Source organism: Lapidilactobacillus achengensis (assembly GCF_003946655.1).
GTDB lineage: Bacteria > Bacillota > Bacilli > Lactobacillales > Lactobacillaceae > Lapidilactobacillus > Lapidilactobacillus achengensis.
In genome coordinates this window covers 1-57,671 of sequence record NZ_RHOV01000016.1, presented here as the reverse complement: position 1 = coordinate 57,671, position 57,671 = coordinate 1, and the positions used below count along the sequence as shown (strand labels likewise).

50 protein-coding genes (1 of these 50 running past the window's edge) are annotated in these 57,671 nt (G+C 49.6%); 39 read left to right on the top strand and 11 right to left on the bottom strand.

Features of this window, described 5'->3' with window-relative positions; genetic code table 11:
- From EKM94_RS08980 to EKM94_RS08960, 6 genes are all read left to right on the top strand, one after another.
- A protein-coding gene (locus EKM94_RS08980) for a DNA-3-methyladenine glycosylase I (RefSeq protein WP_125600684.1) crosses the window boundary here: on the top strand, positions 1-344 show its 3' portion. 166 nt of this gene lie to the left of the window's left edge; 344 of the gene's 510 nt are visible here — the last part of the coding sequence; its start codon lies beyond the left edge, outside the window; the stop codon is at positions 342-344.
- A 189-nt stretch (positions 345-533) separates the two neighbouring features.
- Complete coding sequence (locus EKM94_RS08975) at positions 534-1,229, top strand: NAD(P)H-dependent oxidoreductase (protein WP_164511175.1); 696 nt, start codon at positions 534-536, stop codon at positions 1,227-1,229.
- Positions 1,229-1,402 (top strand): hypothetical protein, encoded by a 174-nt coding sequence (locus EKM94_RS12440; protein WP_164511174.1) that lies wholly within the window; start codon positions 1,229-1,231, stop codon positions 1,400-1,402. Before EKM94_RS08975 ends, EKM94_RS12440 begins: the two co-directional genes overlap by 1 nt.
- Positions 1,403-1,499: 97 nt before the next feature.
- Positions 1,500-2,273 (top strand): MerR family transcriptional regulator, encoded by a 774-nt coding sequence (locus EKM94_RS08970; RefSeq protein WP_164511173.1) that lies wholly within the window; start codon positions 1,500-1,502, stop codon positions 2,271-2,273.
- A 183-nt stretch (positions 2,274-2,456) separates the two neighbouring features.
- Entirely contained in the window at positions 2,457-2,777 is a 321-nt protein-coding gene (locus EKM94_RS08965; protein WP_125600675.1) for a DUF898 family protein, read from the top strand.
- A gap of 55 nt (positions 2,778-2,832) precedes the next feature.
- Positions 2,833-3,966, top strand: coding sequence for a YdcF family protein (locus EKM94_RS08960; RefSeq protein WP_125600672.1), 1,134 nt, complete (start codon positions 2,833-2,835; stop codon positions 3,964-3,966).
- A 125-nt stretch (positions 3,967-4,091) separates the two neighbouring features.
- Here EKM94_RS08960 and EKM94_RS08955 read toward each other — a convergent pair whose 3' ends face one another.
- Entirely contained in the window at positions 4,092-7,391 is a 3,300-nt protein-coding gene (locus EKM94_RS08955) for a beta strand repeat-containing protein (protein ID WP_125600669.1), read from the bottom strand.
- Between the two features lie 1,153 nt (positions 7,392-8,544).
- Here EKM94_RS08955 and EKM94_RS08950 point away from each other — a divergent pair.
- From EKM94_RS08950 to EKM94_RS08900, 11 genes are all read left to right on the top strand, one after another.
- The gene (locus EKM94_RS08950; RefSeq protein ID WP_125600666.1) at positions 8,545-8,826 is read left to right on the top strand and encodes a hypothetical protein; all 282 of its coding nucleotides are present in this window, start codon (positions 8,545-8,547) and stop codon (positions 8,824-8,826) included.
- Positions 8,827-9,006: 180 nt separating this feature from the next.
- Positions 9,007-10,968 carry a M13 family metallopeptidase gene (locus EKM94_RS08945; protein ID WP_125600663.1) on the top strand — a complete coding sequence of 654 codons (1,962 nt, stop codon included), beginning with the start codon at positions 9,007-9,009 and terminating at the stop codon, positions 10,966-10,968.
- A 541-nt stretch (positions 10,969-11,509) separates the two neighbouring features.
- Complete coding sequence (locus EKM94_RS08940; protein WP_125600660.1) at positions 11,510-11,782, top strand: hypothetical protein; 273 nt, start codon at positions 11,510-11,512, stop codon at positions 11,780-11,782.
- 283 nt (positions 11,783-12,065) lie between these two features.
- Positions 12,066-12,407, top strand: coding sequence for a YxeA family protein (locus EKM94_RS08935; protein WP_125600657.1), 342 nt, complete (start codon positions 12,066-12,068; stop codon positions 12,405-12,407).
- 228 nt (positions 12,408-12,635) lie between these two features.
- Complete coding sequence (locus tag EKM94_RS08930) at positions 12,636-12,782, top strand: teichoic acid D-Ala incorporation-associated protein DltX (RefSeq protein WP_125600654.1); 147 nt, start codon at positions 12,636-12,638, stop codon at positions 12,780-12,782.
- A gap of 13 nt (positions 12,783-12,795) precedes the next feature.
- Entirely contained in the window at positions 12,796-14,316 is a 1,521-nt protein-coding gene (gene dltA, locus EKM94_RS08925; protein WP_125600703.1) for a D-alanine--poly(phosphoribitol) ligase subunit DltA, read from the top strand.
- Positions 14,309-15,520 (top strand): D-alanyl-lipoteichoic acid biosynthesis protein DltB, encoded by a 1,212-nt coding sequence (dltB, locus tag EKM94_RS08920; RefSeq protein WP_125600652.1) that lies wholly within the window; start codon positions 14,309-14,311, stop codon positions 15,518-15,520. Before dltA ends, dltB begins: the two co-directional genes overlap by 8 nt.
- A gap of 78 nt (positions 15,521-15,598) precedes the next feature.
- Positions 15,599-15,832 (top strand): D-alanine--poly(phosphoribitol) ligase subunit DltC, encoded by a 234-nt coding sequence (dltC, locus tag EKM94_RS08915; protein WP_125600649.1) that lies wholly within the window; start codon positions 15,599-15,601, stop codon positions 15,830-15,832.
- Complete coding sequence (dltD, locus tag EKM94_RS08910; RefSeq protein ID WP_125600646.1) at positions 15,829-17,085, top strand: D-alanyl-lipoteichoic acid biosynthesis protein DltD; 1,257 nt, start codon at positions 15,829-15,831, stop codon at positions 17,083-17,085. The genes dltC and dltD overlap by 4 nt, the downstream gene beginning before the upstream one ends.
- Positions 17,086-17,112: 27 nt before the next feature.
- Entirely contained in the window at positions 17,113-18,312 is a 1,200-nt protein-coding gene (locus EKM94_RS08905; RefSeq protein ID WP_125600643.1) for a serine hydrolase domain-containing protein, read from the top strand.
- A gap of 90 nt (positions 18,313-18,402) precedes the next feature.
- Positions 18,403-19,608, top strand: coding sequence for a serine hydrolase domain-containing protein (locus tag EKM94_RS08900; RefSeq protein ID WP_125600641.1), 1,206 nt, complete (start codon positions 18,403-18,405; stop codon positions 19,606-19,608).
- A gap of 142 nt (positions 19,609-19,750) precedes the next feature.
- Here EKM94_RS08900 and EKM94_RS08895 read toward each other — a convergent pair whose 3' ends face one another.
- The 4 genes from EKM94_RS08895 to EKM94_RS12855 form a co-directional block, all read right to left on the bottom strand.
- Positions 19,751-20,278 carry a DUF308 domain-containing protein gene (locus EKM94_RS08895; RefSeq protein ID WP_125600638.1) on the bottom strand — a complete coding sequence of 176 codons (528 nt, stop codon included), beginning with the start codon at positions 20,276-20,278 and terminating at the stop codon, positions 19,751-19,753.
- 178 nt (positions 20,279-20,456) lie between these two features.
- Positions 20,457-20,804: a hypothetical protein gene (locus EKM94_RS08890; RefSeq protein ID WP_125600635.1), complete on the bottom strand. Its 348-nt coding sequence runs from the start codon at positions 20,802-20,804 to the stop codon at positions 20,457-20,459.
- A 27-nt stretch (positions 20,805-20,831) separates the two neighbouring features.
- A complete protein-coding gene (locus EKM94_RS08885; protein WP_125600632.1) occupies positions 20,832-21,197 on the bottom strand; it encodes a hypothetical protein in 366 nt (121 codons plus the stop codon).
- A gap of 304 nt (positions 21,198-21,501) precedes the next feature.
- Positions 21,502-21,627 carry a hypothetical protein gene (locus EKM94_RS12855; protein ID WP_263853211.1) on the bottom strand — a complete coding sequence of 42 codons (126 nt, stop codon included), beginning with the start codon at positions 21,625-21,627 and terminating at the stop codon, positions 21,502-21,504.
- Between the two features lie 249 nt (positions 21,628-21,876).
- Between EKM94_RS12855 and EKM94_RS08875 the strand changes: the two genes are divergently transcribed.
- The gene (locus EKM94_RS08875; RefSeq protein ID WP_125600626.1) at positions 21,877-22,752 is read left to right on the top strand and encodes an NAD(P)-dependent oxidoreductase; all 876 of its coding nucleotides are present in this window, start codon (positions 21,877-21,879) and stop codon (positions 22,750-22,752) included.
- A 193-nt stretch (positions 22,753-22,945) separates the two neighbouring features.
- Here the strand turns inward: EKM94_RS08875 and EKM94_RS08870 are convergent, their stop codons facing one another.
- Positions 22,946-23,896: an NAD(P)-dependent oxidoreductase gene (locus EKM94_RS08870; protein ID WP_164511171.1), complete on the bottom strand. Its 951-nt coding sequence runs from the start codon at positions 23,894-23,896 to the stop codon at positions 22,946-22,948.
- Positions 23,897-24,094: 198 nt separating this feature from the next.
- On the opposite strand from EKM94_RS08870, the gene EKM94_RS08865 reads away from it, so the two are divergent.
- The 4 genes from EKM94_RS08865 to EKM94_RS08850 all read left to right on the top strand — a co-directional run bounded on the left by EKM94_RS08865 (position 24,095) and on the right by EKM94_RS08850 (position 29,260).
- Positions 24,095-25,600, top strand: a complete 1,506-nt coding sequence (locus EKM94_RS08865; RefSeq protein WP_125600620.1) for a hypothetical protein — start codon at positions 24,095-24,097, stop codon at positions 25,598-25,600.
- A gap of 216 nt (positions 25,601-25,816) precedes the next feature.
- Positions 25,817-26,509, top strand: a complete 693-nt coding sequence (locus tag EKM94_RS08860; RefSeq protein ID WP_125600617.1) for a 2,3-diphosphoglycerate-dependent phosphoglycerate mutase — start codon at positions 25,817-25,819, stop codon at positions 26,507-26,509.
- A gap of 242 nt (positions 26,510-26,751) precedes the next feature.
- On the top strand, positions 26,752-27,885 hold the full coding sequence (locus tag EKM94_RS08855; RefSeq protein WP_125600614.1) for a GGDEF domain-containing protein: 1,134 nt from the start codon (positions 26,752-26,754) through the stop codon (positions 27,883-27,885).
- A gap of 472 nt (positions 27,886-28,357) precedes the next feature.
- Positions 28,358-29,260, top strand: coding sequence for a GGDEF domain-containing protein (locus EKM94_RS08850; RefSeq protein WP_164511170.1), 903 nt, complete (start codon positions 28,358-28,360; stop codon positions 29,258-29,260).
- Between the two features lie 239 nt (positions 29,261-29,499).
- Here the strand turns inward: EKM94_RS08850 and EKM94_RS08845 are convergent, their stop codons facing one another.
- Positions 29,500-30,465 (bottom strand): LysR family transcriptional regulator, encoded by a 966-nt coding sequence (locus tag EKM94_RS08845; RefSeq protein WP_125600608.1) that lies wholly within the window; start codon positions 30,463-30,465, stop codon positions 29,500-29,502.
- Positions 30,466-30,580: 115 nt separating this feature from the next.
- Between EKM94_RS08845 and EKM94_RS08840 the strand changes: the two genes are divergently transcribed.
- The 4 genes from EKM94_RS08840 (at position 30,581) to EKM94_RS08825 (ending at position 33,872) form a co-directional block, all read left to right on the top strand.
- Positions 30,581-31,447: an aldo/keto reductase gene (locus tag EKM94_RS08840; RefSeq protein ID WP_125600605.1), complete on the top strand. Its 867-nt coding sequence runs from the start codon at positions 30,581-30,583 to the stop codon at positions 31,445-31,447.
- A 145-nt stretch (positions 31,448-31,592) separates the two neighbouring features.
- Complete coding sequence (locus EKM94_RS08835; protein WP_125600603.1) at positions 31,593-32,456, top strand: aldo/keto reductase; 864 nt, start codon at positions 31,593-31,595, stop codon at positions 32,454-32,456.
- A 169-nt stretch (positions 32,457-32,625) separates the two neighbouring features.
- Positions 32,626-33,201, top strand: coding sequence for an LbetaH domain-containing protein (locus EKM94_RS08830; RefSeq protein WP_125600600.1), 576 nt, complete (start codon positions 32,626-32,628; stop codon positions 33,199-33,201).
- A complete protein-coding gene (locus EKM94_RS08825; protein ID WP_125600597.1) occupies positions 33,201-33,872 on the top strand; it encodes a cyclophilin-like fold protein in 672 nt (223 codons plus the stop codon). The genes EKM94_RS08830 and EKM94_RS08825 overlap by 1 nt, the downstream gene beginning before the upstream one ends.
- A 219-nt stretch (positions 33,873-34,091) precedes the next feature.
- On the opposite strand, the gene EKM94_RS08820 is transcribed toward EKM94_RS08825, so the two are convergent.
- Entirely contained in the window at positions 34,092-34,292 is a 201-nt protein-coding gene (locus tag EKM94_RS08820) for a hypothetical protein (RefSeq protein ID WP_125600594.1), read from the bottom strand.
- A gap of 12 nt (positions 34,293-34,304) precedes the next feature.
- Between EKM94_RS08820 and EKM94_RS12850 the strand changes: the two genes are divergently transcribed.
- From EKM94_RS12850 to EKM94_RS08805, 4 genes are all read left to right on the top strand, one after another.
- A complete protein-coding gene (locus EKM94_RS12850) occupies positions 34,305-34,430 on the top strand; it encodes a hypothetical protein (protein ID WP_263853246.1) in 126 nt (41 codons plus the stop codon).
- Between the two features lie 747 nt (positions 34,431-35,177).
- On the top strand, positions 35,178-36,221 hold the full coding sequence (locus EKM94_RS08815; RefSeq protein ID WP_125600591.1) for a zinc-dependent alcohol dehydrogenase family protein: 1,044 nt from the start codon (positions 35,178-35,180) through the stop codon (positions 36,219-36,221).
- Positions 36,222-36,441: 220 nt separating this feature from the next.
- Entirely contained in the window at positions 36,442-37,977 is a 1,536-nt protein-coding gene (locus EKM94_RS08810; RefSeq protein ID WP_125600588.1) for an MFS transporter, read from the top strand.
- Positions 37,978-38,188: 211 nt separating this feature from the next.
- A complete protein-coding gene (locus EKM94_RS08805) occupies positions 38,189-44,173 on the top strand; it encodes a SpaA isopeptide-forming pilin-related protein (RefSeq protein ID WP_125600585.1) in 5,985 nt (1,994 codons plus the stop codon).
- A gap of 214 nt (positions 44,174-44,387) precedes the next feature.
- On the opposite strand, the gene EKM94_RS08800 is transcribed toward EKM94_RS08805, so the two are convergent.
- Together EKM94_RS08800 and EKM94_RS08795 are read right to left on the bottom strand one after the other, a co-directional pair.
- On the bottom strand, positions 44,388-45,623 hold the full coding sequence (locus tag EKM94_RS08800) for an MFS transporter (protein ID WP_125600582.1): 1,236 nt from the start codon (positions 45,621-45,623) through the stop codon (positions 44,388-44,390).
- The gene (locus tag EKM94_RS08795; RefSeq protein WP_225422198.1) at positions 45,616-46,200 is read right to left on the bottom strand and encodes a TetR/AcrR family transcriptional regulator; all 585 of its coding nucleotides are present in this window, start codon (positions 46,198-46,200) and stop codon (positions 45,616-45,618) included. The genes EKM94_RS08800 and EKM94_RS08795 overlap by 8 nt, the downstream gene beginning before the upstream one ends.
- Before the next feature lie 205 nt (positions 46,201-46,405).
- Here EKM94_RS08795 and EKM94_RS12845 point away from each other — a divergent pair, with 205 nt between their 5' ends.
- From EKM94_RS12845 to EKM94_RS12835, 8 genes are all read left to right on the top strand, one after another.
- Complete coding sequence (locus EKM94_RS12845; RefSeq protein WP_263853211.1) at positions 46,406-46,531, top strand: hypothetical protein; 126 nt, start codon at positions 46,406-46,408, stop codon at positions 46,529-46,531.
- A 420-nt stretch (positions 46,532-46,951) separates the two neighbouring features.
- A complete protein-coding gene (locus tag EKM94_RS08790; protein ID WP_164511169.1) occupies positions 46,952-47,383 on the top strand; it encodes a MarR family winged helix-turn-helix transcriptional regulator in 432 nt (143 codons plus the stop codon).
- On the top strand, positions 47,376-48,215 hold the full coding sequence (locus EKM94_RS08785; protein ID WP_125600576.1) for an alpha/beta fold hydrolase: 840 nt from the start codon (positions 47,376-47,378) through the stop codon (positions 48,213-48,215). The genes EKM94_RS08790 and EKM94_RS08785 overlap by 8 nt, the downstream gene beginning before the upstream one ends.
- A 121-nt stretch (positions 48,216-48,336) precedes the next feature.
- Positions 48,337-48,462: a hypothetical protein gene (locus EKM94_RS12840; protein WP_263853244.1), complete on the top strand. Its 126-nt coding sequence runs from the start codon at positions 48,337-48,339 to the stop codon at positions 48,460-48,462.
- Positions 48,463-48,888: 426 nt separating this feature from the next.
- Positions 48,889-51,423 carry an excinuclease ABC subunit UvrA gene (locus EKM94_RS08780; RefSeq protein WP_125600573.1) on the top strand — a complete coding sequence of 845 codons (2,535 nt, stop codon included), beginning with the start codon at positions 48,889-48,891 and terminating at the stop codon, positions 51,421-51,423.
- Between the two features lie 471 nt (positions 51,424-51,894).
- Positions 51,895-53,127, top strand: a complete 1,233-nt coding sequence (locus tag EKM94_RS08775) for a tetratricopeptide repeat protein (protein WP_125600571.1) — start codon at positions 51,895-51,897, stop codon at positions 53,125-53,127.
- A 453-nt stretch (positions 53,128-53,580) separates the two neighbouring features.
- Entirely contained in the window at positions 53,581-55,320 is a 1,740-nt protein-coding gene (locus EKM94_RS08770; protein ID WP_125600568.1) for a SpaA isopeptide-forming pilin-related protein, read from the top strand.
- A gap of 8 nt (positions 55,321-55,328) precedes the next feature.
- Entirely contained in the window at positions 55,329-55,460 is a 132-nt protein-coding gene (locus EKM94_RS12835) for a hypothetical protein (protein WP_263853243.1), read from the top strand.
- Here the strand turns inward: EKM94_RS12835 and EKM94_RS08765 are convergent.
- Entirely contained in the window at positions 55,450-56,439 is a 990-nt protein-coding gene (locus EKM94_RS08765) for a helix-turn-helix transcriptional regulator (RefSeq protein ID WP_125600565.1), read from the bottom strand. The genes EKM94_RS12835 and EKM94_RS08765 overlap by 11 nt on opposite strands.
- 344 nt (positions 56,440-56,783) lie before the next feature.
- Between EKM94_RS08765 and EKM94_RS08760 the strand changes: the two genes are divergently transcribed.
- Entirely contained in the window at positions 56,784-57,359 is a 576-nt protein-coding gene (locus EKM94_RS08760; RefSeq protein ID WP_125600563.1) for a histidine phosphatase family protein, read from the top strand.
- The last annotated feature ends 312 nt before the right edge of the window (positions 57,360-57,671 follow it).

Genomic DNA, 57,671 nt, shown 5'->3' with positions numbered 1-57,671 from the left:
CGCAGATCGTTGCTGGGTTTGATGAACCGGAGCTGGAACGCTTCTTGCGTGATCCGGAATTGATTCGCAATCCGCGCAAGTTACGCGCGGTGATCGCGAACGCGCGGGCGATTATGCTGTTACGGCCAGAGTTCGCGGACTTTGGTGCCTATCTTTGGCATTTCACCGACCACCAGCAGTGGGTCATGGTAATCGCGCCGGGAACGCCGTTAAATCAACAGTCAAGCCTGGGAACACAGGTAGCTCGTGATATGAAGCGCCGGGGCTTTAAGTTTGTTGGCCCCACCACCGTGCAATTATTTTTGTTGGCAGCCGGGGTGATCCAGCAACGTGAGCAGGCTTGATCAGCGCGCGGTAATACACCCTGTGATCAGTGGGGGCCCCTTGTAACCTGTCGTAACCGAAATTGCCGCAAATAAAATCGCGGGACGCGCCGCAACCAACCTGTTCAAAGGCAGCTCGTTTCCCACCGCAACTTGTCAGTATTGCGCCAGTGCATGGCAACCTATCAAAAAACGTTTGAGGTATTGATGATGAAAACTTTGATTTTAGTGGCCCATCCTGAAGTGGCCAATTCGCCGACACAGCAGTTTCTCAAGGCTAGTTTACCACCGACCGGGGCGATTCAATGGCATGATATAACGGCCGTCGCAGGCGTGAATGGTCATTTTCAGGCCAGCGCCGAGTTGGACTTGGTCAAACAGGCCCAGCGGATTGTGTTCCAGTTTCCCTTTTACTGGTATAGCGCGCCGTTTATTTTGAAGCAGTGGCAAGATGAGGTTTTCACTGGCGAGGTGGCGCAATACGGGAACTTGGCTGGCAAAGAGCTGTCCGTGGTGGTGTCCTTGGGCCAATCACTGGCGACTTACCAGGCGGGCGCGCAGGAACATTTCGCTATCAGTGAGCTTTTGCGCCCGTACCAGGCCTTTGCGGAGAAATTGAATTGGCGCTATTTGCCACCGTTAGTCATCACGCAATTTGCCTATCAAACGCCGGCGGAGCGGCAACAACTTTTGGTGACTTATCAACAGCGGCTGACTTTGGCCCAGCCGGCAAGTTTCGCGCAGCGCGGGCAGTGGTTGTTGGCGCAATTGGCGCAGTTACAGCCGGCCACAACAGCGCAGCGGCAACAATTGACGCTGATCCGTGAACAGTTGGAGGCTGGCGTGGCTGAATACCAAACGTTGCAAGAACAATTGCGAGAGATTCGTAGTGGGGAGCAAGCATGATGGATGAACAATGGCTACAACAAACCTTAGCAGACTTGAGCCAGCAACTGCCGCAGTATCAGGATCGCGCCTTGCTAGCGGTGACCCAAACCTATGTGGCGGACTTGGCGCAACGATTGGTCAATGGGCAAGGGGAGCTGGACGGTCGCATTTGGAATCACGAGCAATGGTAGCCAGGTCTGTCCTGCTACCTTTTTTGCATTCTGAGAAATTTCGCTTGACCTTGACGTTACGTCAGCCCTTATGCTGTGGTTATCAGGAGGTGGTCAGATGCGCTATCAAACCAATGAACTGGCTAAATTAGCCGGAGTCAGCCAGCGGACGATCCGGTTTTATGAAAACGAGGGGCTGCTAGTGGCTCAACGTGATCCGGAAAATAATTATCGGTCGTTCGCCAGTGATCAGGTCGATCGCTTGCAACAAATTTTGTTTTATCGCGAACTTGGCTTGCCTTTGGCGCAGATCAAGCAAATTTTACTGGCTCCTGATTTCAACATTCTTCAAGCGTTGCAAGAACAAGAACAGGCATTACTGGCTCAGCAAACGCGGATCGCGGGGCTCTTGGCCTTGGTGCAGCGGACGCTTGACTATCAGAAAGGGGCGCTCATCATGAGTGATCAAGAGAAATTTGCCGCCTTTAAAGCGGCGCAAGTGACGAACAACGAACAAGCATATGGCCCAGAAATTCGGCAAAAATATGGCGACGCGCAAGTTGAGCGGGCCAATCAGCAGTGGTTGGCGCGTTCGGCGGCGGCGGTCCAACAAATGCAGCAATTAGAGCAGCAGGTTTTTGCCGGGTTGCGCCAGTTGCTGGGGCCAACCACACCGGATCTGGATTCAAGCGGGAGCCAACAAGTTTTTGCGGCGCACCGTGCTTGGGTGCGGCTGGCTTGGGGCCAGGCGAAACCTTATTCGGCGGAAGCCCATCGTGGGTTGGCGGCCATGTACGCAGCAGATCCGCGGTTTATCAAGTATTATGATGACGCGGCTGGTCCTGGCGCGACCGCGTTATTGGTGGCGATCATTGACCACTACGCGCGCTAGATCAGCGGTGAGTGCGGTTACGTCGCATCAATTAAAGACAGTGACGTTGTCAGGGCAAGTCCACGGGGCGAAAGGCGTTCAGCCTTTCGTCCTATTTTGTTGAAAAGCGCCGAATCGACAGAATAATTATGGTAAAATATAGACAATTTGAAGGGCACGGACGGCGTGCGATGGGGTGGAAAAATGGAAACACGGAATGGTGAAACATCATTTTTTGATGGTGGGTTGTTGCAGTTTATCGGGTGGACGTTAATGGGAACAATCGTGACAGCGGTAACGTTGGGAATCTGTTATCCTTGGGCATTGACGATGATTTATGGGTGGCGGATCAATCATACGGTTGTTGATGGTCATCGGATGCATTTCGACGGGACTGCCGTTGAATTGTTTGGACAATGGCTGAAGTGGCTGGTTTTGACGATCATTACTTTGGGGATCTATGGGTTCTGGGTCAATATCAAATTGATCGATTGGAAGACACGGCACACTACTTTCCTGAATTGAGGTGGGCTGATCCTAGCGCAATCAAAATAATGGCTTCGGGGGAGTGAAGGGAATAATGGCGACAGCAGGTTGGTTGAATCAGGCTCCCTTATATACGGGACTGGCGACGATCGTCCTTTTGGGAATATTTCTGTGGTCGTGGTTAGCGGAACCGCGACGGTTAGTGAATGGTGTTTTATTTACGTTATTTTTTGTTGTTTTCTTATTAGAATTGGCCTTTTTGATTTTCTGGACGCGCAACGTGGTATTTATCACGATCATGGGGATCACCTTCATTATGCTCCTCATGTTGATTGCCTTGGTGCTTTTCTTCCTGTGGGCGCTCCTGCTGTGGAATGCGATTTTGGTGTGGAAACGGGAAAGTCATACCTTGTCGAATATGTTGACGCTGTTCTTAGGTGTGGGCCTGATCTTACTGTGGGTGATCAACCTGCTGGCGGTGAACCGTTTTCTGCCTAACTGGTTAAATGTGATTTTAACGGTGTTGCCCTTTATTGGCTTCTACTTGGTTGTTTGTAGTTATAATTTCTTGGTCAACGCCGCCTTGTATCAGTTCGTGCCGCGGGGCTACCGGGCCGATTATTTGATTGTGCTCGGCGCCGGGTTGATCGATGGTGATCGGGTCTCACGCCTGCTCGGTAATCGGATCGAGCGGGCGCTGAAGTTTGCCCAGAAGCAACAAGCCAAAGGTCGTCCTGCTCCGAAAATCATTTTCTCTGGCGGGCAGGGTCCAGACGAGAAGTTGTCTGAAGCCAAGGCGATGGCCGATTACGCGGTGGGCCACGGCTTGGATCCGCGCTTGGTGTTGTTGGAAGATCGGTCTACGACTACCTTAGAGAATATGACCTTTTCGAAGCAACTGATCACGTCTGATTATCAAGGGACCCGGGCACAACCACGGGTCAAGTTCTTCACCAATAACTATCACACTTTCCGGGCGGGCTTGTATGCGCGCCAAGCTGGCCTACCTGCTAATGGTGTTGGCGCGCCTACACGGCTTTACTTCCTGCCGAACGCGTTGATCCGTGAGTTCGTCGCGGTGCTGATCATGAATAAGCGGCGCCACTTCTGGATCCTGGTCACCTTTGTCGGGTTGTTGTTACTGACCTCGGGGCTGGTTTACGGCCTCAACAACTCCGATGCCTTCTCGCAATGGTTGGTCCGCTTCTTTAGACGGTTTACGAATTAAGCAAAACCATGACAAAATGAACCCAATCAACATGATGAAAAACAAAAAAGAAGCAAAGCGGGAATTCCGTTTTGCTTCTTTTTGTGCCACGGCTCAATTGCGTGTCTGCAGGCTCATCGCTGGGATCAGCGCTGCCGTTTCCGTAAGGCTAAATGGCCTAAAAGTACACTAGTAGCGCCTAATAAGGCTAGACCGATCGCTACAGCGACCTTAGTCGATTGTTCGTTGGTTTGCGGTAGCGTCGGCTTCGTTGCTTCCGTGGTGGTGGCGCCAGTCATCGGTAAGGTTGGCGCCGTGCTGGTGCCCGTTGTGTTCTGATCAGTGCCATTCGTGGCGGAATCATCACTACTGTCACTGCCGGTACTATTGTTAGTGCCGTTGGTGTCATTGCCGGCGCCGTTACTAGCGTCGTCCTGGTTGCCGGAGTCATCACTACCGGGATTGCCATCGCTGCCGTTGTCGCCAGGATTGTTGGTATTGCCATCACTGCCGTTGTCGCCAGAGTTGTTGTTAGTGTCACCACTGCCATTGTTGCCAGAGTTGTTGTCATCGCCGCCATTGTTGCCAGAGTTGTTGTCATCGCCGCCATTACCGCCGGATGGTAGTGATTGATCGGCCAAGACGGTGACCGTCGCTTGTTTAGAAATGACCGAATCGACCAGTTGATAGCTGTAAGTCACGGTGTAAATGCCGGGCGTTTTGGCCAAGTAGGTTTCTGGATCGGTGATTGTTTGCCCTTGGGCATCGGTAACGGCCACGTTGAAGTCGGCTGAGGTCAACGCAGCCTTGGTCGCGGGATTCTTGCCGGGAACTAGATTCGTGGTGGTCGTCCAATTATGGGCTTCGGAACTACCAACTTTGAATTTAGAAGAGGTCGTCTCAAGCACCTGGATCAGCTCAATATATTCTTGTTGCCTTGCAGTCGAACCTGAATCTGAACCGTCCGAATTAGTCAAACTGAAGCTGTTGCTTGTGCCTGTGCGATAGGTATAGTAGTCAACTTGTTTCCCGCTACTGTCAACGACCACCGAAAGTCCGGCGGGATTGACCTTGTCTTTGATGTCGTCAAGCACGATTCGATAAGAACCAGTTGTATAAGTGCCCGTATTCTTGGCGTCATAGGCGCTGAATTCGGCGTTGGCGATGTAATTCTTGAACTGAAGGTAGTGCGCGACCGGTTCGGGAAGATCGAGCAGGGCTTGGACATCTTCAGGGAAGGTGACATAACTATCGTCGCCGGTTAAGTAAGTCGCGAGGAAGCCGTTGGTGAACAGCTTGACAGGTAAGGCGAACAGCACGTTATTGTAAATCGCGGAGTTGGCGAACGTTGCGTAGCTACCCAACCGCCCCGTGGAACTGATTGTGGCAGTCGGCTGGCTAAAGGTAAAAGTACGACTGGTAAATCTGAGCGCGGATTGGACAACCCCAGAGGTAGCGTGGTCATTGTTATTGTTGATCGTGTTAATCATTGTGGCCAGACTCGCCGCGCTATCGCTAGAACTTACTGCTAGCGGAATCGACAGCTGGAGGTTTTGACCTTTACGCAAAGTGCCATCGACCATCACAACGGCGATTTTCTGGTAATCATTGTCGTTTTTGCTGAGGAATTCGTCAAGCGGGAAATAATTACCGTCACCATTGCTGTAATAGAGGGTCAACCCATCGGTGGAACCAGCCACCGCAGTCGCCGCTGCAGTCGCGCGGGCATACAGCCGTGTGGCAGCGGTAACCGGCACCGAACTAGGCAGGGAAAAAGCTGTTCGGATCCGCAATGAGCCGTTGGTGGTGTTTTTGATCGTACCAATCAGAGCCAAACTCTTGAAATTCAGCGCGTTGACGATGGCGTTGGGCGTAGTGGTGGCGGTCGTCTTCAGATCGTCCGTCGTGAGGAATTTAGCGATCGGTGAATAAGCCGTCGTCCCGTCCGTGCCAGTCACCGCAAACTGGCTGTAATGTTGGTAACCGCCTTGTTCGTCAGGCGTCGCGGAGGTATTGGTTTCACTGTCGACCGCCGAACTGTTGATTTTGCTGGTGTCGATCAGGTTGCCTAAATCAGTCGCGCCGGTGACGGTGACCGTCGCGGTTTGACTGATGGTCTCTGACCCCAGTTGGTAGGCATAGGTCACCGGATAGGTCCCGGCTTTCGTGGTGTTGACGGTGCCGGATGTCGTGACTTTGCTCGTGATATCGGTGCCATCAACTGGTGAAGTTGCCGCCACGAGATTATCCGCGGCAGACCAAGTGTCACCGACAGTCAAGTTACTGTCTTTCGTGGTCAACACCTTGATCAGCGTGACATTAAGCGTGGTGCTCATCTTATCGGGGGTGGCGTAAGTGTACTGACTCAGTTGGGTGCCGTTACTACTCAGGCCCACACTATAGCCGGCCGGATTGACCGCTGCCTTGATCCGACTAAGATCCAAGGCGTAGCGTCCGGTAGTGAATAGCGTCGTCCCACTAGGAGTACTGCCACCAAAATTCAGCGCCGTGATATCGTCACGCGGCACCAAACCCTTGAGCAAACTTTGAGTGGCGCTGTCCCAATTGGCACCGGTAGGATCAATGGCGTTGTAGCCGGTGTAATTGGCGGGAACCGCATTGGCAAAGTAAATGATACCCTTGGTTGCTAGCGAGCGGCCCGCGGCATTATAAGTGAACGATGTGGTCGTTAACTCAGTACTCGCTTCTTTGGTCAAGTCGGCTGCGGCCAGGCCGGTGACCGCTAAAGGTGTGGTAACTTGGACGGTTTGATTTGCCGCCAAGGTGCCTTTGATTTGAATCGCTTTCAACTCCGACCAAGTTTTGCCGGCATCTTCGTAGGCTTGCAAGGTTCTGTATTTAGTATCTGCCGCCTGATAGAGGACGGTTAATCCGGCGTCCTGACTGATCGTTGGCGCCGCCGTGGCCGTTGCTGTGACCGCGGTGCTGGTCGCTGTGGGTAAATTAAAAACCGCATTGATCGTTATGTCGCCTGCAGTTGTGTTATGCAAGGTGCTCAAAAGTCCCAGACTAGCGAACTGGGTCTGATCAATGATTGCTTGCATGGCCGTCCCGACTTGTTCCATGGGCCCGGTTTCAGTGGCGCCGGCCGTAGTCGTGACCTGAAACTGCGAATAAGCTGCCAAACCACTAGCGTCAGTGGGCGTGCTGGCACTCAAATAAGGATCCGCCGTGATCGCCGCCGCGGTGTTGTCTGTCGTGCCGCTAGCTGTTGTGCTCGTAGTTGCTGTTGCGCTGGTGGTTTCCGTTGTGCTGGTGTTAGCGGTCGTGTCCGTGCTAGCCGTTGTTTCCGCGCTATTGGCGGTTGCCGCGGCGACTGTTAAGACCGGCACGCTAGGCGCTACGGTACCGATGCCTAAAACAGCCACACTAAGTAGCGAGGCACCTTTGATCAAATGACTGAAATGTGTTTGATGATTATTCATGATCTTTCCCCCAATGAAAAGATAGATTTGCTCCGTTAACCAAACCGCGCCGCTTTAGCAGAGCGATTGAGCGACTGAAGACCGGCTGCGCTGATTGTTTGATTGTCAGGGCGTTGCTATGAAGTTGTTATGACGTTGATCAAGCGACCGCTTCGATTACACTCATGATTACCGAATGCTCTTGCGGACGCGAACTTGTCACCGCTACCACTTGTCCCAAGTTCCGGATGTCGAGCAAATAGGCAAACGGGCGCGACCACCGCCCTTTCAGAAAGTGATCACGCCCAGTTGAGAATCAGAAGAAGTCATCCTTTGAAAAAGCCGCTGACCCAATTCAAGTAAATCTTTGTGTAGTCCATCGTTGCCGATACAAATGAATTATTATTCCCCAATAATTAATTCATGGTCATACTAAAGCCACACGAGCAATTTGTCAAGCATATAGCAACGATAAGAAATCTGTCTAAAACGCCCGCTATCCAGGAGGGTAGTGAATAACAAAATACTGAATCATCAACGTTTTGTTGAGTCTGGACACAGTGTTTCTCGGACTTATAAGACCGATTTCAGCCCTTATTCTTCATGAAAATATCTTATTTTGTTATAAAAATTCATTTTTTACTCATTATTTTGGCCGATTTGATTCATCAAGATTTCCTTTTTGACGCCTAAAGTGAAGAAGTTAGGTTCTTTCTAAAGTTTGGCGAATGGCCTGAAAATTTCTCGATAATCGAGAGGCTTGCTTCCGGAATTTGAGAAATTGCAACACGCAACATTAGATAATAGGTTGGCTTGATGTGGCCATTTATTTCCTATCGCTCCAATTAATTTAGTTGGAGTATTTATTCGTCGTCATGAAAGCTGCTATATCAGTGTTGATCGCGTCTTCGCCAAAGTTTAGAAAGAACCGGACAATTTCACCACTGAGCCGCGTAGTCCCAGCCGGTTGCTGAACAGAATTGAGCTTATCTGCAATATGGGCGAAGGATTTGACGAAGTGGTTTTGCAAGGTAGAGGTCAAACCAATTGCCTCTTATGGGGTGGTACAGCAACACCAACAGATTCAGGGACATAGGTCGGTACATTTCGGATAGTGCCGCCAACTTTATCTCACTTACTTAAACGGATTCTGGTTGGAAACCGACTGATTCATTTGATTCATCAAAATCTTGTCCGAGTTCATCAAACAGACTGCCCTGGTGTCACCAATTTAAAGCTGGTGACCACTAACCACGGTCGTCAATTGCGTGGCTCTCAATCCATTGGCAATAGCTTGCTGGATGGCGTGAGTGCTCAAACGACTGCTATAACGTTGAGCGGCTGGAGCGGAGAAATTCGGGGTGAGATCGCCGTGAAATTGGTCTTAGTGGCTATGCCACTTAGACCAAGGCTCAGCTTTGAGATTTTCGGTGGTTTTCCGAAAAGCTCAAAATGACGCCCACAGCGAGCTCACCCCGAATTTCGCAGCGCAAGCTGCGGACTAGCTACTTTTATCTGTCCGTCTAGCGCTGAGTTGCCGCAAAAAGCTTTATTCTCATATTTGTCTAATTAAACTCTTAGTGATAGAATTAAGACAAATCATTTTTCTGCACCAATGAAAGGAAGTTAACGTTTAATGAAAAAATTAAATCAGGCAACTGTTCGTGGCGGCGCCGGCGATACGACCGCTGCTGAATCAGCCCGGATCCAAGATAACTTATACCTCGCGATCAACGGCGAATGGGCCAAAACAGCGGTCATTCCCGGCGACCAACCCCGGACTGGCGGCTTCTCTGATCTGGCAGACGAATTGGAGAAACAAATGCTGGCCGATTTCGCGGGCTTCCGTGAAGATCCTAGCCAAGTAACTGACCCGATTTTGGCTGAAGCGGTCAAACTCAATGAATTAGCCTTGGCTTTTGAAGACCGTGATCAAGCCGGCGTTGCCGCGGCGCAGCCTGTTTTAGATGAAGTCGCTGGCGTGACCAGCTGGGCTGATTTCAACCACCAATTAGCGACCTTGATCAAAGATGGCGTCGCTAAACCGTTTAGCTTGAGCGTTGAACCCGATATGAAAAACACCGACGTTAATTTGATTTATCTTGATGTGCCTGGTTTGATCTTGCCGGACAAGACTTATTACGCTGAAGATAATGAAAATGGCGCCCAATTACTGGCTGTTTGGACGAAGATGGCGGAAGACGTTTTGGCTAAATTCGGCTACAACGCTGAAGCTGCGGCCAAAGAAGTCGCGCAGGCGAAGCAGTTTGACGCCTTGATCGTGCCTTTGGTCAAGAATTCAGAAGAATTGGCAGATTACACCAAGCAGTACAACCCTTATGCCTTCGCAGACGTCGTCAAATTGGTGCCGGACGTTGATTTTGCTGGGGCAATTACCAGTGTCTTCGGTAAAGCACCAGAAAAGGTTGTTTTGACGCAACCGCATTATTTTGAAAATCTATCACAATTGGTTAGCGAAGCAAACTTCCCACTGTATCATAGTTGGTTGTTGGTCAATATGATTCTCTCCACGACCAGCGCCTTGACCGACGAATTGCGGATCTTAGGCGGAACTTACGGCCGTGCGATCGGCGGCCAAAAGGAAGCCTCTTCCCACGAAAAATTTGCTTATCGGACGGCCAATGGTTATTTCGATGACGCCGTGGGCAAGTATTATGGGGAGAAATATTTCGGCGATGCCGCTCGTCAAGACGTGGCGCAAATGATCCACAAGATGATCGATGTTTATAAGGCCCGCTTGGCTGACAATACTTGGTTGTCCCAGGCCACCAAAGAGAAGGCCATCGTGAAGCTGAATACGATCAAGATCAAGGTCGGCTACCCAGACAAACTCCAACCGATCTATGCTCAATTAAAAGTCAAAACAGCGGCTGACGGCGGCACCTTATTAGGTAATATTTTGTCGTTGAACCAAGTCGTGCGGGCTTACAGTTTCGCTAAATTGGATCAACCAGTCGATCGCAGTCGCTGGGCGATGCCAGGAAATTTAGTTAATGCCTGCTACGATCCAAGTTTCAACGATATCACCTTCCCAGCCGCAATTTTGCAGGCCCCATTTTACAGTCTGAAACAATCCAGTTCTGAGAATTATGGTGGGATCGGCGCCGTCATCGCCCATGAAATTTCCCACGCCTTTGATAATAATGGCGCGAAATTTGACGAAAAGGGAAATATGACGAACTGGTGGACAGACGCCGACTACGCCGCTTTTGAAAAGCGGACCCAAGCGATGATCAACGAGTTTGACGGCATCCCTTATTCAGGCGCGCAGGTCAACGGCAAGTTGGTCATCAGTGAAAATGTCGCGGATGGTGGCGGCCTAAGCTGTGCCTTGCAAGCGGCTAAAAGTGAAGCGGATGTTGATTTGCCAGCGTTCTTCACCAACTGGGCGCGGGTTTGGCGGCTCAAAGCAACCGCGGCCTTCAATCAACTGCTCTTGGCCATTGATGTGCACGCGCCAGGTCCATTACGGGCCAATGTCCAAGCGCAAAACATGGATGATTTCTACACGGCCTTCAATGTTACTGAAAAAGATGGCATGTGGTTAGCACCAGAAGATCGGGTCAATATCTGGTAGAAATTCCGGGTCAACAGATCAATAAAATTTCTCGCAATAGTCCTTGGCGGCGTCCTCGCTGCTGAGGGCTATTTTTATGCCTGCGCTTGATTTGCAGGTGTGTAGGGTGTTTGCGCGTGAGCGCAACCGGGTCCTATTCATGATTTTTCGCCTAGTTGCAGGTGTGGTGGGTTTGGTTGGGGACGCAACCGCCTCAGGACGTTTGTCGTGGCTGGAACGCGGTGGGCATCGTTTGAAGCCAATTCCAAAAGCGGGAATTGTCTTCAAATCGAGCCTTATTCTAAGCGATAAATCGCTAAGAATAATCTCACCGCTGAGCCACACGTCCTGAGGCGGTTGCTAGGCAGAATTGAGTTTATCTGCAATCGAAGCGAAGGATTTGACGAAGTGGTTTTGCAAGTAAGAGGTCAAACAATTGCTCTCTTTTGGGATGGTACGGCAATGCCAACGGATTTGGATTAGTAGGTCGGTACATTTTGCGCAGGCCTAATAGTTTAATCTATTTCCTTAACAAATCTTGAGTGGGAACCGACCGATTCAGTTGATTCAGCAAAATCTTATCCTAGTTCATCAAGCAAACTGTACTGGTGTCACCAATTTAAAGCGTATAACCACTAACCACGGTCGTCAATTGCGTGGTTCCCCATCAATTGACCATAGCTTACCAGTCGGCGTGAGTGCTCAAGTGACTATGATAATGTTGAGTAGCTGGAGCGGAGCGTGGCGTTGGTGGGCTGGTTATCAGTTGGCGGAAGGTCGGGCTGGGGGTGAGTCAGCCGCGATATTATTGTTGGCGATTTATCGCCTACAATAAGGCCGAGCTTGAAGATTTTCGGTGGGTTTCCGAAAAGCTTCAAGTCGTGCCCGCAGCGTTCCACCACCCCCAGCCCGACCTGGAGCCCTACCACATCTGCAATCCACCAACGCCACGCGCAGCGCAAGCTGCGGCCAACATCAGAATCGCCATGTTGCGCTGCGCATTCTTTTTCTGTCAACTAACATTTTTGTTAGATTGCTGTTCGTTGGTTAAATGGTTTCGATTAAGTTGACTGACTATAATGGATTCTGAAACACGAGAAAGGAGTTGCGACGTGATCATGAAAAGAATCATTGGGTTGATCGTCTTGTTCGGGTTGATCATCGGCGGCGCTTGGTATGGCGCGGAACATTATTTGCCGCCAGGGACCGTGGTTTATGCCGAGATGAAATTGATCGATCAAGACACTGCGCTGGGCAATGATGGCGAACAGTTGACCGGATTCGATCGTCATGGCAACTTGGTCCACATTCAATTGGATCGGGCCGAGCGTCGTCAACTGCCCCAACGAGGTTACTTGAAGTTCTACTATCGGCAGGGCAAAGTCGTCTCCGTTCGGCGGATCCCGTTGAAAGAGGTCCCGACTAAAGCTTTGACCCGGCTGTCGTTGGCCGATCAGTAAGCGCCGCTGCTCAGCGGTTACAATCGAGAAATTTGTGCATGAGCATACAAAGGAGAACATTCTTGACATTAAAATGTAATTTTGTTAGTTTTTGGACAGCAAAAGATTGAAATTTGGCGAGCATGACTAGACAAGTTCGGCAAATGCCGATCTGGCGTTTGAAATTATTGGTGGTCAAGTTTTTATCGGGGGATAACGACTCAGCTCAAGAAGGGAGCAGGATGAGCAATGGTTGAGAAAAAGCAGAGTCAGAAAAAGCAAATTGGCCGCTTTATTTTGAGAACAGTATTCTATTTTCTGATAATTTTGGTGCTGGTGTACCTGTATGGGTATAGTGGCATCAACGGTGGTCATTTCATCTATAACGAATTCTAGGGGGATAACGATGATGATCAAAAATGTGATTACGGCTTTTGATAAAGTCAGTCAAAAGCATCCAAACAAATTCGCCTATGACTATTTAGGGGAGCAACACACCTACCACGAATTGCGGGTCAACGCCGATCGCTTGGCTGCGCATCTATTGAGTTTGAATTTGCCAAAACACGCGCCGATCATGGTGTATGGGGGGCAAACGTTTGAAATGGTCGTGGCCTTTCTAGCGGCGGTGAAAGCGGGTCATGCTTACATTCCGGTGGATGATCATTCCTCAAACGATCGGCTTAAAATGATCCAGGAGGTGGCCCAACCACCCTTGGTCATTGCGGTTCGGCCTTTACCCGTGGCTTTGACTGACATTCAGGTGATCGATCAGGACGATCTGATGGCGCTCACTGAACAGGAATTAACGGCGCCGTTGCCAAGCGAGCAATATGTCAGTGATGACGACAATTTCTATATTATTTTCACCTCGGGCACCACGGGTAAGCCTAAAGGGGTTCAAATCAGCGCTCGAAACTTGGAAAGCTTTGTTAACTGGCAGCTAGCGGATTTTTATTTCCCGAAACATGCCAATGTCTTGGCGCAGGCGCCGTATTCCTTCGACTTATCCGTAATGGGCTTATACCCAACACTGGTGACCGGCGGAACGCTGAAGGTTTTGCCTCGGGAGATCACGGACAACTTCAAAGCGCTATTTGCGACGCTACCGACGATGGATCTAAATATTTGGATCTCCACGCCGTCTTTGATCGAAATCTGTCTACTAGTGGCTGATTTTGATAGTGAGCATTATCCCGACTTGGTGACGTTCTTGTTCTGCGGTGAGGAATTGAGCCACAAAACCGCCGCTACCCTGAAGAAGCGGTTCCCGAAGTCGCGGTTGTATAACACCTATGGCCCTACAGAAACAACGGTGGCGGTCACCGGCGTGGAGATCACACCGGCGCTTTTGGAGCGTTATGACCGCTTACCCATCGGCTACGTGAAGTCAGATACGCAGATTTGGGTGGATGGCGCGGCGGCTGTCGGTCAACAAGGGGAAATCATTATTAGCGGACCAAGTGTTTCCAAAGGCTATTTGAATTTACCTGAGAAAACCGCGGCGGTCTTCCAACAAAAAAGTGGCTGGCCAAGTTATGCCAGTGGCGATATTGGTTTCTTCAATGACGCTGGCTTGCTCTTTTACCGTGGACGGATGGATTTCCAAATCAAATTCAACGGTTATCGGATCGAGCTTGAAGAATTGAATTTCTTCTTGAAACAGCAAAAGATCGTCGACCAAGGCGCCATCGTACCGCGCTACAACCAGGGACACAAGGTTACCCAATTGGTAGCGTTGGTGGTTCCGGCGGCCGGGGATCCCGAAGATCAGCAAGCTTTGACCGCCGCAATCAAGGCGAATTTGGCCAAGGATATCATGCCTTACATGATGCCGCAGCGGTTCGTTTATCGCAGCGAACTGCCCCTATCTGCAAATGGGAAGGTCGATATCAAGGCGCTGATCCAGGAGGTCAATGCCAGTGATTAATTTACAACCATACAGTAGCCCCAGATATTTCCTGATTTTACTGCTGGGCTTATTACCGATCATGATCGGCCTTTATCACGGCAAGCGTTTCCGCGTCTACGAAACAATTTTCAGCCTGGTCTTCTTAGTATTGACCTTTGGCGGGGACCACTGGCAACAAGGGGTGGCCTTGATCATCTACATCGCCTATCAGTTCATTCTGACGCTGGCCTATGTTCATTATCGCAAGACGCGCAATCAAACCGGCGTCTTTGTGGGCGCGGTTTTACTGGCGATCTTGCCGTTGACGGTGGTTAAATTCACGCCCTTTCTCGCCGGTGGGAAAATCACGCTGGGCTTTCTGGGGATCAGCTACCTGACCTTTAAGACGGTACAGGTCGTTATGGAAGTCCGGGATGGCACGATCAAGGATTTCGATTGGAAGCTGTACCTGCATTTCTTGCTGTTCTTTCCCACGATCTCCTCAGGACCGATCGACCGTTATCGTCGCTTCAAGAAAGACTATGAAACGATTCCCGATCGTAGCGCCTATTTGGAAGATTTGGAAAAGGCCGTTCATTATCTCTTTCTAGGCTTCTTCTATAAATTTATTCTAGGTTATCTTTTTGGAACATTGTGGCTGCCATCATTGCAACATTGGGCGTTAATGCAACGCCACGCGTTCGGCGGCCTCGGTCTGTCTTGGGCGCTGCTAGGTTATATGTATGATTACAGCATGTATCTGTTCTTTGATTTCGCTGGGTATAGCTTGTTTGCCATCGCGATCAGCTATTTCATGGGCATCAAAACACCGCCCAACTTCAATAAGCCTTTTGCGGCAGGCAACATCAAGGAGTTCTGGAATCGTTGGCATATGACCTTGTCCTTCTGGTTCCGCGATTTCATCTTTATGCGGTTTACCTTCTGGTTCATGAAGAAGCGCTGGATCAAGAACCGGATCCGGATCTCACAGATCGCCTATTTGGTCAATTTCCTGATCATGGGCTTCTGGCATGGGTTGACTTGGTATTACATTGTTTACGGTCTGTTCCATGCCTGCGCGATCATCATTAACGATATTTGGTTGCGGTATAAGAAGAAACATCAGGCGCAGATCCCCAGTAATAAGTTCACCAAAGGGTTCAGTGTTTTCTTGACCTTCAATGTGGTTTGCTTCAGCTTCTTGATTTTCTCAGGGATCTTAGACAAACTTTGGTTCATGTAACCGCCGATCCTATCGCAGTCGCGGAGGATCCACGGTAATTCAAAATAATAATTGATTTCAGAAAGGTTGGTTTTGGCAATGACTGATACAGAAAAAGTAGTTTCGATCTTAAATGATTTAACAGGTGAGGATCTCGGCGGCAAGTTAGACGAGAATATTTTCGCCAATGGGTTATTGGATTCCATGGCAACCGTGCAATTGTTGCTGGATCTAGAAGATCAATTCGATGTGGATGTGCCGGTCTCTGAATTTGATCGCAATGAATGGGATACCCCGAACAAGATCGTGGCGAAAGTAGCGGCGCTAAAATGAAAGCCGGCAAACAACTGTGGCGAACCTTTGGCCCAGTCTTGGTGGCAGTGATAGCGGCACTGGCACTGTTTGCAACACCATGGCGCGGGCTGAAGATCAATTCCCAAACGTTGAAAGAGGCGACGGTCTCGCTGTCCACCAATGTTTATCGCGGTGAGAAAATCAAGGATGTCGCGCTTAACGATAATTATGTGCCCTTCATTGGCTCATCAGAACTGTCGCGGATGGACGCGATGCACCCGTCAGTTTTGGCGGCGAAGTACAAACGCGGTTACCAAACGTTGTTGCTAGGGGGACCGGGGAGTCAATCGTTGAATCATTACTTCACCATTCAAGAGATGAGCGCCCAGCTCCGCAACAAGAAGGTTGTTTATGTGATTTCGCCGCAATGGTTCACGCCTAAGGGACAACGACCGGATGCGTTCGGCTATTACTACTCAGCCTTGCAAGCAACGGATTGGCTCTTGCAGGCTAAGAATACCAAGGCGGATCGTTATGCTGCTCAACGGCTGTTAGCGATGCCTTCGGGAACGTCCAGCCTGCTGATCGAAAACGCCACCAAGAAAATCGCGGCGGGACGACGGTTATCAGCGGTGGAGAAGCTGATGCTGACACAGAAGCAGGTTATTCTGAAGAATGAGGATGCCCTCTTTTCAACCTTGGATCTTGATAACAATTGGGAACATATCAAGCAGGAAACGAAGAAATTACCGGCGACGGATAATGAGCGCTTGTTAAATCAGGTGGCGGTCAAGCAGGCCCAACAAGAAACCACGAACAATGAGTTTAATATCAAAGATAGTTTCTTCAAGAAGGAATTGCGTGGCGGGCGGCGCCTACCACGGTTGAAGGACAGTCAAGTTCGTTTCGATTATCGGCGTTCGCCAGAATATGCGGATTTTCAACTGGTCTTGCAACAATTAGCGGCGTTGAATTGCCAAGTGGAATTTGTTTTACCGCCGATCAATCAACGCTGGGTCGATTATACCGGTCTCAACATGACCATGTGGCGGCAAACCACCAAGAAAATCAAGCAACAATTGCTCAATCAAGGGTTCACCAATATTGATGATCTGTCGGAGGACGGCAATCAGGCTTACTATATGGAAGATACGATCCACATTGGTTGGCGCGGTTGGCTGCGAATGGATCAGTCGGTTAGACCGTTTTTGACGGAGACTCAGGCGCAACCCGATTACCAAATCAGTGATTATTATTTGTCGCCAGCTTGGCAACAGAAAATCGTGAAATAGTCAGAATCTGGCTCCGGGGGGAGAACCATGAGAACAAGACGACAAAGAAAGCAATCCCGTGGACGGATCGTTGCGTTGTTGACGATCACGGTGGTCTTCGTACTGCTGGTTGGTGGCTGGTATTGGCGGGGACATCGCCGCTCACACTGGCCTTCTGAGCGGCAGGAAACTTCCGCGCAGAAGGCCAGTAAGAAGCAAGCGGAAACCAAGCCGAAAAAAGCCGCGCCGAAGCAGTCGCGCCGCTCTGAGTTAAAGCGTCCCAACAATGTCGATTATCAACAACAGCTAGAAGCCAAGTTGAATGATAATCAATTTGTCGGGACAGGCCTAATGGTCAAAGATGGCAAAGTCGTCGCCGTCTATGGCCGCGGCTACGCCAACGCGCAACGTGGCCAAGTTAATGGCGCGGATACTGCCTTTCAGATCAACTCGATGCAGAAATGCTTGACCGAGTTTCTAGTCATGAAGCAAGTTCAAGCGGGTAAAGTCAAGCTGTCGGATCATTTGAGCCAGTATTATCCACAAGTTCCCGGGAGTACGAGAATCACCTTGGCCCAGATGTTTACCATGACGTCAGGGCTGTCGATGAATGGGATGGGTTCCGGACCGTACAACAGTGATCGTGATGTGGTCAATAACGCCATTGCCCATTTGCAGTTCACACCATCTGCCTGGGGCCAGGCTAATTATCAGCCGGTCAACGTGGTTTTGTTGGCGGGGATCCTAGAAAAGGTCAGCGGTCAAACTTATCAGCAGCTTTTTGAAGAACAGCTTATCCGGCCTTTGCAGTTGCAACATACGTATTTTGGTTATCAGATCCCAGCTGCCTCGCTGGTGGCAACAGGCTATTATTCGGCAGGTAATCTACCAAGTTATGAGCAGCCGCTAGCCTTGTCACCACTGCAACAGCATTATGAGCTGGGAACGGGTCAAGTCTTCATGTCGGCGGAAGATTTCTATCGTGCTGTCAGTAGTATTTTGAATGGGAAATTACTACCAGCGGCCTTGATTGCGGAACAATTTAAAGGTAATTCCCGGGATCAATATGGTGGGGGTCTTTATAATACGGAACCGTTCAAAAGCGCTAATGGCGTAGGGATTTATTTCCGTTCCACGATCCACATCACGCCAAATGGCCAAGACGGTGTCGTGTTGATGACCAACCAATCGGTTTCACTGAATTTGATCGCCGGGATGGCCAAGGATCTACAGCAATCACTTCTTTAGTAGCTGACAAAACGTCGCAGTCAGCCGTGGCGGTTGCCCCGAGCTGAGTATGACGTTCTTGTCGAGTTGGGGGAACTCGAGGCGAAGGTTATGAAGCAGCAACATCGGAAATTGTCCGGCGGCACCCGTGCCATTTTGATTGTGGCCACTGTGCTGCTGTGCCTCTTTGGCAGTTATTTGGGGTATACGCGCTATCAGGCATACGAGCACGCGACCTACGCGGCGAAAGTCGCGCGGGAGAAACGCAAGATCAAGGCACGAGCCAAGGCTCAGGCGCAAGCGCGGGATTTGACCAAACAAGAGACCAAAGCGGTTTTGAACACCAGATTGAATCATTATTTTCAACAAGAATTGGTTACCCAATTGAAGAGCATTCACTTTGTTGGCAGCGCGATTCTTGCCCAGAATGGCGCCATCGTCGCGCAGTATTCCGCTGGGTATGCCGACTACAATAAGTTGCAAGCCAATACCAATCGGACCGCGTTTGAAATCGACTCCTTGCAGAAATGCTTGACCGGCACCTTGGTCATGCAGGAAGTTGAGGCTGGGAAGCTGAGTTTGGATGATCTTTTGGCGAAATATTACCCGCAGGTGCCCCATAGCAATGAGATCACTTTGCGGCAAATGTTGGCGATGAAATCGGGATTGACCATGAGTGGCATGGGCAGTGAAGCCTACACCAGTGATGAGAAAGTCATTGCCTACGACATTGACCATCTTAATTTCAGTCCGAGTTCATATAACACGGAGAACTACCAGCCAATCAACTTTGTGTTGCTGGCGGGAATCCTGATGCAGGTGACCGGCCGATCTTACCGGCAATTGTTCCATGAGCGGATCATTACTGCCCTGGGGTTGAAACACACTACCTTCGGCTATGAAATGAACTCGCCGGTTGCCACGGCGACGGCCTATCCAATCACAGACGCGCTACTGGGTAATTACAATAAGCCAATGACTCTGAGTGCGACCCAACAACATTTGGAACTGGGTACGGGCCAGGTCTTCATGTCCGCCAGTGATTTCTATGAGACGGTGCGCTCGATTTTTGACGGCACACTGATTTCGACCGCTTCAGTCCAAGAACTCTTCGTCTCAGGTGGCGCTAGTCCTTATAGTGGGGGCTTCTACAATGGCCCCCAAGTCCGCTATGCCAATGGGCTAGGCGCCGGTTTCGAATCAACGGTCTATTTAAGCCAGAATGGCCAGTCTGGGGTCGTGCTCATGTCGAACTATGGCGTCAACTATCTGAGCCTGAAAGGCAAAGCGTCACTCTTGATCAATTTGGTTTTGTAGCCGGGTGCCGGTCGGTCCGAACATCATCGCGCCAGTAGCAGCCCCAGATCAAGTTGAATCGATACAAAAAGAGACCAGCCGCGTGCTGGTCTCTTTTTGTATCGGTCATGATTTGACCGAGCCACCTTGATTTGAAGCAATGTTATTTGAAAAAGCGCGTACCGGCGATTTCGAAAATCCCCATGACGACGAGGATCCAACCGAAGATGCGAATCAGCACTGTGATCGTACTGAAGGGATTCCAGATCATAACCACAGCGGCGATGATCAAAAGAATGCCGTAAATGTAGCCAGGAACTGGGCTTACATTGACATATTGCCGATGACCGCGAAGTTGCATCACATAATTGATCCCGTGAACCAACAAGACGATCCCGAGAATAAATGGAATCAGGTTTAGCAAGCCTTTAGCGAAGAAGAAAACAAAGACCGCAGCGACTAATTTGATGATCCCACCAATCATTGTTTGGTTCATTGCCGCGCCTTGCGTCCGCTCCTTATTGCCCCCGATCAAGTCGATCGCGCCCATGATCGCAAGGTAAAGGGCAATCAATTTGACGATCCCATTTAAGGATAGTTGGGGATAGAACGCTAATGCTAGACCTAAGACGATAAAGATCGCGGCGCGAAGCCACATGTTGCGTTTGATATTCTTAACGAGTTTATCCATGATCTTAACCTCCAATGTTCACTTTCATTTTGCCAGAAAAAGTGAGTGTTGCCATCAATCCGAAGGCTGATTTTCTTCCTGATCTTAGTGTGTAGAATTTCGGTACCGCTGCATCAAGCCGTCAATGAATTCAGAGCTTGATGAAATTCGCCCTCCGACATGTTGCGTTCAGGCCATCTTAGTCCCGCGAAGTCCGTTGCGCGACCTGATCGATCACCCGATGGTACCAGTCATGCCAATCAGTCGTGGTTTGATACGCCGCAGTTTCAGGATATTGCGCGACAATTGCCTTCCGTAACGTTGCCAACTCGGTGTGACGATTGGTGAAGAGGGCCGTCAAGATTGCTTCACGAGTAGGATAGGGTGCTTGCTTCAAGAAGTGATTTGTTTCCGGGATCTGGTTGCTCTGATCGAATGTTGTCAGCAGATCCATTTCATTTTGACGAAACAGTTCTAGATAAAAGGATAAGAAAGCGTGCCCCGTTTCATTATCTTTTAAATCAGTGTGTGTCAGTTCGTTTTCCATTGCTAAAAGCCTCCAAATAAGTTCTCCTCATAAGAACAGTATACCTTTATTATTAGGATTTGGTAAGCCCCCCTGACTAACTGTGCTTGTTTGAGATTGGTTGAAAGGAGTTTGTCCGTGGCGTGGGATGCGATACTTTGCAGATGAAAGTAGATTGGCCGCAGCTTGCGCTGCGAAATTCGGGGTGAGCTCGCTGTGGGCGCTGTTTTGAGCCAATCCGCAAAGTGCGCGGCTTGTCTCAAAATCAGGCCTTGTCCTAAGCGGCAGAGCCGCCAAGGACAATTTCACGGCGATCTCACCCCGAATTTCTCCGCTCCAGCCGCTCAACGTTATAACAGCCGTTTGAGCACTCACGCCGGCCAGCAAGCTATGGCCAATTGATGGGGAACCCACGCAATTGACGGCCGTGGTTAGTGGTTACAATCCTTGAATTGGCGACACCAGCACAGTCTGTCTGATGAACAGACCCAGTTCTCAGTGAATCAACTGAATCAGTCGGTTGCCACTCAAGAATTATTAAGGAAACAAACAGAGATGGTCAGCCTACGCAAAATGTCCCGACCGCCTAATCCAAATCCGTTGGTGTTGCAGTTCCACCTCAAAAGTGGGCCATCGTTTTGACCTCTAGCTCGCAAAACCACTTCGTCAGATACCCAACTTCGATTGCAGATAGGCTCAATTCTGCCTAGCAACCGCCTCAGGACGTGTGGCTCAGCGGTGAGATTATTCTTAGCGATTTATCGCTTAGAATAAGGCTCGATTTGAAGACAAGCCGCTGGGCTTGCGGATTGGCTTCAAACGATGCCCACCGCGTTCCAGCCACGACAAACGTCCTGAGGCGGTTGCGTCACCATCCAAACCCGGTACACCTGCAACTAGGCGAAAAATAATGAATAGGACCCGGTTGCGCTCACGCGCAACACCCACCCACATCTACCACCAAGCGAAAGGCCAAGAATAGAACGCCATCTTCAGAATCAATCCGAGCAATGCAATACCCATCAAGGCTCTCACCATTGCTGGATCGTCGTCAGCAAGGTATGATAGAGAAAAAGTTAAAGGTGGTCGTAAAATGAAAAAAATCGGATTTATTGGCACTGGCGTGATGGGGACCAGCATGGTCAAGAATTTATTGAAGGCAGGGTATCCGGTGACCGTGTACAACCGCACCGCGGCTCATGCCCAAACGGCCCTAGCCGCTGGCGCTAACTGGGCCGATGATCCGGCTCAGTTGACGCTGGCCAGTGATGTGGTGATTTCGATGGTTGGTTTTCCCCAAGACGTCCAAGAAATTTATTTCGGTGCCAACGGTATTCTGTCTCAGGCACGGCCAGGACAGATCTTAATCGACATGACCACCAGCAAACCCTCCCTGGCCAAGGAGATCACGGCAAAAGCTGCCGCCCAAGGCGTGATTGCCCTAGACGCGCCAGTCTCTGGTGGAGATATTGGGGCAGCCAAAGGGACGCTGACGATCATGGTAGGTGGCGACGAACCGACCTTTAATCTAATTTTACCGATTCTTCAAGCACTGGGTCAACAGGTCAATCGTTTTGGCGGCCCTGGTCAAGGTCAAGCAACGAAAATGGCTAACCAAATCATGGTGGCCGGGACCATGACGGGGCTGACTGAAATGTTGGTTTATGCGAAAGCGGCCGGATTGGATCTGTCTAAGGTGCTGGCAACCGTTGGCGGCGGTGCGGCGGCTAACTGGTCGTTGAGTAATTATGGCCCTCGAATTTTGGCTGGTGATTACACGCCGGGCTTCTTCGCCAAACATTTCTTGAAGGATTTGCGAATCGCTTTGGAGGAGGCCCAGAATCTGGGGCTTGAGTTACCGGCGACTGCTCAAGCCGCGAAATTGTATCAGGTACTGGTGGAACAGGATGGTCACGGAAACGACGGGACGCAAGCCCTGGTCAAACTGTGGTGGCCAACCGAGAACTAAGCTGATTTGACGAGAATAAGTGGCCGTGATTGCAGGATTACCCGTTCCCTAGCGTGCCAATTGCCTAAGGTTAAACCAAATCAACACTAATTAGAGTTATAAAAAAGTCACCTATCGCTAGTGAGATAGGTGGCTTTTTGCATCGTGATGATCGGCATTTGACACCGAGACGCCTGAACTTGGTGTCGCTGGGTCAATAGCCTTGACGAGGATCGACTTGATTAACGCTCAGCTGTCCTGTTGCGGCGAAACTAGCCAAGTTTGGCTGCACGATGGCAAATAACTTTTGGCGGAAATGTGGAACCTGACCGGCGATGTGTGGGGTGATCAAAAAGTTGGGCAAATCCCAAAGCTGACTCGAACTAGGCAAAGGTTCGGTTTCAAAAACATCCGCTGAGGCAAAGCTAAGTTGACCTGCTTGTAAAGCCACCGCCAAGTCGTTGATCACCACGGATGGTCCACGACCGACATTAATGAAAACAGCCCGAGGAGCCATTTGGCTGAAGAAAGCTTGGTTGAAATAGCCCGTCGTCGCGGCTGTCAAAGGCATGATGTTGACGACGAAATCGAAACTGGCGATTGCCGAAGTGACGGTAGATAAAGTATACATTGCTTCAAAGTTGGGCCGCGCCTCACCACGAGTATTCACGCCAGAGACATGAAGTCCCAGCGCAGTAGCCTGTTGCGCCAATCGCTGACCAATGTGACCGGCACCGAAAATCAACAAACTTTTACCGGCGACATCGTCAGGCTCGAACTCATTGGTCAACCATTGATGTTCACGTTGCGCCCGCGCATAGCCAAATAAACCGCGCTCATAGCTGAGAATGATTGCCAGCACGTGTTCGGTGATGACTTGAGCGTGAATGCCACTACCGTTGCTGACAAGGATGTGACGTGAATTGATTTCCGACCAGGGCAAATAGTCCACACCAGCAGAGATCGATTGGATCCACTTTAGGTGAGGCGCGGCCAACAGTGTCTGACTTAGTTCCTTCTTCCAGCCGATGACCCCAAGTAGACGATCCTGGGGAATCAAAGGTGAATCTTGGGCCAGAACGATTTCGAACTGCGGAGCGCTGTCCTGCAGTTGCGCCACTTGGTCGGGCTTGAAATTGGTGAATGAATAAATGACTGGTTTCATTAAGGTGGGTTCCTTTCTTGATTGTAAAAATGGTTTCATCAATGAACGCATAATTTAAAATAATGATACCATTATACCCGTTGTAATTGGCAACGGTCGAGTGCTTGCACTTGCTCGTTGAATAACTCCACCTATCGTATTATCGCATTTAGTGATAAAATCAATGATATAAGTCTTTTTTAGGGGAGGACCAGCCCAATGTCGATTTTTAAACGGAAACGTCAACCGGAACAAGTAAAGCCAACGCCAGAAGCTGATAACCATGATGGCAATCATCCCAAGGTGCCACCAATCAACTATACCGAACGCACGCAGACTGAGCCGAAAGCGGCAGCGGAAACGATTCCGGCGCCAGAACCCACAGCGACGACGATTGACTGGACTCGAACGGAGACGCAATTACATGCCTTGGATCAACAGCGTGATCAGTTGGCCGAGTCCTTACGTGATGAGTTGCTGGAGGCGCGAAGTGTTGCAAAATACGACTTGCGCCAATTAACGCGGCCCAATCGGCATGAAGCGGCGCCCCAGATCGACCCCGAGCAGGTTCAAGGGCTGGAACAAAGTCTTCAAACCTTGAATGATAAGCTGAAACATTGGTATGGCACGGATAAGATGGCCAATGAGATCCATTTCGATGCGGCGCGACCATACTTGTTGCTGAATAATGGGTTGATCCATCAACCGACTGTGATTCAACGGCGCTCTTTACAGCGGCTCAAGCAGTTGTTTGCGACCCATCAAATCGTTCCCACCAATGTGACGATCGATTATGACGATTTGTTAACGCCGACTTGGGCGGCCTATCAGAAGAACGGGCTGGTTGTGCCTAAGACGAAGCTCTTCAACCTGTTTCATGATCTGCAAGATCGTGAACAAACATCTGGCCAAAAGGCGAATGAACTGACTTTTGCTCCAGGATTCAAGGTCGTTGCTGAAGACAATGATAAGAAAGTTTATGATACTCAAGGTGTCTTGAACATGGTGATCGATTATCGCGAGAACGGTAATCTGTTTACGGTGCGCCATTACTTGAATAATGCGTTGCTCAGTCGCGATTTGTTCGATGCCGCTGGCGTGATCTCGGCGACGCAATATTACGCGATCGATGACGCACAGAAAGTGATCCGCGAGAATTTCTACCGTACCGATGGCTCGTTGGCGATTTCGAAGAGTTATCTCAGCGGCGAGCCCTATATTCAAATTTTCGGACCGACGAATGTGTTGATGGCAATTTTCGATAGTGATCTGGATCTGATTGAATGGTGGTTCGAAAATCATGTGCTCCAGCCCAATAGTGTGGTCATTGTTTCAATTGATAGTGTCCTCTATGACACCTTGATCGCCGCCCAGGATCAAGGGCTAGAGGTCATTCCGTTGATCAGCGAATTAGATCCGCAATCGCCGCGGTTGCGCGATCTAGCAGCGCACAAACATGGAATCGAGAGCATTCTGGTTGCTGAACCGTCAATCAAGCAATACTTGGAGCAACGCACGGAAATCGATTTGGACATTACCGTGATATCACCATTGGAATCGGCGTCGGACCAGCCAACTGAGACCGAAACACCTAAATCGTCGCAAGCACCTGCGCCGGATCAGACAGCAGCAGCGTCAGATCAGGCATCACCGTCGACCAAAACCACTTCAGCGGCCGGTCAAGTGGTTGACCATGGCTCGGTTGATCGTCCAGACCAACCGTAGCGACGCAAGGACCGATCAGGTTTGTCGGCTTTGAAGTGAGGTAGATGAATAACAGCTCGCGGGATGAAGTGATTTCCCGGGAGTTGTTTTTTTCATGACAAGCAAGCAGAGAAGGACGACTCTTTCAGAAAACTGTCCGCTATTTCACTTGTATTTTCTGATAAAAACCAATACAATTGAAGAGGTAGAATTCATAAGAAATGAGGCTGTCATGCAATGACAAAATTAGTATTTATCCGTCATGGTCAAAGCGAATGGAATTTAAGCAACCAGTTCACTGGTTGGGTCGACGTTGACCTTAGCGAAAAAGGTGTTGAAGAAGCAAAGAATGCTGGTCATTTGATCAAGGAAGCTGGCTTGGAATTCGATCAAGCTTACACTTCTGTTTTGACGCGAGCAATCAAGACTTTGCACTACGCTTTGGAAGAATCTGGACAACTCTGGATTCCTGAAACTAAGACATGGCGTTTGAACGAACGTCATTATGGCGCTTTGCAAGGCTTGAATAAGAAAGAAACCGCTGAGAAATATGGCGACGAACAAGTCCATATCTGGCGTCGTTCATACGATACTTTGCCACCATTATTGTCCGCGGACGATGAAGGTTCAGCAGCAAAGGATCGTCGTTACGCTGATTTGGATCCTCGAATCATTCCTGGCGGCGAGAACTTGAAAGTTACTTTGGAACGGGTCATTCCTTTCTGGGAAGATGAAATCGCGCCTAAATTGCTTGATGGCAAGAACGTGATCATCGCCGCTCATGGTAACTCATTACGCGCCTTGACCAAGTACATCGAGAACATTTCTGATGCTGACATCATGGACTTGGAAATGGCAACTGGCGAACCCGTTGTTTATGACTTGGACGAGAAGTTGAACATCGTTTCTAAGACTAAATTAGGCAAGTAGTCATCGCGACCCTTGCTGATAGATCACAAAAAGACGTCCATACCCGGACGTCTTTTTGTATGCGCTGATTGATCAGGAAATTGCCTTCGCCATCATGAAGGATGGCAAAACGTTTGTGGTAGGCCTTTGATTGGTATAAAATAATTATGATTGAGTTTTCATTTTGGAACGATCATAATGAAATGCTTTCATTATTCATGGGAAAGCCAATTATAACGAGCGATAGATAAGAAGGTTTGACAATGACATGGTCTAATTGGCTGGTCCCACCATTTCCAACCAGCATTTTCTTTGTGTTGGGTTTTTTAACGCTTTATCAGGTTTCCTATAGCTGGATCACGACCCAACTACATGATCATCATGTCCAAATCAACGATGATACCTTTAACACTTGGTATGGGGTTTTCTACATGCTGGTGTTTGTTTTTGCGTTGCAGTCGCTGGTTGTCGGCCAGAGTAATTCTTGGGAGTTTATGAACTTCGAGCTGATTGCGGTGACGTTTTGCGCGTATTTCTTAAATATTCGAATCCCGGTCTATTTCTTGTTTCCGATCGTGTTGGTCTATATGGCCTTCAATGGCTCCTATATTTATTGGCAATCTTGGGGGCACGCCCTGACGTTGATGACCTTTTTCTGGGTGTTGAATTTGATTCGGCGTAAGCTGGCAGATCGTCGTTACAATCTTGCGTTATACTTGGCCGTAACGGTGCCGTTCGGTGGGGCCCTATGGTTATGGATGAAATGGAAATTCACTTTATCTTGGGAAACCTTTGCCCAAGAATGGTTGTATCTGACTGTTTTCGAGATTTTGCTTTATAGTTACTTGGACATGCTGTCCCGCGACAGTCAGTCGAAATTGCGCTTGGCTCGTCTCGACAGCCATGACGCCTTGACGGGTATTGAGAATTACGAGGCTTATCGTAATGATGTGCATCAGTTGTTTGCCGAAAGCCGTGAAAATGGGCAAGGGTTGGCGATGATGATGTTTGATATTGATCACTTTAAGCAGGTCAATGACACATATGGTCATCTGGCTGGTGATCGGGTGCTCCAGCAACTTGCGAAGACGGTGGCGCGAATTGCCAGTCAGGCTGATCCCGCAATCAAAGTCTATCGAACCGGTGGTGAAGAGTTCAATCTCCTCTTCCCTAACTACAGTTTAGCGGAGACGAATGCGATCGTTGACCAAATTTTTACGGTGATCAATCATTTACCAATCACGCTTGATGATGGCCGGCTGATCCAAGTGACTATTTCTGTGGGGGTTTCGGCGGTGGTTGCCGATGATCAAACATCGCTGGACTTTTATAATCGGGTCGATCACAATCTCTATCAATCGAAACGCGAAGGGCGCCAGCTGATCACCCGTCATTAGGCGCCGATTTTGCTTCGTCATTTTACACGGACCTTGCTGGTGTTTTTCGACTGTGGTTGGTTTGAGTCGGACGGCTGATCATGAGGGCGTGCTTAGGAATCGGATCAACCAGCCAAAATGATTGAGAAATCAAGTTGTTTCAGGTAGGATGTTAATACTAATTGTTTCGATAGCTAAAATCGATTGATTGCTTTGTTCGTGTGGGCACCGATCAAAGTGTCAGAGTTGAGAGGATTAAGTTATGACATGGTCCAACTGGCTAGTGCCACCATTTCCCACAAGTGTTTTTTTCGTGTTAGGGTTTCTGACACTTTTTCAAGTTTCTTATAGCTGGCTGACAACGCTACTCCACGAGCGGAAAGTGAAGCTCAGTGACGATGCTTGCAAAACCTGGTATGGCCTGCTTTATATGGTCGTCTTTGTTTTCGCGCTTCAGTCACTGGTTCGAGGGCAAAGCAATTCGTGGATGTTCATGAATTTTGAGTTGATTGCTGTAACCTTTTGCGCTTACTTTTTGAATATTCGGATTCCCATTTACTTTCTGTTTCCCAGTGTGCTGATTTTTATGGTGTTCAATGGCTCATTCACCCATTGGCAATCATGGGGTCATGCCTTGACACTGATGGCTTTCTTCTGGATTTTGAACTTAGTCAGCGTGAAACTTCACGATTGGCCATACAAGGTCTTCGCATATTTGGCGGTGACGATTCCTTTTGGTGGTTTGTTATGGCTTTGGATGAAATGGAAATTCGCGCTTTCGTTAACAACATTCGCTCAGGAATGGCTTTACTTGACGATTTTTGATGTGTTGATGTATAGCTATACGGCGATGCTGTCGCGAGATAGTCGTACGAAATCACATTTAGTCCGGTTGGCCAGCCATGATTCCTTGACGGGGATATTGAATTATGAGACGTATCGTCAGGACATTCATACTCTGTTTTCTAGGAGTCAAAGTGAACAACGGCCGTTGGCGATGATGATGTTTGACATTGACCATTTCAAACTGGTGAATGATACGTACGGTCATGCTGCGGGGGATCAAGTGTTGCGCGCGCTGGTCCAAACGGTTGCACGGATCATCCACGAGGCTGATCCAAAGATCAAATTCTATCGGACTGGTGGCGAGGAATTTGTACTGATCTTGCCTGAGTATTCTTTAACCCAGTGCAATCAATTGGCGCAGCGAATCTTTGCGGCGGTTGATCAGATGACGATTACGCTGGATGCAAAGCAAAAACTTAAAATCGCGATTTCGATGGGAATTTCGTGTGTGAGTGAGGCCGACCAAACCTCACTAGATTTCTACAATCGTGTCGATCATAACCTCTACTATTCCAAGAAGAATGGGCGTCATCAGATCACCAGCAATTAAGCGGATGTGCTTGCTTAGGTTCGGCGGGATTCGGCTGGACGTTGGCACCACCTGCGCACTCAGAGCGTGAGATCCTAATCAAAAGGCCCCCAAAGTCAGATTTTTGATCTGATTTTGGGGGCTTGTTTGTGGAATCGGCGAACTATGGCGACCACAATGCGGTGACTTCCTAAGGCAAATAAAGAAATAGGACAGCGCTGCGCCGTTCTTAGCCTGACCGCAATGTCAGCGTCGCGCGGTCAAGCTTGTGGGGGGAGTTCTGGGGCAGTTCTATTTGGATCAGGCCATAAGTGGATCAATTGCTCGAGTAGCGGCTTGACTTGGGCCCGATTTCGCTGCAAGTAGTTGGCGTAGACCGGCATCTGAGCGGCAGGATCGCTAATGGGAATTTGCACGCGGCTGTCATGCGCGGATCGTTTCTCTTGAAAAGCAGGATCGAGCGGCGACAAATTGGTACTGAAATAGGGGAAATCGGAGTAGCGGCTGATTTCCGTTAAGGCCGCTTGTTCCTTTTGATAAAGGAATTTAGCTTGGGGAATATAGTGTTGGATGATCTGGCGCCAAGGTCCAATTTCCGTCAACACGAGAAAGCTGATCCCCGTCAAATCCGCGAAGCTGACGGTGGTTTGGCTGGCTTGATACATAAATTGATTTAAATTAACGGCCAGACTTTCTGTGCCTAAATAGGTGGCGCCGATTGCATCTGGCGCACTTGCGGTCGGTGTTTTTGCAGTTGTGGGCGCCGTCTTGACCGTGGGCGCTGCCAACGCTTGATTGGAGATGATCACGGTGGCGGCATTGGCGCGCAATTGACCGACCACATCGGCTGTCACTAAAGCCCGGCTGATTTTTAGCGGCGGCAACAAGGTCTGATCTAATTGCGCCAGCAGATTCAACGGTCCGGGAATGACGGTAGCCAGCACCAGCGCTTGTTGACTGCGGTCAAAATTCTGAATCTCCGTGACCGCTTGGGCTTGGGCGCGCAACAACTTCTCCGCCAACTGCGCGGTCAAGCGACCTGTTGCGGTCAAGGTCAGACGATTGGGCTGACGGTGGAAAAGTTGTACACCTAGGTCAGCTTCTAACTTCTGCATTCCCCGGGTAATCGTGGGCTGCGTTACGTGTAAATGCGCGGCGGTTTGTGCCAAAGTGCCTGTCTGGGCGAAAACAACTAATTCTTGCAATAAATAATTATCTAAGGGCATCAAGTCAACCTCCTCAGTATACATCGACTGTATACTAGCATGAAATGTTGGTAATTTTCAAGCGGAAACTAGGGTTGTATAGTTAGACCATGCGAATGGAAAGGATGTTTTAATAATGGTTGAAATTCCCACAGTCACTTTAAATAATGGGGTCACCATGCCGCAACTGGGCTTTGGTGTTTTCCAGATTCCCGACGCCACCGAATGTGAGGCGGCGGTGACGGCAGCGTTGCAGGCGGGTTATCGCTTGCTGGACACGGCCACCGCTTATCAAAATGAAGCCGCGGTTGGTCAGGCCTTGCGCAAAAGTGGTTTGGCGCGTCAAGATGTATTCGTCACTTCCAAGTTGTGGGTTTCCGAATTCACCTACGAACGGGCCAAGCAAGGCATTGATGCGTCTTTGCAACGGTTGGGTCTAGATTATTTGGATCTTTATTTGCTCCATCAGCCTTATGGTGATGTGATCGGCGCGTGGCGGGCGTTGGAGGAGGCTTACCACGCTGGCAAGATCCGCGCGATCGGCGTTTCCAACTTTTACCCTGATCAATTGAAAAATCTGGAGTTGAGCACCACGGTCCAGCCTGCAGTCAATCAAATCGAGGTCAACCCGTGGTATCAGCAAATCGCTGATGTTCGTTTCAATCAGCAAGAACATGTTCGTGTCGAAGCCTGGAGCCCCTTTGCGGAAGGCAAGCAAGACATTTTCAGAAACGAAACCATCGCGCAAATCGCTCAGGCTCATGGCAAGACGACTGGTCAAGTCATCTTACGTTGGCTTTTGCAGCGGCAAATCACGGTCATTCCGAAATCGGTCCATCCGGCGCGGATGGCGGAGAATCTGGCGGTCTTCGATTTCGAATTGTCTGCCGCTGAAATGGCGACGATGGCCAGCCTAGATCAACATCAAAGTCAATTCTTCGATCACCGCGATCCCGTGACCATCGAGCAAATTTTCGGCGCCAGCTTAGCGAAAATCAAATAAAGTCCAGACCGACCCGATCGTCTGACCAGCGCTAGTCGCATGAGGTTTGGCGTGAAAATTCTTCGCCTGCCTAGGTCGTGGAAACGCTCAGTAGCAAAGCCGGTTCAATGCAGCTTTTTTTAAAATTAGGAGAGTAGAGATAAATATGACAACACCAACGATTCAATTAAATGATGGCAACAAGATTCCAGCTATCGGTTTTGGGACGTTTCAAATTCCGAATGATGGCAGTACTTTCAAGGCAGTCAGTGCCGCCTTGGCCGCAGGTTACCGCCACATTGACACGGCGGTGGCTTACTTTAACGAGGCCGAAGTCGGTCAGGCCATCAAGGCTAGCGGCATTCCCCGGGACCAGATTTGGGTCACCAGCAAATTGTGGTTACAAGATTACGGTCAGGCTCCGGCGGAAAAGGCGATTGATCGCTCGCTCCAGAAGTTAGGTTTGGATTACCTTGATCTTTATTTATTGCACCAACCATATGGTGATGTACCCGGCGCATGGCGCGCGCTAGAGGCGGCTCAGCAGGCGGGCAAGATTCGCTCGATCGGCGTTTCGAATATGACGCCCAAATTGTGGCAACGATTCGTGCCTGAATTCACCACGATCCCAGCAGTCGATCAAGTTGAGTTCAACCCGTATTTCCAGCAGCAACCTTTGCGCCGCTTACTGGCTCAGCATCAGGTCAGAATTGAAGCCTGGGCGCCACTTGGTCAGGGGAACCAGGTACTTTTGAATGATCCGATCATCACGCAACTGGCCGCGAAATATGACAAGAATCCCGGTCAAATCATTTTACGCTTTGAACATCAATTAGGCGTGATCATCTTCCCGAAATCGACCCACGAAGCGCGCATCAAAAGCAATCTGGCGATCTTCGATTTTGAATTGACAGCCGCGGAAATGGGCCGCATGGCGACCTTGGATCAGGGTCATGGACGTCATGACCCTGACGCGCCCGGAGTTCAAGCACGGTTGCTAAGCGCTTTCGATGTCCACGCCGACGATTAGTTGTGGTTGATACTGCCCAGATATAACAAATAGTCATGGATATTGATTCGATATAAGTATTGGATATGATTATCGTCACCGGTTATACTAATTTTTGAGAGAAAGTATGCTAGACGATTGGATCCGTTCCGGCATCACAATCGTCAAATTTCAAAATAAGGTGGACAAGATGACGACAAAAACAATCCTAGAACGCGCGCTGGCTGGCGAACGCCTGGTCTTCAATGATCCTGAATTCGAGCAAATCGCTCAAATCGCGACGCGGACCGAAACCCGCTTAATGGCGTTCAACCAGGCGCCGACGTCCAGCGCCCGGCATCAACTTCTTGACGAAATCGTTGGTTACGCGGTACCCAGTACTAGCGAAGTGCATATCGGCTTTCGCTCAGATTTCGGTCAGCACATTTTTATTGGTGAGCATGTTTTCGTTAACCAAGGAGTGACCATGGTAGATCTGGGCGGGATCTATTTGGCCGCGGGCGTTCTGGTGGGACCGAACGTAACCTTGATTACGGTCAATCACGCTGAAGATCCTGGGCGGCGTCGGGATGTGATTCCTCAGGCGATCCATGTGGGTCAGGGGGCGTGGATCGGCGCCGGCGCGCTGATCCTGCCGGGCGTCACGATTGGCGCTCAGGCTATTATCGGCGCCGGTTCGATCGTCACCCATGATGTGCCCGCCGCCACTGTTGTCGTGGGCACACCGGCTAAGATCCTGCGCTCGATCAAGCAGGAGGTGCACTAATGGCCGGTCAAGAAAAGCCAGCATCAGTGAAACTTGCGTCAGCGCGGCACCGGAGAATAGTGGTCGTTAGTTTTCTGGTCATTTTCGCCCTTGCCGCCACTGCTGTTTTATGGTGGCAGCGATCGAGTTCAAGCCAGCCGGCAGTCAAGCAATCAGCGTCTGAACAAGCAATGTTAGCGCAGAAAAGTGGTCAGCCAGCCGGTGCGAGCATCAAGGGCCACGCTTCTACCAAGAATTCCACCAAGACCTCTACTAAGACTTCCACCAGCGCCACTCCCGCGGCAAAGGTGCCGACCAGTCAGCAAATCACTGTTTTGATTGGCGCCCAACATTTACGCGCACGTTTGAACGATCGTGCCACCGCCCAGGCCTTGACCAAGCGGTTGCCGTTGCAGCTGGATTTCCGTGATTTCAGCAGTGGCTTCCCCGAGAAAATCGCGGACTTGGCGCAACCTTTGACCACCAAAGGAACGCCGGCCGCCAGCGACCCCAAGCCGGGGGATTTAGCCTACTGGTCACCAGAACCGCGAGTGGTTTTATACTGGGGCGATGTGGGCGAATATGCCGGGATCCACGTCCTCGGTCATTTTCTTGATCGCGCTTCGGCAATCAAGACCATCAAGCAACAAAAAGGTGAGTTCTCAGCCCGAATCGTTGCTGGTTGGCAGTGAGCTGATTAGATTATTTGATGATGATAGGTAGATGCTTGGAACTGATTTGAAGCGCTGATCTCACTGTTGAGCCATACGTCTTGAGGGGTACGGCAATGCCAACGAATTTCAGAAACCTGTGCTTGATTGCAAGTGTGGTGGGTTTGGGTGGGACGCAACCGCCTCAGGACGTTTGTCGTGGCTGGAAACGTGCTCCGCGCAACTGACTTCTGTGCTTAGCTACGCAATGGCTTCGGAAGCGAAGCCCGCTTCCAAAGCCATCGCTAGGCTAATGCTCGAAGTCAACCCGTTGCGCTGCGCACTGTTTCGAACGCAGTGGGCATCGTTTGAAGCCAATCCGCAAAGTGCGCGGCTTGTCTTCAAATCGAGCCTTATTCTAAGCGATAAATCGCTAAGAATAGTCTCACCGCTGAGCCACACGTCCTGAGGCGGTTGCTAGGCAGAATCGAGCTTATCTGCAATCAAGGCGAAGGATTCGACGAGGTGCTTTTGCAAGCTAGAGGTCAAACAATCGCCCACTTTTGGGGTGGTACGGCAATGCCAACGGATTCGGATTAGGTAGTCGGACCATTTTGCGTAGGCTGAACATCTTTACTCGTTTCCGTAACAGTCCATAGGTGGAAAGCCGACCGATTCAGTTGATTCGCTGAGAACTAGGCCTGTTCATCAGACAGACTACGCTGGTGTCACCAATTTAAAGCTGGTAACCACTAACCACGGCCGTCAAATGCGCGGCTCCCCATCAATTGACCATAGCTTGCCGATTGGCGTGAGTGCTCAAACGGCTGTTATAACGTTGAGCGGCTGGAGCGGAGCGTGGTGTTGAAACGTGTTCGCCGACCCAGCTCCCTGCGCTTAGCTACGCAATTGTTCCGGAAGCAAAGTACGGCTTCCAAAACAATTGCTAGGCTAATGCTCAGGAGCTGACCGGGTCGGTTCACACTCTGGCGTTGGTGGTCTGTTTGCTTGTCGGCGGAAGGTCGGGCTGGGGGTGAGTCAGCCGCGATATTATTCTTGGCGGCTATGCCGCCTAGAATAAGGCCGAGTTTTGAGATTTTCGGTGCACTTCCGAAAAGCTCAAAATCGTGCCCGCAGCGTTCCACCACCCCCCAGTCCGACCTGGAGTCCCTACCACATCTGCCAACCACCAACGCCACGCGCAGCGCAAACCGCGGCCAACCTACTATCGCAACAGTCGACATCTCACGAGGCACAATTGATCAAATAATTGAAATTACGACTTGCCTTAGAGTGAACTCGAAGTTATATAATGAAAATGAAAAAAACAAAGTTGGAGGTTTTAGAATGAAAACAACAGTCTTTATGGAACCCGGAAAAGTAGTGCTTCAAGACAAACCAATGCCAACAATCCAGGCCGACGATGACGTGATCATTAAAGTCGTGCGCGCCTGCGTCTGTGGCTCTGATCTTTGGGCCTATCGTGGTTTTGATAAGAAAGAAGCCGGCTCACTAAATGATGGACATGAAGCCATCGGAATCGTCAGCGCGGTTGGCGCCGCGATCACCACGGTCAAACCTGGGGATTTCGTCATCGCGCCATTTACGCATGGATGCGGTCATTGCGCGGCTTGCTTGGCCGGCTTTGAGGGTGGCTGTCAGAATCATAGTGATAATTTCAGTTCTGGTTTTCAAGGCGAGTATGCCCGTTATCAACACGCGGAGTGGTCACTGGTCAAGATTCCTGGTCAACCTGAGGATTACAGTGAAGGCATGCTGGCCTCACTGCTGACGTTGGCAGATGTGATGGCGACGGGTTATCACGCCGCGCGGGTGGCCAATGTGCAAGCCGGTGATACCGTGGCGGTGGTTGGTGACGGCGCTGTGGGGCTCTGTGCGGTGATTGCCGCGAAGATGCGTGGCGCGAAGCGGATCATTGCCATGAGTCGGCATGAGGATCGACAGAAATTGGCGTTAGAATTCGGCGCGACGGATATTGTTCCGGAACGTGGCGATGAAGCGGTCGCTAAGGTATTAGCGTTGACCAATAATGCTGGCGCCGACGCGGTTCTGGAATGTGTCGGGACCGAATTGTCCACGGAAACCGCGATTCGAATCATCCGTCCAGGCGCCGCTGTTGGCCGAGTTGGCGTGCCGCACACGCCTAAAATTGACGTGGCCACACCATTTATGCAGAATCTAGTTTTGGCGGGCGGGCCCGCTTCGGTAACGACTTACGATAAGAGCTTGTTACTTAAAGCCGTGCTTGATGGGGAAATCAATCCTGGCAAGGTCTTCACTAAGAGCTTCCCGCTGGATCAGATCAATGAGGCTTACCAAGCCATGCAAAATCGCGAAGTCATCAAGTCGATGATAGTGGTGGCTCAGTAGACCAACTTCAGAAAAAAGCGTTAATCAGAACCTGATGATTCAGAAAGGTCACGTTACGCGCGGACAGCTTCGAGTTAAAGCTGTCCGCTTTTCTATGCTCGCGAATTAGGCGCAACGTGAAATCGGGAAATCGTTAGCTGAGCTCGCGTAACAAGAATTTTATTATGTTTTCAGTGTTTTCAAGCTATAAAATAGATCAGATAAGAGTAAAATAAGGATTATGATTTTCTTTGTTCGATTTTTCAGAAATAAATTCAATTTCTTTCAGAAAGAAGCGTTGGCTTTGTCAAGCTCGAAACGAAATACGTTGATTGTCACGTGCGCCCTATTACTCTCCAATGCCATGAGTGGACTGGATAATACAATTATTAATACAGCCTTGCCGGCAATCATTTCCGATTTGCACGGGATCGAAATGATGGGCTGGATCGTGGCGATTTTCCTATTGGGGACGGCGGTGAGTACGCCGCTTTGGAGTAAATTCGGGGAACACGTTGGCAATAAGAAGAGTTACCAATTGGCCGCGCTGTTCTTCGTGGTCGGTTCCTTGCTGGAAGGCTTGGCGCCGAATATGGCGGTCTTGATCGTGGCTCGTTTATTGGCGGGTATCGGCAACGGGGGCGTGGTCTCGTTGCCCTACATCATCTATGCCCGACTTTATCCCGAACCACGGAAACGGATGCAAGTCTTGGGCTTTGTCTCGGCTAGCTATAGCATGGCCACGATCATTGGCCCATTAGTCGGCGGCTATTTAGTCGATGCCTTGAGCTGGCACTGGGTCTTCTATATCAATGTGCCGATCGGGTTGTTATCGGCGCTGCTCGTGCAGATCTTCTATCGGATCGCGGATCGGCGTGCGGAAGTCCAGCCTGTGGATTATCGCGGCTGTACTTTGTTGGTTGTTGGCCTAGGTAGTTTATTGGCGGGGATCGAACTGGTGGGTAGCGCGAATGGCTGGCTCGTGGCCGGTCTCTTGGCTTTCGCGTTGATTTGTTTGGCAGCGCTGGTTCGCTTCGAACAAAACGCGGTCGACCCGATCATTCCCAATCGCCTTTTCAAAAATCATGTGTTGGTGCTGGATTTTATTTTATTCGCGTTGATCTGGGGCGCCTTTGTCGGCTTTCTGATTTATAGTCCCATGTGGGCGCAGGGTCTGCTGGGCACCACGGCCTTGGTCGGTGGCGCCACCCAAATCCCCGGTTCGGTGACCAATTTCATCGGCTCCGGTTCGGTGGCGACTTTTCGCAAGTGGTTCTCACCCCAAAAAGTTATTACTATCGGAATCGTGACGCTAACCATCTCATTTCTGTTGATGCTGATCTGGGGTGTGCGAACACCTTACTGGATTCTGCTGGTGGCGGCCGCGTTTGAAGGCTTCGGCAACGGTATGTGCTTCAATGAATTGCAAGTCAAGGTGCAGCAGGACGCCGAGCGACAAGATGTGCCCGTGGCGACCTCCTTCAGCTTTTTGATTCGAATGTTGAGCCAAACGTTCACCGCCTCGATCTTCGGGTTGATCATGAATGCGGCGTTGCGCCGTGGGGTCTGGCAAAGCCACGGTGCGGTCACGATGAAAATGATGAATAAACTCAGTGACGCGTCGAATTTAACCAGTTTACCAACACAATTGATCCCACAAATGCGGCAAATTCTGCATAGTGGGTTACGGAATATCATGATTTTGTCGCTAGGGTTGATGTTGCTGGCGCTAGGGTTGAATCTCTGGGTACAGCATCGCCAGCGGCAAACAATTTGAACAAACCTCAAATATGGCCTAGCAATTTTGCTAGGCTTTTTTGATAGATAAATAATTTTAAAATGTTTTAATAGCGGTTATCTAGACACAGTAAAGCCTTTCCTTATCAATGGGTCATATTATTAACGGTAAGCGCTTTATTTGTTATATAATTCAAATTGACTGGAAGAATAACTAAACGTTAGCACATTCGAAATCGGGGGGACTTTGGATGAAAGCAAAATGGGGGAAACTCGCAATGGCCTTAATGCTGGTTGGGCAAATCGCGATCACACCAATTGGGGTGGTCCGGGCCAGCGGGGCGACGGACATAACGCCGGAGACACAAGTGACGCCAGCGACTGATTCGCAGTTGCCAGTGTCGCCGACTGGATTCGGGGAACAGGAGAATCCTGTAGCGCCAATTGAAGGCGAACTGCAAGCGGATTCAACGGGAACTGAGACGGAAACAATTACTGAATCCGATTCGGGTTCGGATGCAACGAGTCAGACGAAGACTGATCCAGATGTATCAGGTGATTCTGGTGATTCGGTCGAAGCGGGCACGCATACTGACACAGACGAAACTGAAAGGTCAGATACACCAGAAAAAGATCCTCATGATTTGGGGAATATTTTGACTGCCGTTAAAGTGGTGGATCCTGATGATCAGACGACTGAGCTCAGTCAGCATGATCAGCTAACACAGGAAAGTAAGCTCCAACTGATTCTGAGCTTTACCTTGGCCGCTGGCGACCACCAGAAAGGCGATTATACCACGGTGACGATCCCGGCCTACGCCTTGAAGGTCGATAATTTCAAAAGCGGAACAATTCCGGCTAGCGGCGATAATCCAGCCTTGAATTGGACTTTGACCGCTGATCCGACTGAAGATTTGGATGCCCCAAAAACAAGCACCTTAAAAGTAACTTTAGGTGGACCGGTGCAGGCGACCAAGTGGGAATTAAAGCTGACGACAACTTTTCAACCATTGAGCGACAGCGACCCGCTGTTTTGGAGCCTGCCTTTTGAGCTGGCTGATGGAGATAGTGTTGAACTTGTGTATCATTTCAGGTCCATCGAGCCCGCTGTTTTCGACCCGGTTTTTGATGGTGACAAGGAGCCGGTGCCGCTCAACCCAACTGCCTTTAGTGGCCACGTTGATTTCAATATGAACGGGAAGACCAGCGATGCGCAAACACCACCACACTGGTCTGAAGATGATGAACAAATCACGGACAATCCCGACCTTCAAGTTGATTTGAGCGCTGAGTTCGGTGACGCTGATGAGCCAGAATCCACGCCCGCTTTAGTGACTTTCGATCAGGATAAGCTCAAGGTCAGCGCCGGCCCAGTCAAAAGTTCTCATGGTTTTAGCGATGATACGTCGTTGACGCAGTTGAAGCCGGGCGAAGATTATCATGTTGTTTGGTCAGCCTCTGGGGACACGGCCAAGATTTATTTAACGAAGGGCTTGCAGGCTGGTATCGGCTATCGCGTAGCCTATCAGGCAAAGATCGACCGTGATAATAGCGCTGTCGGCTTAATGATGGGGGCCACCGTTCTAGCGAAAATTTTCTATGCGGCCACGGATCCGGCTGTTGATGCACCAAAAGCCAGCGCGACATTGGTTGTCAAGAATACCGGTGTCCCGCTACGGAAAAAGGCGGTCGGGTTCGATGCGGCTCATGTGAAACTGGGCTGGCAACTACAGCTTAACTATGATGGCGCTAGTGTTTTTTCTGGCAAATATCAGCTTATTGATCGTTTTGGTTTGAAGGAGCACCCATCCGAAAATTCGGAGACCGAGGCCGTAATCAAACCAGATCCCGGTTTGAAATTAGCGGTTGATAAAGACCATCCGCTAGTCGTTCGCCGGGTGACTTTTGACGATAAAGGGACTCCAGATGAGCACACGGACCATGATTATAGCGATCTCTTTTCGGTTGAGAAGCATGTTAGTGCCACGGAGGATACCTCGGAACAATTCGAGATAGTCTTCAACAAACCGAATGCTTCGGCAACAGATCCAGTAACAAACTCAGAATCAAACCAGTCAGAAGCTTGGTCATGGCTGGCGACGGCCAGTTTCAATATCTACTACAATCTGACGGTGAGTGACTTTAGTGAGCGCACCGTGACCAATGTGGCGACCGCGACCACACCAAGTGGCAAGCAGGAAACTGCTAAGGACGATTACGTCTTCAGCATCCGCAATGGCTTGCTCTCGAAAACCGGTGGTAAAATCGATTATTTCAACGGTTTGGTCAATTGGAAGATCGAAGTGAATAAGAATAATCAAGGCATGTTAAGCCCGGTGATCTTTGACATTTTGCCAGCGGGGTTGGCCAACTTCACCACTGATCCAGCAATCCTAAAAGAAACGGACAAGCCAGATCGCTATGATTTGAACGACACCACCAGTGAGGGCACTGAGGATGGAAGTAATGACGGAATCGTGGTCTACGCGCAAAAACCTCGTGAAGACGGCCTCGGGACCTTGTTAAAGGCGGAGCAGGACTATGATCTAGAGATTGTTACCGATAAAACCACCGATGAAACCCCTGATGAAAATGGGTTGACCGAAATTATTAGGAGTTATAATGATGGCTTAAAGGCAGAAGATCAGATCTCGGCAAAGGTTCCTCGTGGTTTTGTGGTCAAACTAAAGGGCGCCTATGCGGCTGCCGATTCGACTAAGTCAGATGGCCAAACGAGCAGCGCGCCGGTTAACTATAAATATGTGATCTATGCCCGAACGGCGCTAGACCGGACCGTCCTTGGCCCTTTGACGGAGCAGGGCGACTCGGACGTGGTCAAGGATAAGTTGAAAAAAGCCTTGACAAATCAAGCTTATTTATTCTATTCCTTCCCGCCTGGCAGTATGGCAGTTGGTCGGGATCTTGACCAATCGGAACCTGAAGAAATCAAAGCCAATTATCTTAAAGGCGTTACCAAATTTGGCGCTAGTAAGACGGCGGATACACAGAGTTGGGCGATTCTGGTGAATCAGTTGCAACTGGTTTATTCTAATCTAGTGATGACGGATACCTTGCCTCTATCTGGCGAGCATTCCTTTAGATTCGTGCCTGGATCATTGAAATTCTATCAGGTGACCGATAATGACTCCTTGACCACAGCGCCTTTTAATTCATCGAATTCAGATAATCTGATTGGGTCCGTTGCTGAAAATAACGACCTGGTTCCTTCAAAATCAGCATCAGAAGAAGCCCAGGCCCTCCTACCGGATAATATTAAGGAATCGGGAGAATGGCTGGGAAAGAATGACAAGGGCCAAGAGACCCTGACCTTGAATTTTGACGACTTGAAAAATCGGGTTTGGGTTGTTTTTGAAACGCGCCGGGACAATCAATGGGCCTACAATGACTCGAATATCTCAAATACTGTAACGGTAAGAGATGGCGACCCAGGCACACCATCACTCGGTGGAATCCCAGACTTTACAGCTACGGCTAGTGCGAGCGCCAGCAGTGCTTGGCCAGCGCTAGAAAAGACGTTCCCAACAGTAGGTCAGGCGTTCTTATCCTGGCAAGATTCAATCATCAACATTTATGGCTCAGAGCGGCCAATACGCCAGCCAATCTTGAAGGGAGAAATTGTCAATTCTGATAATGGGATGAAGCGTGCGCCATCGACGTTTGTGGCGGATAGTTTCGAAGCGGAATTGGTCACAGGCAATGAGCCGGGTAAGCCGATAGATCAGGATCGATATCAGGTTGAACTGACTAGCCCGACGATGTTCACAGTTAGCTTTAATGATAACTTTGGGACTGAAAAGGATGGTCAAAATTACCAAATCAAGGTGACCTATAAAACCGAGAGTCACAAAGCTGGCCGGGTTCAGGTGCGAAGTACGGTTAGTTGGTTGAATACTGAAGATGAGCGTAATTCCGATGGTGTCAATGTGGACGCGCGTCAGAGAACTACCTATGGCTCGCCAGCAATTGAATTTGGTGGTATCACCGGCGAATTTATTCAAGAACACGCTGAGATCCGCGTTAAGAAAATTTCCGACTATCAGGGCCACCCAATCGCCGGGGTCACATTTAAGCTAGAGGCTTTGGATGCTGATGGGAAGACGGCCGATGATTGGGAGTGGACCACTGATGAAAGCGGTATTGCTTCTTTCGCAGGCTTACCAGTCAAGCAGAACTACCGACTGACGGAAGTTGAGACACCGGAGGGTTATGTCAATAATTTCGAACCAAGGGAATTCTTCTTCGAACCCAAAATGGTTGATCCGGATTCCGGGGAGTATCAATTGATTACGGTGACGAACCCGACCTACCAAATGACGTTGACTAAGTACGGTAGTCGCGTTGAAATGAATCCAGATGACCCTGCTGGCGAACCATTGGCCGGTGCGACCTACGCTTTATGGGATGTGGAGGAGCAGGCGTTTTTGAAACTGGGGATGAAGACCAACGCTCGCGGTGAAATCAAAGTGGTGATGGCAACAGAGGACCAAGATGATCCAGACCAGGGGTTATACACCGTTCCCAATGCCACTAGCACCGATGCGACTTCCGGTCAAGAGAGACTTGGGTTTGATCCGAGTCACCATTATCAATTCGTTGAAACAGCTGCACCAAAAGGCTATAAGACCGTGCCAAACCAAATCCCCGCTGGTCAGTTGGTCACGGCCAATCATGTTTTACTGGGGCAGTCGGTCACGACGGTCAAGATCGACCCTGATTTTCTAGGCAATTCGCTGGTGTTTGGCTTCCAAGCCAATCCCAACGCGTCAAATTTCACGACAAATGTTCACGTGTCCGCCTATGATCAATATCAACCGGGGACCTTGAATTTTAAGAAAACGAATCAGGACATTGCTGATGACCAATTTTCGGATAAATTAGCGCTTACTGACGCCAGATTTGCATTACAACGTTATGATCTTCAGGGCAATCTGGATTCAAGTCGGACCTGGCAGCCAAGCTATGATCTGGAAAAAGACAGCTGGTCCTTGGAGGCTGACGATCTTTATGAAGGGCAGTATCGTTTCCAGGAAACGAAAGCACCCCAAGGTTACGTCATTCCTGATCGGCTCAAGGAAGGGGTGAGGCTGTCGATCAGCGGTGGTGGCGAGCTGAATCCGTTGAAGGATATCAAGACGACGGATGCCGCCACAGAAGCGACAACTACAGCAGGCACCACCGAGACGGCAGCCAAGTTGGCGACTACTTCCGAGACGACAACGGCCGCCTCATCGGACGATGTGGTCATTGATAATGTGATCCAAGAGCCTGAGTTCCGTCGCCAAGTCATTGTGCAGAAGTATGATGGCTCGTCGCGGCGGCCACTAGCAGGTGCCAAATTCAAGCTATACCAGGCTAAGGGTAACATGGACGGCAGTGATCGTTTGTTGAGCGATGACCTGGCCAGCAGTGATGATCAAGGCCAGATCGTGATCCCACTTTTACTGCCACTGGGCAACTACTATCTGACCGAGGTCAAAACGCCGGCAGGCTATCTGACCCGCACCGGCAAAATCTATTTCAGCGTCACCCAGTCCACGAAACAACGAGAATGGACCGTTTCCGACTTGACGGCGGCCAATGCATTGACCCCAGTGGGCGAAAAAGAAACCCGTCCAGCAGATGAACGGCCAATTCAAGTTAATGTGGCCAATTATCTGCCGGGCGATCCAGCCACGACCTCATTGATCGTCCACAAAATCGACGAAACTTCAGGGTTCCCTCTAGCTGGCGCCGTCTTTACGTTAACCGATCAGCTAGGGGTCACTTGGACCATCACCACGGATGACCATGGCAATATCGTTTTCGACGATCTGCCATTTGGCAAGTACCAATTAACCGAAAACCAAGCGCCCGCGGGGTACTTGGTCAATGGCCGCTATCAAACCGGAGCAACCATCGAGCTGAACTCGACCACGACTAAACGGTTGATCGTTGGCAATCAACGCGATCCCAAACAGCCGATCGCGCCAACCGACCCGCAGCAGCCAACGACTCCGGATGGCGACCAAGGAGGCACCACGACTGATCCGACCTTGCCAAGCACGAATTTACCTGGGGCGAATGGCGGCGCGGATTTGAAACCGACTGATCAACAACCAACAACACTGCCACAAGCCGATGAACGGCCGACAAACTTGTTGTCATTGATCGCTGGGATCATCGGGCTAACCTGTTTCACCATGAGTTTGCTGTTTCGGAAGCAAGAACAAGACTAACACCGAACATGACGATACTTGATTGATCAGTTAATCGGGTCAAAGTCCGATTCCTCCTCAGCTGATCGCCAATCGTCAAAAAAGCGCCGAACCTTATTTTCTAGCCGGATGCGACTAGAAAGTGAGGTCGGCGTTTTTTGCTGGAGGCATCGCTTGTGGTGGGGCTGTACTACTGCGACTGGCACCACTGGGACTGCGATATCAAGTCAAGGCGTTACTTAACTTGGCCACTTTTGCGCAGAGATGGCTCAGTCAGCCAGAGCATGATGAAGTTGATCAAGAGTAGCGCGGCAGTGGCGATAAAGACGACATTATAGTCGAACCATCCCGCCAAGGCGCCACCTAGTAAGGCGCCAAACATGTTGCCCAGGGCTTGGAAAGACTGGTTCCATGAGAAAATCGCGCTAGTTGCGCTGACCGGCGAGTTTTTAGTTAGAAGGGTCTGGATCGTGGGAAACAAGGCACCGTCAGAGACACCGACCAGCAGGCGCAAAATTCCCAGAACCCAAACGCTAGGAATCAAGCCTTGGGGAATGTAAACCAGCACGGCGAATAGGTAACCGGCGATCAATACTTTGCCAGAACCGTGCTTGTCACCGTAAGAACCCAAACGCGGCGCGGCGATAATGTTGGAGATCCCAGGTAAGGCGGCGATGATCCCAGCGACTAAAGGCACACTGCCAGTGTTGTGCATCAGTTCCTTGACGTACAGACTGATGATCGGGGAGATTGAAGCGTTGCCCAATTGAACAAACATCGTTGACAGCAAAAGGACAATAATCAAGCGGGGATTCTCAAATTGGCTGAGTAAGCCGGACAACATTCCTTTTTTGCTGGGATCGGTAGTTCGTTTGATCGGCACGAAATTCTCCTTGACTAAAGTTGCGGAGAGAATCCCAGTGATCATCAAGAGGGCAGCGGTAATGAAGAACGTGTTGCGGATCGAGAAAGCCTCGGCCAAGATTCCGCCGATGATCGGTCCCATCAACATTCCAGAGGTTGACCCAGTGACCAAGGTGCCTAGCGCCTTACCAGCGTTGGCCCGGGGCGTTTGCGAAGCAATCAAGGCTTGCGCGTTAGAAATATACCCAGAGAAAACCCCTTGCAAAGCGCGCAAGGCAATCAATTGCCACACGTTTGTCGCCAAACCCATCAAGAAAAGAGCGACCGCCATGCCCCAACTGGCGCGGATCAACATGATCTTACGTCCCTTACGATCGGCCAAAGCGCCCCACAGCGGCGAAACAATCGCGGTGACAAAGAAAGTTGCCGCAAAAACCAGACCACTGTAGAACGATAATTGCGCCTTGGTGAAATGCCCCAATTCGCCGACATAAAGCGACATGAAGGGCATGATCTCACTGAAGGAGATCCCGGCGATGAAGGTACAGGCCCAAAGAACAATCAGATTTTGCCGCCAAGGTTGTTTGGCTCGTTGCGCATCATCCATGTTTGACCACCCCTTCCTTCGTAATATTCGTCACGGCTTGCGTCAACGCCTCATTAAAAGTTGTGTTGGCGGACAAATCGGGATGACTGAACAGCCCCCACAATTCGTTTTGAACATAGCCGAAGATCAGCGCCCGGAGGTAGCGTGCCTGAGCGATCACTTCCCGGTCATTGTCATAATAAGGCGCCAGTAAGCGGTCCAGAACCAAGACCAGTTGATGCAAGTGTTGACCAGCCTCACTTTCTTGCTGATAGTTGATGCCACCAAAAGCCAGCTTGGTTAGGTTAGGCTCGGCCAACAGCGAGCGGTGCAATTCACTGCCATAGATAATCAGGCCCTGTTCACCGCTGATCCCAACCAGCGCCGTATTTAAATTCTTGGTCAAACTATCGAGAAAAGAGACAATCAAGGCGAATTTCAATTGTTCGCGATTGCCGAAATAAGCGTATAGCGCCTGTGGACGCACGCCTAACGCGTTAGCCACATTGCTGAAAGTTAAGGCGGCCGCGCCAGTTTCGTTGACGATCTGGGCCGCGGTTTCGATGATGCGTTGTTGATTTAAATTACGTTTTTGCATGATAAAATGAGTGACCTCCTGACAAACGCCTTTTATTTTACACCCCAAAAAATCAAATTACAAACAGTAAATTAAATTTACGATTGTTCGGCAGCTGGGATCGTTCTTGAACTGATTTGGAAGGGTGGGTTGCTATTCATGATTTATCGCTTGATTGCGGGTGTGCTGGGTTTGGTGGTGACGCAACCGCCTCAGGACGTTTGTCGTGGCTGGAACGCGGTGGGCATCGTTTGAAGCCAATCCGCAAGCCCAGCGGCTTGTCTTCAAATCGAGCCTTATTCTAAGCGATAAATCGCTAAGAATAATCTCACCGCTGAGCCACACGTCCTGAGGCGGTTGCTGAACAGAATTGAGCTTATCTGTAATCGGAGTTGGATATCTGACAAAGTGGTTTTGCAGGTGAGGTGGTCAAACAATCGTCCACTTGTTTGGTGGTACGGCAATGCCAACTGATTTGGATTAGTAGTTCAGTACATTTCGGATAATGCCGCCAAGTTTATCTCACTTACCTAAGCGGGTTCGGGTTGGAAATCAACCGATTCAGTTGATTCACTAAGAACTGGGTCTGTTCATCAAGCGAACTAAACTGGTATCACCAATTTGAGGCTGGTAACCACTAGCCACGGCGTTTCACCGCCATCAAGATTTTCCAGAAAAATTCACGTTGAGAACTTGAAAAAGCCAGTCAAAAGATTTATAGTGTATATACACGGTAAATCAACAAAAGATCAGATAATCGAGGTGAATGATCGTGGCACATCATTTTGAACAAACTTGCGCGTATTTCACGGCGGCCCGGTATATGCGGACAGTGGAACAGGTCGCCGATCGGATTTTCGCGCCGACTGGGTTGAAGCCCGCCTACGCCTATATCATGATGGCATTGGAAGATGAGCAACCGCAAACGGTGGTGCAATTGGCCCAGCGCTTGGGCTATGAGCGTTCGTCGCTATATCGGATGGCGCAAACGTTGGAACGTCAAGGACTTTTGCAAATGACCAGTACCGGTCGAGCTAGTAGTTTGGCGTTATTGCCTGCCAGCGCGGCTTTTCTCAAAATCGCCAATCAGTGTTTAGCGGAATTTGGTCAGTATACGGATACCAAACTAGGCGCTGATAAAGTGGCGATGACTTGTTTATTAACGAGTAATAATCAGAAATTAAGGAGTGAAAAGCATGATTAGTTATCATCGGTTAGAAGTTTCAGGGTTGTCGATTTTCTATCGTGAGGCAGGGGATCCTAATTTGCCGACAATGGTGCTCTTGCATGGGTTCCCTTCGGCCGGTCATATGTTTCGGGATTTAATGCCCTTGTTGTCCGACCGCTTTCATTTGATTGCGTTGGATTATCCGGGTTTCGGGCAATCGAGCATGCCGAACCATCAAGAATTCAGTTACACGTTTGAGCATTTAGCAACGGTCACAACTGAATTCTTAGCCAAATTAAAACTCACGGATTTTTATTTGTATGTCTTCGATTATGGCGCGCCGATCGGCTTCATGATTGCAATGGCTCATCCCCAATGGATCCGCGGGATCATCAGCCAAAACGGGAATATCTATCAAGCCGGTTTGGGCGAAAAATGGGCGACTCGGCGTGATTTTTGGGAACATCCAACCGCAGCCAAGCGTGACAGTTACCGCAACGCCTTCGCGCCGGAGACAATCAAGGGCCAGTATTTAACCGGTACGCCAGCGAATAGTGTCGGACCTGATGGCTATACCTTAGATATTGCCTACACACAGCGACCGAATTATGTGGAGAATCAGCTAGATCTAATTTTCGACTATCAGAATAATATTAAGAAATACCCGCAATTTCAGGCCTATTTGCGCCAATACCAACCGAAACTATTAGCGGTTTGGGGTAAAAATGATCCCTCGTTCATTTATCCCGGCGCGCTGGCCTTCAAACAAGATGTTCCCAATGCTGTGGTTAAATTGGTGGACAGTGGTCACTTTGCCCTAGAAAGTCATAGTGCGGAAATCGCCGCGTTGATCAAATCAACTTTTTGAGTGCCGGTGTGGTGGGCATCGTTTGAAATTGATTTAGGCGTTTGGTTCTTATCCTGAACCCGCGCTTGATTGCGGGTATGATAGGGTTTGGTGGTGACGCAACCGCCTCAGGACGTTTATCGTGGCTGGAACGCGGTGGGCATCGTTTGAAGCCAATCCGCAAGCCCAGCGGCTTGTCTTCAAATCGAGCCTTATTCTAAGCGATAAATCGCTAAGAATAATCTCACCGCTGAGCCACACGTACTGAGGCGGTTGCTAGACAGAATTGAGCCTATCTGCAATCGAAGTTGGATATCTAACGAAGTGATTTTGCAAGTGTGGTGGTCAAAACAATTGCCCATTTTTGGGGTGGTACGGCAACGTCAACTGATTTGATTAGTTGGTTGGTACAGCTTGAGTTGACTCGACATCTTTACCCGCTTTGCAAACAATCCTTGGGTGCAAACCGACCGATTCAGTTGATTCACTGAGAACTAGGTCTATTTATCAGTCAGACTGTACTGGGGGTCACCAATTTAAAGCTGATGACCACCAACGCCACGCGCAGCGCAAGCTGCGGCCAATCTAAAAAACGTGCGCTGCGTATGCTAGCGGCAAATGCTGTTGCTCATTTTTATCTTGCGTTATACTTGGTTAATGTAAGTTGAATCTGTTTAGCAATGGGAGGGTCATTATGGCAACAATTACGATACCGACGCAGATCGAAGTGCGCGGCGGCCAGGTTCATAATCTGAAAAACATTGATGTTGATATTCCCTTGAATAAATTTGTCGCGATCTCCGGCCTGTCCGGTTCTGGAAAAAGTTCGTTGGCGATGGGAATCTTGTACGCGGAAGGGTCACGGCGCTATCTTGAAGCGCTCTCGACCTATACACGGCGGCGAATCAGTCAGAATAAACGATCGCAGGTCCAAGAGGTGCGACATATTCCTTCGGCGATCGCGTTACGCCAACGGCCGACAGTACCTTCAGAGCGTTCCACCGTTGGTTCAATGAGCGAAACCTTCAACACGGTTCGCTTGATTTTTTCCCGGTTGGGTTCGGTGGTGTGTCCCAATGGGCATCGGCTCGCGCCAAGTTTGAAGATTGCTCAGGTGATGGATCTGGCGGGGGATAAAATGGGGGTCCTGACCTGCCCGACTTGTGGCGTGAGCTTCATGGCCAAAGGCGCCGAAGATTTCGCCTTCAATTCTGGAGGGGCTTGTCCTGAGTGTCAAGGCACTGGCAAGATTCGCACCTTGGATGAGAGTAAGTTGATTGGTGATGACTCGCTGACTCTGGATCAGGGCGTGGTTGCGTCTTGGCATTTACCAGGACGTAACTTCATGCCGACAGTCGCGGCCACGATTGGCGTGCGCACCGATGTCCCTTACCGCGAGCTGACCGCGGCCGAGCAACAGATTGTCTTGCATGGTGAGAAGAAGCAGTACGCGGTTGATTTTCACACCAGCACCGGCCGGGTTTTTCACACGGACAAAACCTTATATGAGAACGCCTATGATGCGGTTTACGACTCTCTGAAAACTGTCAAAAGTGAGCGGGCAATCGCCCAAGTCAACCAGTTCTTTCACTTTGAAACTTGTCCCACCTGTCATGGCTCGCGGTTGAATCCGGAATTGTTGAATCAATTGGTCGGTGGGTTGAATATCGCGGAAGTCGCGGATTTGACTTTAGGCGCGTTACAACAATGGGAGACAACCACCAAACAAGAATTACCGGCCAATATGACAAATTTGGCGGCGATTTTGTTCAAAGATTTGAGCGATAATGTGCGACCGCTACTGGAATTGGGCTTGGACTATCTAACGTTATCCCGGAGTGGTAACACGTTATCGACCGGTGAATTGCAGCGGATCCAGTTGGCGAAAACTTTGCGGACTGAGACAACCGGTGTTCTTTATGTCTTGGATGAGCCTTCGATTGGGTTGCATCCCGACAATATCCAAGGCCTTTTGCAGATTTTCCGGCAATTGATTGCGCAGGGCAATTCGCTGGTCGTGGTGGATCATGAAGTTGACATTGTGGCCGCGGCGGATTGGGTCGTTGAGATCGGTCCGGGATCAGGCGATGCTGGTGGCGAGATCATCGCCCAAGGGACGCCGGACGCCTTGACGAAGGATCCGCAGTCGTTGATCGGTCCCTTTATCGCTGGTAAAGCCAATATTTTCCACGCCAAGGTCGCGCCAGTCGTGGCCAAGCCCCAGTGGACCCAACTGAAGATCGGTGATTATTTCAATCTCCACGATATTAGTGTGGCCTTGCCGGATCACCAAATCACCGCGGTCACCGGTTTTTCCGGCGCGGGGAAAACCAGCTTGATTTTGAACAGTTTATTACCGGCAATCAAAGCGCGAGCGGCTAAGCAACGACTGCCGCAACAAGTGACCGACTTGACGACTGATCTGCGGCATGTGGTCAGCGTTGACGCGACGCCCATCGGCAAAAATACCCGCTCAACGTTGGCGACTTACACGACGATCATGGATAATTTGCGCCGGCTTTTTGCCAGCCAGCCGGCGGCGAAAGCCAAACATTATGGCATCGCTTATTTCTCTTACAACAACAAGCAAGGCGCTTGTCCCGATTGTGGGGGTCAAGGGACGATCACGTTGGACATTCAATATTTGCCGGATATGGATGAGGTTTGCCCCACTTGTCAAGGGGCGCGCTTCAATCAAGCTGTCCAACAGATCAAGTGGCGGGGCTATTCGATCGTGGATCTATTGGCGTTGTCTGTCAAAGAGGCTTTGCCAGTTTTTGCCAAGGTGCCGAAAATCCACCGTCAACTGGTCTTATTACAGGAGATCGGGTTGGATTATCTGCACTTAGGCGAGAGCACGCCCAGCATATCAGGTGGTGAAGCCCAGCGCTTAAAGCTGGTCAACCACTTGAATCAAAAGCAACCAGATACTGTTTTTGTCTTTGATGAGCCTTCGGTGGGTCTGCACCCCCTGGACGTTCAGGTGCTCTTAGGGGTGCTCAATCAGTTGAAAGCCAAGGGGGCAACGATCGTGATCATCACTCATGACTTGGACCTTATGGCTAACGCTGATTATTTGATCGATCTTGGGCCAAAAGGCGGCGAGCAGGGTGGCCGGGTGATGGCGTCGGGTCGGCCAGCGGAATTGGTACAAGAACCGACGAGCCTGACCCTCCAATATTTAAGTCAGCATTGGCAGAAGTTTAGCGCGAAGGTGCCGAAGTCATAAGGGGACACACTAGTTATCCTTTTGGCTGTAACTAACCTGGCAACGGCGAACTCAATTAACCTGAGTTCGCTTTTTTGGTTGATCCGGTTAGATGCCACAGCTAATAGCTTAATTCGGTCGGACATGATCCAATGATGCCGATCTTCGTCTGGATTTAATTTTGGGGTGAGTTGATTTTTGGGTATCAGGTGATCAGTCTCAATAGACGTTTTTGGAACTTGCCCCCCCTTTTTTTGAAATCCGTCAGTTGAAAAAGATATTGTTATGAAATTTAATCAACAGTATACAAAAACGTGAGACAACGTGGTATACTAAAGCCAGTTGTTACATGGGCAAGCTTTATTTGGCCGTCAATTCTTAAGGCTTGGTTAATTAATGAAATGCGACTGCACAAAAGAACGCTTTCGCGGTATACTAAAATTATGTGAGGTCACGATCTTTTTCGAATGAATTCAAGGAGCAGTGAGGGCAATGAACAGGCACCGATGGTTACACCGATACGCAAGCGTCAGTCTGCTATTGATCGCATTTGTGGGCCTGGCCGCCTGCCGCCAGCAGACCAAAACGACATTGTACCAACAGTCTTTAGATCAAGGGGCAGCTGCTTTAGCGGCCAATAAGATTGCTCAGGCGCAAGATCATTTCGAGGATGCGTTGAAGGAAGCGCCGCGGGATCAACAAGCGCAACGATTGTTAACGCAAACCAATGATTATTTGGCGGCGCAAAAGGCGTTCAATCGCGGTGACCTTAAACAGGCCGCCGCCAAATTGGCGCAGTTAGGCAACGAGCAAGATTTGGACACATCGTTGAAAACCGCGTTCACTGAATTGCGGCAAGCCGTCCAGGCGGCGGAGAAGGAAACGGGCACGGTCGCCAATCAAGTTGCCCAAGTACAGCAGTCTTACGATGACGGCGATTATCAACAGGCCAATTTGTTATTGACGCAAATGGATACGATCGATTGGCGCAATAAGGCCTACCTGGCGCAGTTGCACACGCAATACAGTGACTTAGGTCGCTTGGTTTTGCAGAAACTGTTAGCGCAAAATCCCTCAGGAACGGTGGTTAGCGCTGAGAAGCAAGCCGATCAACAGGCGCCGCAGACGGATCAGTCCGCGGACGGCGATGAGCAGGAAGCGACTGCGGACACCGAGAGCGGCGCGGACACCAACGTGAAATCTAGCGATAGTACCACGGCATCACCCACGGACCCGCCTGAGTCTGATGATTCGTCAACTGCGATTACGCCGCAACCAACCGCAACTTACTACCGGCAAATGTTGGTGCGCCTGATGGGCTATCAAGTGTCCACGGTCGCAGCGATTCCCGATCAGATCATTACCGCGGCTTTTGTTCAGGCACAGTCCCAAACTGGCGATGCCCGAATCGCGGCGACGATTTTGGAGGCGAGTTATCCGCAACTGGTGCTTGAACGCCAACAACATCAGAATACTGGGACTCAGTTGACCACCGCGGCAGCGCAACAGTTGGCGCAGAAATATTGGAATCAGGCCGATACTTTGGCCCAACAGGATTGCGAACCGAAGACGACCACGGTCAATGAAGAAACCGGGACAGTCACGGTTCATTTTGCTGGAATCAGCGAAGCCAACTACACCTATACCATTGATTTCACCGCTAGCGGTCAGATCAATTGGCAAGATAGCGCCGGTAACTTGCGGGTGCTAGGTGTTTGGAAATAGGCTACGCGTGTCTAGCCCGACCATTTAGTCGCAAAAAGAGATTGAAAGTTTGTCGTCATCAACTTTCAATCTCTTTTTTTGTGTTGCAATTACCTTGGGGCGCATTAGGATGGTCATCTAGCAGAAGCCGTTTTAAAATGAAATAAGCAAATGGTCTGCTAAGTGTCAGCAGCGATAATGAAGTTGGTTATCGCTGTTTTTTTGCGATTTTTTAGAAATTATCAAAATGAGCAATTGCTGAAAAGTGTGCTGGCTAAGACTAGTACAAACTGATGAATATCACGATAATTTGCGAATATCTTGACTAGTCTAGTTTTTCACTATTGCCAAGTATTTCTGCTTTATCTCGGCCGAATCTGGTGGTATTGTGTAGCCGAAATTAAGAGATCAATCTTTCATCGTGAAAGAATGACCCTGGGGAAAATCGCGACGACTTAGTTAGGGGGAGCAACGATGAGAAAAATTGCAAAGAAGTGGCTCACAGGACGGTCGATTCCATGGCTGGTCATGATGCTAGTATTATTGGTTTGTGGGGCCAGTCGCGTGGCAGCCAATCGAATCCAAGCAGCGGTTTTGAATGTTGCTGGGTTGGACTCAGGTAGTGCAACGATCACTGATCATGACGGTAATGATGTCACCAATGTTCAGGAATTGGATCGCTATAGCCATTACAAAATCATTTATAATTGGACGTATCCAGATGGTCAGCCAATCAAAGCCGGGGATACTGCCAACTTTGAACTGCCAGATAATGTGCTGGCGATTGATGACATCACGGTCAATTTAACAGAAACCGATGGGACTATTGTAGGCACGGCCAACATTAAGAAAGGTCAAGGGGTCGGGACGATCACCTTCTCCCAAGCCTTGGAGAACACAATTTACGGTCGCAATGGCACCCTTCAATTTACCGTTGCTGGAACGAAAGAGACCCAGGCGTCCAACAGCGATTGGTTTATCAACAAGTATGGTTGGATCAGCCATGATACGGCGAATCCTGATGGCACCCCGAATGAACTCTATTGGAATATTGCCATCAATCCTAGTTCGGAGAAGTTGAGCCAGGTCGTGATCACCGACACCTTGGGACCCGGGCAGACTTTCATTCCGGATTCTTTAGTGGCGACACAGCGAGTCAACGGGGTCAACACGACGCCAGCGCCTGTCAAAGTCAGCACCAATGGTAATCAAATTATTATCGACTTGGGTGACATTGATCAAGAAATCAGTATCGTCTATCGGACGAAAATCACCGATCTGAATTTAAGCGCTGGTAATCATTGGAGCAACAACGCCAACGTCAACGTGACCGATCTGGCCCATCATACGACCAGCTCCTCTGGCAATCTTGCTTGGGGTGGGACCGGCACGGGCACTGGTTACAAAGGGTCTGCCAAGCTGACCAAGTATGATAGCCAGTCACAAAATCTGCTGGCGGGCGCTATCTATGAGCTACGCAAAGAAGGAACCGTGATCAAAACTGGGCTAACCACTGATGATCAAGGCCAAATCTATGTTGACGGCTTGGATTTCGGTAACTATGAATTTGTTGAGACACAAGCGCCGTCAGGTTTTCAATTGCATCCAGAACCTGTACCGTTCGCAATTACTCTGGAAAATGGCGGTTATAGCCATGTTGAAGTCGTCGATCGCGACTATCCAGCAAAACCAACGAATCCAACGAATCCGACAAATCCGACAAACCCGACAAACCCGACAAATCCATCAAAACCAACGAATCCAACGAATCCGACAAATCCGACAAATCCGACAAATCCATCAAAACCAACGACTCCAACAAACCCGACAAATCCATCAAAACCAACGACTCCAACAAACCCGACAAATCCATCAAAACCAACGACTCCAACAAACCCGACAAATCCATCAAAACCAACGAATCCGACGAATCCATCAAAACCAACAAAACCAACAAAGCCAGAGATACCAAGCAAGCCGACGAAACCGGTAGCCCCAGTAACACCGGAGAAACCGCTTGGTCCTCAACCGACAAAGAAACCTAATAATACTAATCCTCACCCGTCAACGCCGATTGCTTCGGGCCGACCACAAACGTCTGGTAAATTACCACAAGCTGGTGAGCAAAAGGGAAATACGTTGACCGCCCTGGGTGGGTTACTTATTCTGATAACTTTGGCCGGTGAAGTCTTCATTCGCAAAATCGAAGCTTGAGTCGACCAGTGAAATCAACAGAACTAATTGCCCAGCGTGAGCTCCTGCCAACGCTGACAGGGCATCAAAAAAACATCATTGAATCGCATCAGGATTCAATGGTGTTTTTGACTGGTTCGCAGTTGCAGGTTAAATTTTAAAATGGGGTTGCTCTGCGTCATCGCCCAGCTTGCCACCATAGAGATCGACCATTTCTTGGGGAATCAGCTTCATTTCTGCCACGAGGCTTGGCGGTGCGAGGACCTTGAGCATATTGCCTTGACTGAGTAACCACATGCGGACACCGTTGCCCATTACTTTAGCGCGAATAGTCACACTATGGCGCTCAGGATGGCGAGCAATCACTTCCGCAGTCGGGAGCCGATCTAAAGCCGCTTCCTCGATCCCCCAGAATTCAAAAGTGATTTCCTCTAAAGGCCCGGTATACATAAATTGGATATGTTTCCGCAATTCCCCTTCCAAAAAGCGGTTGGCCGGTGGCTTCTTTTCGACTGCCGGGATAACCTCGTAGTTGGCGATTCGATCGGAGCGAAAGAAAGGTTCTTGCTTTGATTTGAAGTCGTAAGAAATGATATAGAAGTAAAATTCAGAGAAGAAGATTGCTTCTGGCTTGATCGTATACAGGGACTGCTTTTGATGCCTAGTTTCATAGGAAATTTGGATGGTTTGCTGGTGGAGAATAAAGTTGCTGAAATCCCAGATACTATTGATCAGTTTGCGATGATGTTTCAGTGGTTGGTAGTTAACGATTTCGTTATGAATGATCGGGTCAAGCTTCCGGGCTTGGTCAGGCCCCATGATTGCTTGCAGTCCCTGAATGATTTGCTTGAGTTCAGGTTCATCCAAAGCGCGACTGGCCAAAAGAATCTTGATCAGCAGCAGGATCTGACGTTGATCTAAGGCGGTCTTGTTGGAAACTAAGTAATAACCATGTTTCTTGGCGTCATAAGCGATGCGCTGGTGATAATATTCATCAGTGAAGAGGTCGTTAAGTTGACTGACATCACGTTGGATCGAACGAGTCGTGACATGAAAATGGTCTGCTAGGGCGAGTTTGGTCAAATGCTCGCCCCGCAGAAGATGAATCAAGATGTATGCTTGCCGATAACCAGAATTCATTCTTTCACGCCACCTTTGCTTGACTAAAGTGTAACTTGTTCAAATGTTCAGGGCAAGCATTTAATTGGTTTTTCTGGATAAAATGATTGAATTGACATTATTTGGACGTACTATGTACTTAAATGAACGACCGGACATGAATCGGCCGGGAAAACGGAAACGTGCTGCACACAACTGACTTCTGCGCTTAACTACGCCAGGCTTCCGGAGGCAAAGCCCGGCCTCCAAAATCCTGGCTAGGTTAATGCTCAGAAGCTACCCGGGCTGGCTCACACTCTTTTTCGTCGTGCAAGTGCTAATTAATATGTTAGAATTAACTTAGAAAGCGAATAGGTGAAGTGGAAATGACAAAATATCTTTATTTAATGCGACATGGTGAGACACTTTTCAACGTGCAGCACAAAATTCAGGGCTGGAGTGATTCGCCCTTGACTGCGCGGGGCGTGGCTCAAGCTAAGATTGCCGGTCAATATTTGCAAGATGCTGGCGTGGTGTTCGATCACGCTTATTCCTCAACGGCGGAACGGGCCAGTGACACCTTGGAATTAGTCACCAAGGGTAAGTTGCCCTATCAGCGGGTCAAAGGGCTGCGCGAATGGGGTTTTGGCGTTTATGAAGGGCAAGATGAGAGTCTGAATCCTGCGCTACCCTATGGCGATTTCTTCCATCAATTCGGCGGTGAAACTGAGACCGAAGTGGAGCAGCGAATCTATTCGACGATCCTAGGCTTGATGCCAGCAATTGAGCACGCTGGGCTGGTCGTTTCTCATGGCGGCGCCTGCGCGAATTTCCTGCGGCGGGCTCTGGATCATGATGGGCATTATGGGATTACGAATTGTACGATTTTCAAGCTGGCTTATACCGCGGGACAGTTTGAATTGTTGGAAACGATCCATCCGGATTTCTCGTCGCTAGACTAAAGTGCCGCGACTTAGCTGGCACATCCGCACTAGGCAACATAGTTGGCACCTCTGGTTGGGCGTGTTAGACTGCAGATAGTTGAAAGTAGCGATGGTGTTCGCTACGTTGAGTGGTCACAACGGCCTGATGACACCTACCATTTTCTTTGGAGAATGGTAGGTGTTTTTTTCTACCATTAGTCAAGAGAATTCTTCTATATCAAGGGATTCTTTTTCTTAATTACGCAAAATAAGATTATTTATGGCGTTAAATCATATTTAATCTGATATTTTGCCATACTAAACAGCACCTCAGCTGTAATTTTTTTTCGG

What these genes read in the sequence shown, in the direction of transcription:
- dltC (WP_125600649.1), top strand. Translation starts at nt 15,599, where the DNA reads ATGACTGATACAGAAAAAGTAGTTTCGATCTTAAATGATTTAACAGGT.
- EKM94_RS08845 (WP_125600608.1), bottom strand. Translation starts at nt 30,465, where the DNA reads ATGCCCTTAGATAATTATTTATTGCAAGAATTAGTTGTTTTCGCCCAG.
- EKM94_RS08770 (WP_125600568.1), top strand. Translation starts at nt 53,581, where the DNA reads ATGAGAAAAATTGCAAAGAAGTGGCTCACAGGACGGTCGATTCCATGG.
- EKM94_RS08935 (WP_125600657.1), top strand. Translation starts at nt 12,066, where the DNA reads ATGAAAAGAATCATTGGGTTGATCGTCTTGTTCGGGTTGATCATCGGC.
- EKM94_RS08785 (WP_125600576.1), top strand. Translation starts at nt 47,376, where the DNA reads ATGATTAGTTATCATCGGTTAGAAGTTTCAGGGTTGTCGATTTTCTAT.
- EKM94_RS08805 (WP_125600585.1), top strand. Translation starts at nt 38,189, where the DNA reads ATGAAAGCAAAATGGGGGAAACTCGCAATGGCCTTAATGCTGGTTGGG.
- EKM94_RS08875 (WP_125600626.1), top strand. Translation starts at nt 21,877, where the DNA reads ATGAAAAAAATCGGATTTATTGGCACTGGCGTGATGGGGACCAGCATG.
- EKM94_RS08975 (WP_164511175.1), top strand. Translation starts at nt 534, where the DNA reads ATGAAAACTTTGATTTTAGTGGCCCATCCTGAAGTGGCCAATTCGCCG.
- EKM94_RS08810 (WP_125600588.1), top strand. Translation starts at nt 36,442, where the DNA reads ATGATTTTCTTTGTTCGATTTTTCAGAAATAAATTCAATTTCTTTCAG.
- EKM94_RS08835 (WP_125600603.1), top strand. Translation starts at nt 31,593, where the DNA reads ATGACAACACCAACGATTCAATTAAATGATGGCAACAAGATTCCAGCT.
- EKM94_RS08850 (WP_164511170.1), top strand. Translation starts at nt 28,358, where the DNA reads ATGAATTTTGAGTTGATTGCTGTAACCTTTTGCGCTTACTTTTTGAAT.
- EKM94_RS08780 (WP_125600573.1), top strand. Translation starts at nt 48,889, where the DNA reads ATGGCAACAATTACGATACCGACGCAGATCGAAGTGCGCGGCGGCCAG.
- EKM94_RS08815 (WP_125600591.1), top strand. Translation starts at nt 35,178, where the DNA reads ATGAAAACAACAGTCTTTATGGAACCCGGAAAAGTAGTGCTTCAAGAC.
- EKM94_RS08840 (WP_125600605.1), top strand. Translation starts at nt 30,581, where the DNA reads ATGGTTGAAATTCCCACAGTCACTTTAAATAATGGGGTCACCATGCCG.
- EKM94_RS08830 (WP_125600600.1), top strand. Translation starts at nt 32,626, where the DNA reads ATGACGACAAAAACAATCCTAGAACGCGCGCTGGCTGGCGAACGCCTG.
- EKM94_RS08970 (WP_164511173.1), top strand. Translation starts at nt 1,500, where the DNA reads ATGCGCTATCAAACCAATGAACTGGCTAAATTAGCCGGAGTCAGCCAG.
- EKM94_RS08955 (WP_125600669.1), bottom strand. Translation starts at nt 7,391, where the DNA reads ATGAATAATCATCAAACACATTTCAGTCATTTGATCAAAGGTGCCTCG.
- dltA (WP_125600703.1), top strand. Translation starts at nt 12,796, where the DNA reads ATGATCAAAAATGTGATTACGGCTTTTGATAAAGTCAGTCAAAAGCAT.
- EKM94_RS08760 (WP_125600563.1), top strand. Translation starts at nt 56,784, where the DNA reads ATGACAAAATATCTTTATTTAATGCGACATGGTGAGACACTTTTCAAC.
- EKM94_RS08765 (WP_125600565.1), bottom strand. Translation starts at nt 56,439, where the DNA reads ATGAATTCTGGTTATCGGCAAGCATACATCTTGATTCATCTTCTGCGG.
- EKM94_RS08965 (WP_125600675.1), top strand. Translation starts at nt 2,457, where the DNA reads ATGGAAACACGGAATGGTGAAACATCATTTTTTGATGGTGGGTTGTTG.
- EKM94_RS08905 (WP_125600643.1), top strand. Translation starts at nt 17,113, where the DNA reads ATGAGAACAAGACGACAAAGAAAGCAATCCCGTGGACGGATCGTTGCG.
- EKM94_RS08855 (WP_125600614.1), top strand. Translation starts at nt 26,752, where the DNA reads ATGACATGGTCTAATTGGCTGGTCCCACCATTTCCAACCAGCATTTTC.
- EKM94_RS08775 (WP_125600571.1), top strand. Translation starts at nt 51,895, where the DNA reads ATGAACAGGCACCGATGGTTACACCGATACGCAAGCGTCAGTCTGCTA.
- EKM94_RS08895 (WP_125600638.1), bottom strand. Translation starts at nt 20,278, where the DNA reads ATGGATAAACTCGTTAAGAATATCAAACGCAACATGTGGCTTCGCGCC.
- EKM94_RS08860 (WP_125600617.1), top strand. Translation starts at nt 25,817, where the DNA reads ATGACAAAATTAGTATTTATCCGTCATGGTCAAAGCGAATGGAATTTA.
- EKM94_RS08960 (WP_125600672.1), top strand. Translation starts at nt 2,833, where the DNA reads ATGGCGACAGCAGGTTGGTTGAATCAGGCTCCCTTATATACGGGACTG.
- EKM94_RS08795 (WP_225422198.1), bottom strand. Translation starts at nt 46,200, where the DNA reads ATGCAAAAACGTAATTTAAATCAACAACGCATCATCGAAACCGCGGCC.
- EKM94_RS08825 (WP_125600597.1), top strand. Translation starts at nt 33,201, where the DNA reads ATGGCCGGTCAAGAAAAGCCAGCATCAGTGAAACTTGCGTCAGCGCGG.
- EKM94_RS08890 (WP_125600635.1), bottom strand. Translation starts at nt 20,804, where the DNA reads ATGGAAAACGAACTGACACACACTGATTTAAAAGATAATGAAACGGGG.
- dltD (WP_125600646.1), top strand. Translation starts at nt 15,829, where the DNA reads ATGAAAGCCGGCAAACAACTGTGGCGAACCTTTGGCCCAGTCTTGGTG.
- EKM94_RS08900 (WP_125600641.1), top strand. Translation starts at nt 18,403, where the DNA reads ATGAAGCAGCAACATCGGAAATTGTCCGGCGGCACCCGTGCCATTTTG.
- EKM94_RS12440 (WP_164511174.1), top strand. Translation starts at nt 1,229, where the DNA reads ATGGATGAACAATGGCTACAACAAACCTTAGCAGACTTGAGCCAGCAA.
- EKM94_RS08930 (WP_125600654.1), top strand. Translation starts at nt 12,636, where the DNA reads ATGGTTGAGAAAAAGCAGAGTCAGAAAAAGCAAATTGGCCGCTTTATT.
- EKM94_RS08865 (WP_125600620.1), top strand. Translation starts at nt 24,095, where the DNA reads ATGTCGATTTTTAAACGGAAACGTCAACCGGAACAAGTAAAGCCAACG.
- EKM94_RS08945 (WP_125600663.1), top strand. Translation starts at nt 9,007, where the DNA reads ATGAAAAAATTAAATCAGGCAACTGTTCGTGGCGGCGCCGGCGATACG.
- EKM94_RS08800 (WP_125600582.1), bottom strand. Translation starts at nt 45,623, where the DNA reads ATGGATGATGCGCAACGAGCCAAACAACCTTGGCGGCAAAATCTGATT.
- EKM94_RS08870 (WP_164511171.1), bottom strand. Translation starts at nt 23,896, where the DNA reads ATGAAACCAGTCATTTATTCATTCACCAATTTCAAGCCCGACCAAGTG.